General features: G+C 60.6%; 55 protein-coding genes and 1 pseudogene (1 of these 56 only partly in view). 24 read left to right on the plus strand and 32 right to left on the minus strand.

The features are described from left to right. The coding region (locus tag WYS_RS00215; RefSeq protein ID WP_236993944.1) for a hypothetical protein at positions 1-739 on the plus strand (739 nt) is incomplete at its 5' end. A 955-nt stretch (positions 740-1694) separates the two neighbouring features. On the opposite strand, the gene WYS_RS00220 is transcribed toward WYS_RS00215, so the two are convergent. Beyond that, entirely contained in the window at positions 1695-2354 is a 660-nt protein-coding gene (locus WYS_RS00220) for an HAD family hydrolase (RefSeq protein ID WP_162137663.1), read from the minus strand. Between the two features lie 415 nt (positions 2355-2769). Here WYS_RS00220 and WYS_RS00225 point away from each other — a divergent pair, with 415 nt between their 5' ends. The 4 genes and pseudogenes from WYS_RS00225 (at position 2770) to WYS_RS00240 (ending at position 10793) form a co-directional block, all read left to right on the plus strand. After that, positions 2770-3822: an NAD(P)/FAD-dependent oxidoreductase gene (locus WYS_RS00225; RefSeq protein ID WP_019176144.1), complete on the plus strand. Its 1053-nt coding sequence runs from the start codon at positions 2770-2772 to the stop codon at positions 3820-3822. Positions 3823-4254: 432 nt separating this feature from the next. Then, positions 4255-6320 (plus strand): annotated as a pseudogene (gene kdpB, locus WYS_RS00230) (potassium-transporting ATPase subunit KdpB). Beyond that, complete coding sequence (kdpA, locus tag WYS_RS00235) at positions 6317-8767, plus strand: potassium-transporting ATPase subunit KdpA (RefSeq protein ID WP_019176146.1); 2451 nt, start codon at positions 6317-6319, stop codon at positions 8765-8767. Before kdpB ends, kdpA begins: the two are co-directional and overlap by 4 nt. Positions 8768-8771: 4 nt before the next feature. After that, complete coding sequence (locus WYS_RS00240) at positions 8772-10793, plus strand: DUF4118 domain-containing protein (protein ID WP_019176147.1); 2022 nt, start codon at positions 8772-8774, stop codon at positions 10791-10793. A gap of 41 nt (positions 10794-10834) precedes the next feature. Here the strand turns inward: WYS_RS00240 and WYS_RS00245 are convergent, their stop codons facing one another. Both WYS_RS00245 and map read right to left on the minus strand, forming a co-directional pair. Beyond that, positions 10835-11524: a hypothetical protein gene (locus tag WYS_RS00245; RefSeq protein ID WP_019176148.1), complete on the minus strand. Its 690-nt coding sequence runs from the start codon at positions 11522-11524 to the stop codon at positions 10835-10837. A gap of 556 nt (positions 11525-12080) precedes the next feature. Beyond that, complete coding sequence (gene map / locus WYS_RS00250; RefSeq protein WP_019176149.1) at positions 12081-12968, minus strand: type II methionyl aminopeptidase; 888 nt, start codon at positions 12966-12968, stop codon at positions 12081-12083. A 284-nt stretch (positions 12969-13252) separates the two neighbouring features. On the opposite strand from map, the gene WYS_RS00255 reads away from it, so the two are divergent. Beyond that, positions 13253-13849: a dihydrofolate reductase family protein gene (locus WYS_RS00255; RefSeq protein WP_019176150.1), complete on the plus strand. Its 597-nt coding sequence runs from the start codon at positions 13253-13255 to the stop codon at positions 13847-13849. Between the two features lie 71 nt (positions 13850-13920). Here WYS_RS00255 and WYS_RS00260 read toward each other — a convergent pair whose 3' ends face one another. Both WYS_RS00260 and WYS_RS00265 read right to left on the minus strand, forming a co-directional pair. Beyond that, entirely contained in the window at positions 13921-14697 is a 777-nt protein-coding gene (locus WYS_RS00260; RefSeq protein WP_201798879.1) for a DUF169 domain-containing protein, read from the minus strand. A 407-nt stretch (positions 14698-15104) separates the two neighbouring features. Beyond that, a complete protein-coding gene (locus WYS_RS00265; RefSeq protein ID WP_201798880.1) occupies positions 15105-15467 on the minus strand; it encodes a DUF6176 family protein in 363 nt (120 codons plus the stop codon). A 285-nt stretch (positions 15468-15752) separates the two neighbouring features. On the opposite strand from WYS_RS00265, the gene WYS_RS00270 reads away from it, so the two are divergent. The 4 genes from WYS_RS00270 (at position 15753) to WYS_RS00285 (ending at position 19588) form a co-directional block, all read left to right on the plus strand. Then, complete coding sequence (locus WYS_RS00270) at positions 15753-16202, plus strand: universal stress protein (protein ID WP_147654538.1); 450 nt, start codon at positions 15753-15755, stop codon at positions 16200-16202. A 166-nt stretch (positions 16203-16368) separates the two neighbouring features. After that, on the plus strand, positions 16369-16917 hold the full coding sequence (locus WYS_RS00275) for a TATA-box-binding protein (RefSeq protein WP_049796192.1): 549 nt from the start codon (positions 16369-16371) through the stop codon (positions 16915-16917). Positions 16918-17285: 368 nt separating this feature from the next. Then, the gene (locus tag WYS_RS00280; RefSeq protein ID WP_019176155.1) at positions 17286-18620 is read left to right on the plus strand and encodes a hemolysin family protein; all 1335 of its coding nucleotides are present in this window, start codon (positions 17286-17288) and stop codon (positions 18618-18620) included. 524 nt (positions 18621-19144) lie between these two features. Beyond that, on the plus strand, positions 19145-19588 hold the full coding sequence (locus WYS_RS00285) for an Lrp/AsnC family transcriptional regulator (RefSeq protein ID WP_019176156.1): 444 nt from the start codon (positions 19145-19147) through the stop codon (positions 19586-19588). Positions 19589-19590: 2 nt separating this feature from the next. Here the strand turns inward: WYS_RS00285 and WYS_RS00290 are convergent, their stop codons facing one another. The 3 genes from WYS_RS00290 to WYS_RS13780 form a co-directional block, all read right to left on the minus strand. Then, the gene (locus WYS_RS00290; protein WP_187120209.1) at positions 19591-20406 is read right to left on the minus strand and encodes a GltB/FmdC/FwdC-like GXGXG domain-containing protein; all 816 of its coding nucleotides are present in this window, start codon (positions 20404-20406) and stop codon (positions 19591-19593) included. A gap of 4 nt (positions 20407-20410) precedes the next feature. Then, a complete protein-coding gene (locus tag WYS_RS00295; protein ID WP_049796197.1) occupies positions 20411-21862 on the minus strand; it encodes a glutamate synthase-related protein in 1452 nt (483 codons plus the stop codon). Between the two features lie 89 nt (positions 21863-21951). Then, the gene (locus WYS_RS13780) at positions 21952-23181 is read right to left on the minus strand and encodes a hypothetical protein (RefSeq protein ID WP_019176159.1); all 1230 of its coding nucleotides are present in this window, start codon (positions 23179-23181) and stop codon (positions 21952-21954) included. A gap of 608 nt (positions 23182-23789) precedes the next feature. Between WYS_RS13780 and WYS_RS13785 the strand changes: the two genes are divergently transcribed. From WYS_RS13785 to WYS_RS13790, 5 genes are all read left to right on the plus strand, one after another. Beyond that, a complete protein-coding gene (locus tag WYS_RS13785) occupies positions 23790-24422 on the plus strand; it encodes a CBS domain-containing protein (protein WP_019176161.1) in 633 nt (210 codons plus the stop codon). Positions 24423-24428: 6 nt separating this feature from the next. Continuing rightward, a complete protein-coding gene (locus tag WYS_RS00315; RefSeq protein ID WP_019176162.1) occupies positions 24429-25037 on the plus strand; it encodes an METTL5 family protein in 609 nt (202 codons plus the stop codon). After that, the gene (locus WYS_RS00320; protein ID WP_026068656.1) at positions 25034-25591 is read left to right on the plus strand and encodes an exosome complex RNA-binding protein Csl4; all 558 of its coding nucleotides are present in this window, start codon (positions 25034-25036) and stop codon (positions 25589-25591) included. The genes WYS_RS00315 and WYS_RS00320 overlap by 4 nt, the downstream gene beginning before the upstream one ends. Positions 25592-26023: 432 nt before the next feature. Continuing rightward, entirely contained in the window at positions 26024-26203 is a 180-nt protein-coding gene (locus WYS_RS00330) for a hypothetical protein (RefSeq protein ID WP_019176165.1), read from the plus strand. A 66-nt stretch (positions 26204-26269) separates the two neighbouring features. Then, a complete protein-coding gene (locus tag WYS_RS13790; protein WP_019176166.1) occupies positions 26270-26911 on the plus strand; it encodes a tRNA 4-thiouridine(8) synthase ThiI in 642 nt (213 codons plus the stop codon). Here WYS_RS13790 and WYS_RS00340 read toward each other — a convergent pair. Next, positions 26883-27134: a hypothetical protein gene (locus WYS_RS00340; protein ID WP_019176167.1), complete on the minus strand. Its 252-nt coding sequence runs from the start codon at positions 27132-27134 to the stop codon at positions 26883-26885. The genes WYS_RS13790 and WYS_RS00340 overlap by 29 nt on opposite strands. A gap of 72 nt (positions 27135-27206) precedes the next feature. Here WYS_RS00340 and WYS_RS00345 point away from each other — a divergent pair, with 72 nt between their 5' ends. Next, the gene (locus tag WYS_RS00345) at positions 27207-27671 is read left to right on the plus strand and encodes an NOB1 family endonuclease (protein WP_019176168.1); all 465 of its coding nucleotides are present in this window, start codon (positions 27207-27209) and stop codon (positions 27669-27671) included. Here WYS_RS00345 and WYS_RS00350 read toward each other — a convergent pair. Together WYS_RS00350 and WYS_RS00355 are read right to left on the minus strand one after the other, a co-directional pair. Beyond that, positions 27660-28742, minus strand: a complete 1083-nt coding sequence (locus WYS_RS00350; protein ID WP_019176169.1) for a geranylgeranyl reductase family protein — start codon at positions 28740-28742, stop codon at positions 27660-27662. The two genes, WYS_RS00345 and WYS_RS00350, sit on opposite strands and share 12 nt — an antisense overlap. A gap of 2 nt (positions 28743-28744) precedes the next feature. After that, positions 28745-29713 (minus strand): polyprenyl synthetase family protein, encoded by a 969-nt coding sequence (locus tag WYS_RS00355; RefSeq protein WP_019176170.1) that lies wholly within the window; start codon positions 29711-29713, stop codon positions 28745-28747. 133 nt (positions 29714-29846) lie between these two features. On the opposite strand from WYS_RS00355, the gene WYS_RS00360 reads away from it, so the two are divergent. Beyond that, the gene (locus WYS_RS00360) at positions 29847-30272 is read left to right on the plus strand and encodes a CBS domain-containing protein (RefSeq protein WP_026068658.1); all 426 of its coding nucleotides are present in this window, start codon (positions 29847-29849) and stop codon (positions 30270-30272) included. Positions 30273-30286: 14 nt separating this feature from the next. Here the strand turns inward: WYS_RS00360 and WYS_RS00365 are convergent, their stop codons facing one another. Genes WYS_RS00365 through WYS_RS00420 form a run of 12 tightly spaced genes read right to left on the minus strand, consistent with a single transcriptional unit; the run spans position 30287 to position 40404 of the window. Next, positions 30287-31762 (minus strand): NADH-quinone oxidoreductase subunit N, encoded by a 1476-nt coding sequence (locus WYS_RS00365; protein ID WP_019176172.1) that lies wholly within the window; start codon positions 31760-31762, stop codon positions 30287-30289. 1 nt (position 31763) lies between these two features. Then, complete coding sequence (locus WYS_RS00370) at positions 31764-33296, minus strand: complex I subunit 4 family protein (protein WP_019176173.1); 1533 nt, start codon at positions 33294-33296, stop codon at positions 31764-31766. 1 nt (position 33297) lies between these two features. After that, on the minus strand, positions 33298-35265 hold the full coding sequence (gene nuoL / locus WYS_RS00375; RefSeq protein WP_026068660.1) for an NADH-quinone oxidoreductase subunit L: 1968 nt from the start codon (positions 35263-35265) through the stop codon (positions 33298-33300). A gap of 1 nt (position 35266) precedes the next feature. Then, positions 35267-35569 (minus strand): F420H2 dehydrogenase subunit FpoK, encoded by a 303-nt coding sequence (fpoK, locus tag WYS_RS00380; protein ID WP_019176175.1) that lies wholly within the window; start codon positions 35567-35569, stop codon positions 35267-35269. Next, complete coding sequence (locus WYS_RS16500) at positions 35566-35811, minus strand: NADH-quinone oxidoreductase subunit J (protein WP_019176176.1); 246 nt, start codon at positions 35809-35811, stop codon at positions 35566-35568. Before WYS_RS16500 ends, fpoK begins: the two co-directional genes overlap by 4 nt. Continuing rightward, positions 35804-36073, minus strand: coding sequence for an NADH-quinone oxidoreductase subunit J family protein (locus WYS_RS16505; protein ID WP_019176177.1), 270 nt, complete (start codon positions 36071-36073; stop codon positions 35804-35806). The genes WYS_RS16500 and WYS_RS16505 overlap by 8 nt, the downstream gene beginning before the upstream one ends. After that, on the minus strand, positions 36074-36826 hold the full coding sequence (locus WYS_RS00395; RefSeq protein WP_019176178.1) for a 4Fe-4S binding protein: 753 nt from the start codon (positions 36824-36826) through the stop codon (positions 36074-36076). Next, positions 36826-37923 carry an NADH-quinone oxidoreductase subunit NuoH gene (gene nuoH / locus WYS_RS00400; protein WP_019176179.1) on the minus strand — a complete coding sequence of 366 codons (1098 nt, stop codon included), beginning with the start codon at positions 37921-37923 and terminating at the stop codon, positions 36826-36828. The genes WYS_RS00395 and nuoH overlap by 1 nt, the downstream gene beginning before the upstream one ends. A 6-nt stretch (positions 37924-37929) precedes the next feature. Beyond that, positions 37930-39015 (minus strand): NADH-quinone oxidoreductase subunit D, encoded by a 1086-nt coding sequence (locus tag WYS_RS00405; protein WP_019176180.1) that lies wholly within the window; start codon positions 39013-39015, stop codon positions 37930-37932. Further along, positions 39016-39480: an NADH-quinone oxidoreductase subunit C gene (locus WYS_RS00410; RefSeq protein WP_019176181.1), complete on the minus strand. Its 465-nt coding sequence runs from the start codon at positions 39478-39480 to the stop codon at positions 39016-39018. Positions 39481-39490: 10 nt separating this feature from the next. Then, positions 39491-40054, minus strand: a complete 564-nt coding sequence (locus tag WYS_RS00415; protein ID WP_019176182.1) for an NADH-quinone oxidoreductase subunit B — start codon at positions 40052-40054, stop codon at positions 39491-39493. Continuing rightward, on the minus strand, positions 40045-40404 hold the full coding sequence (locus WYS_RS00420; RefSeq protein WP_019176183.1) for an NADH-quinone oxidoreductase subunit A: 360 nt from the start codon (positions 40402-40404) through the stop codon (positions 40045-40047). The genes WYS_RS00415 and WYS_RS00420 overlap by 10 nt, the downstream gene beginning before the upstream one ends. A gap of 369 nt (positions 40405-40773) precedes the next feature. Between WYS_RS00420 and proC the strand changes: the two genes are divergently transcribed. Further along, entirely contained in the window at positions 40774-41583 is an 810-nt protein-coding gene (gene proC / locus WYS_RS00425; RefSeq protein WP_019176184.1) for a pyrroline-5-carboxylate reductase, read from the plus strand. Between the two features lie 3 nt (positions 41584-41586). Here proC and WYS_RS00430 read toward each other — a convergent pair whose 3' ends face one another. The 6 genes from WYS_RS00430 to folD form a co-directional block, all read right to left on the minus strand. Next, positions 41587-43314: a TIGR04190 family B12-binding domain/radical SAM domain protein gene (locus WYS_RS00430; RefSeq protein ID WP_236993946.1), complete on the minus strand. Its 1728-nt coding sequence runs from the start codon at positions 43312-43314 to the stop codon at positions 41587-41589. 54 nt (positions 43315-43368) lie between these two features. After that, positions 43369-44076 carry a polyprenyl diphosphate synthase gene (gene uppS, locus WYS_RS00435; protein ID WP_019176186.1) on the minus strand — a complete coding sequence of 236 codons (708 nt, stop codon included), beginning with the start codon at positions 44074-44076 and terminating at the stop codon, positions 43369-43371. A gap of 127 nt (positions 44077-44203) precedes the next feature. Continuing rightward, positions 44204-45163: a DUF1743 domain-containing protein gene (locus WYS_RS00440; protein WP_019176187.1), complete on the minus strand. Its 960-nt coding sequence runs from the start codon at positions 45161-45163 to the stop codon at positions 44204-44206. Positions 45164-45436: 273 nt separating this feature from the next. Then, positions 45437-46279, minus strand: coding sequence for a DUF2797 domain-containing protein (locus WYS_RS00445; protein ID WP_019176189.1), 843 nt, complete (start codon positions 46277-46279; stop codon positions 45437-45439). A 60-nt stretch (positions 46280-46339) separates the two neighbouring features. Further along, on the minus strand, positions 46340-46927 hold the full coding sequence (locus WYS_RS00450) for an RNA 2'-phosphotransferase (protein ID WP_019176190.1): 588 nt from the start codon (positions 46925-46927) through the stop codon (positions 46340-46342). Between the two features lie 467 nt (positions 46928-47394). After that, a complete protein-coding gene (gene folD / locus WYS_RS00460; RefSeq protein WP_019176192.1) occupies positions 47395-48285 on the minus strand; it encodes a bifunctional methylenetetrahydrofolate dehydrogenase/methenyltetrahydrofolate cyclohydrolase FolD in 891 nt (296 codons plus the stop codon). Between the two features lie 146 nt (positions 48286-48431). Between folD and WYS_RS00465 the strand changes: the two genes are divergently transcribed. Together WYS_RS00465 and WYS_RS00470 are read left to right on the plus strand one after the other, a co-directional pair. Continuing rightward, complete coding sequence (locus tag WYS_RS00465; RefSeq protein WP_147654540.1) at positions 48432-48914, plus strand: hypothetical protein; 483 nt, start codon at positions 48432-48434, stop codon at positions 48912-48914. A 45-nt stretch (positions 48915-48959) separates the two neighbouring features. After that, complete coding sequence (locus WYS_RS00470) at positions 48960-50642, plus strand: formate--tetrahydrofolate ligase (RefSeq protein ID WP_019176194.1); 1683 nt, start codon at positions 48960-48962, stop codon at positions 50640-50642. Here the strand turns inward: WYS_RS00470 and WYS_RS13795 are convergent. Both WYS_RS13795 and WYS_RS13800 read right to left on the minus strand, forming a co-directional pair. Then, on the minus strand, positions 50639-51268 hold the full coding sequence (locus WYS_RS13795; RefSeq protein WP_019176195.1) for a DUF3786 domain-containing protein: 630 nt from the start codon (positions 51266-51268) through the stop codon (positions 50639-50641). The two genes, WYS_RS00470 and WYS_RS13795, sit on opposite strands and share 4 nt — an antisense overlap. Beyond that, entirely contained in the window at positions 51265-52095 is an 831-nt protein-coding gene (locus tag WYS_RS13800; protein ID WP_019176196.1) for a polysaccharide deacetylase family protein, read from the minus strand. Before WYS_RS13800 ends, WYS_RS13795 begins: the two co-directional genes overlap by 4 nt. 146 nt (positions 52096-52241) lie before the next feature. Between WYS_RS13800 and WYS_RS00485 the strand changes: the two genes are divergently transcribed. Next, positions 52242-52508, plus strand: coding sequence for a hypothetical protein (locus WYS_RS00485; protein WP_019176197.1), 267 nt, complete (start codon positions 52242-52244; stop codon positions 52506-52508). Positions 52509-52517: 9 nt separating this feature from the next. Here WYS_RS00485 and WYS_RS00490 read toward each other — a convergent pair whose 3' ends face one another. Beyond that, positions 52518-54314 (minus strand): beta-sandwich domain-containing protein, encoded by a 1797-nt coding sequence (locus WYS_RS00490; RefSeq protein ID WP_162137665.1) that lies wholly within the window; start codon positions 54312-54314, stop codon positions 52518-52520. A 197-nt stretch (positions 54315-54511) separates the two neighbouring features. On the opposite strand from WYS_RS00490, the gene WYS_RS00495 reads away from it, so the two are divergent. The 3 genes in view from WYS_RS00495 to WYS_RS13805 are tightly spaced (each overlapping or abutting the next) and all read left to right on the plus strand, a layout consistent with a single transcriptional unit that may run on beyond the window. Beyond that, positions 54512-55537, plus strand: a complete 1026-nt coding sequence (locus tag WYS_RS00495; protein WP_019176199.1) for an FAD-dependent oxidoreductase — start codon at positions 54512-54514, stop codon at positions 55535-55537. After that, entirely contained in the window at positions 55534-56640 is a 1107-nt protein-coding gene (locus WYS_RS00500) for a 4Fe-4S binding protein (protein WP_019176200.1), read from the plus strand. Before WYS_RS00495 ends, WYS_RS00500 begins: the two co-directional genes overlap by 4 nt. After that, positions 56637-56709: the start of a hydrogenase iron-sulfur subunit gene (locus WYS_RS13805; protein WP_019176201.1), read on the plus strand. Its footprint extends 326 nt past the window's final position; only the first 73 of its 399 coding nucleotides appear in the window; its start codon is at positions 56637-56639; its stop codon lies off the right edge, out of view. Before WYS_RS00500 ends, WYS_RS13805 begins: the two co-directional genes overlap by 4 nt.

Consider the following 56709-nt stretch of genomic DNA (forward strand, 5'->3'; position numbering starts at 1 on the left):
ATCTATATTATTGCCACATAATAACGTAGTGATGTGTACTAACAACTGGATTGACCTGCAAAAACAGGTAATGGACTCTATTGAATGGAGACATGAGGTTCACATTAGAAATATTGCAAGCACATATGGTGCGTTTCAACAAAACGCGATTGAGCTAGTGAAGAAATTAATTTGGTTCGAAAAATCAGATGAGGCCATTTCGTTAATGGCCATTGGTAATGAAGATAAAATGTACGCCTTCTGGCACGACCTCAGGAGGCTAACATCGAACTATCTTTCGTCCATCTCGCCCCTAATAGAGCAAACAAGAGCGCTCGTTAAGGAGTTTACTTCCTGCGGCTATGCCATCCAAGACTATCAAAAGAATGTGGAAAAATTCAGAACCGATCCCATCCTTCAGTTTGTCCAAGACTTGAGAAATTATACTCAACACGTAGTAGGAATACCGCTAGGTTCTCAATTAAAATATGATATTGAGACTGGAAGTCATTGGTTTATTTGCCTTCCTCTGGAAGAGCTTAGAGGAGCATATAAATGGAATCCATTAGCCAAACAATATCTGGAATCCCAGCAAGATGATCCTCCTCTTGTTCAGCCGATATTATACTACACGCAGGAAACCGAAAAGTTATACCGATGGCTTTTTCCCAAAATTGATGAGACCCGGACAAAAGAGATTGAATATCTTAAAAAGATGAATAAAGAAATCCAAGATGGATTAAAAACCAACTCAGGATGATATAAACGTTGTTTCGACTCCTCGAAGGGTTCAATCTGGCAATAATAAAAGGCAGGCCATTCTAACCTGTTCCCACATTGTTTTTTAGCTAACATATGCCATATGAGATGTGAATAACAAGCTCATAGGCGGTTGAATCTAGTTACGTATTTTGGGTGGACAATTGCCAATCTGCTTTAGGGTATAGCCGTCTCGTTCAATATGTGATGTTAGTAATCTTTTAAAATAAGCACACCAGGCGCATCGATTATCTCTTCCTAGACCATTAATGTACAAAACAGACAACTCATTGGGCTCATCACTAATCAACTCACTCTTGGCGTCATTCACCAAGATAACGTGCGAATCTGTGTTATTTTTCAATAATCTTAACGTCTCCCACTTTACCAAATCTGTCATTTGAAATGTAAATCTGCACCTATATCCAGAATCAGGATCCCCTCCTTGATTTTTATAACGGACAACATAGACCTTGCTATTTGGGTCCCACATTCTCTGACCTGAGCCCATACGCTCGACGTGCGGTCCTCGCTCGGTCAGGCTCCTGCAACAAGAACAATAGAGGTCACCTTCATCAGATATTATGTCACAATTCCGGCAATAGCTTTTCAAGAACAGGGGCCTCCATATTTGGCTAGGAGATGACTAATAAATTGCATTGATGGAAGGTATCCTTTTCATTGTTATATCGATTTCCTACGTATAAAACGCTCAAATTGCACGGAAGTCCGTTGATGTAAGTTTTCAATTTACTGGATGGTCATTTTGAAGTCTAGATAGGCTCGAAATGAACTAGCCTGATGAAAGAGAAAGAAAAACCTCACCAATACTGGGAGGCAATAGGTTTGTCAGACTGGCTCTGCGTTCTATCGAAATAATTGAATTTCAATTCTCATCATCTGGCTCAGATGAAGAGTGGTCCCGGCTGAGCCCACTCATCACTCTATCCAGATAACTATTTTTGGTCCATCCAACCCCTTATTGTGTCTAAGCACAACCTCAAATCATTGCCCTCATGAACGACTTCGCCCATCGTGGAAGCGTACTCGTCGGTAGGATTGAACGCTATGGAGTGTTCGGACTCTAGGAACATGCATACATCATTACAGCTATCCCCAACTGCCACGGTCTCTTCCTTGGATATGTTGAATTCCTTCATCCAGTAATGAAGACACTTTTCCTTTCCCAGATAGCTCACTTTCCGAACGTAGTTTGGCACCAAGTATCCGTCCGGACTGATCTCAAACCAGTTGGCCCTCCAATCATGGAACTTGACCTTTTCCCCAATCCATCGGGCTAGGGGCTCTGCACCGGCAGAAATGATGACGCACTTGACTCCAAATGATGTAAGCGTTGATATGCACTCCTGGACCCCCGTCCTGAGGTGGGTATTGCGGATAATGGCGTCCTCAATCTCTCGGGCGGTCAAACCAGGGTGCGCGTTTATTATTTCTCTAAGGTTAGACGCCGCCCACTCATCCTGGTTGATATGCCCTTCCGTGTACAATTGATAGTAGGGTTTGGGGTCATGATCATAAATGCGGAAGAGCGTATCCCACGAACTGGCCTCCTGGGTAAGTGTGCCGTCCATATCAAATGCCACTAGCTTGATCACGGTCCCCCTCAAACGGATGGCCATACGTAACGGTTGGAGAAATAGATATCGAACTAGGGCGAGACAGCAGGGGTTGCGCAATTGACTTCAGATGATTGACATTGATACATCATTGGCTTTGTTGAAAGTAGAAAAAGGTTCATCGAGCTGGCCTTTATAGCCAGTTCGTCAAGGAACATGCGATTGTATGCTTCATCGACGTTGGTGAACGCAGGGCAGCTCGCGAGCGGCAGTATGCCGTGTACGGCCGCAAGGCCCATTTGCATGCCCTCATGCCATAAGGCGCACTATTGCTTGACGAGACACATAGCTCCATCGACCATTGGATGATATCTAGTCGATCCCCATCTTTGGCAGTCGGACGATACGATATTAGTTGCCTCGCCGTTTTCGATTCGATCAGGAAAGGAACATCATGGAACATTATGATGTCATCGTTGTCGGGGGAGGACCGGCCGGGTCATCGGTTGCCAGTCGGCTCAGGATCGATGGCCCCATCAAGAATGTCCTGCTGATCGAATGCAGGGAGAAGGACGACTTCGGTAGATACCATGAGATGTGCGGGGAGGGCGTTAGTTTAAAGTGCCTGACCGAGGCGCACGTCGATAGCTCCGAGCTCATCAAGAACTATATTAGTGGAGCTGTGGAGCGTTGGCCCGGCGGGATCACTTTAAGCGCTAACATGGACGGAGCGGTCATCGACAGGAGCAAGCTGATAGCCGCGCTCCGAGCACCATTCCTGGCAATGGGTGGAGAGGCAAGGACGGGGAGGGTCCATTCGGTCCGTCGTTCGGGCAAGGGATATATAGTGAGCTGCGGTGAAGAAGACATCCATTGCGACTATCTGGTGGGGGCTGATGGCGCCCACTCCGTCGTCCGTCGAGATCTTTTCGAGATCGAACCGCCGGTCTACATGAACGTTGTACAATATGTCGTCGATCGATCGATGGAGAACCGATTCTTTTTCTTCTTTGATGAGCGGTACAAGGGCAAGTACCGATGGGAATTCCCGTCCGGGAATCATACCAAAGTGGGATTTCCACTGGGGCCCGATCCACCTCCTTGTGAGGTATTGCAAAAACAGAACCGGACCATTCCCATCGGCCCGCTGGAACGGATTGTTAAGGGGCGAGCCTGCTTGGTATGGGACGCTGCTTCGCAAGCTAACCCAGTAACATTCGGAGGCATAATGAATGGATTGACCGCAGGAAGGATGGCCGCGGAGGCGATAATGAATGAGAACCTCGAGCTGTACCAAAACAACTGGCCCCAGTCGCCGCTGGCCGACCCCTGCTTCTATGAAACGTATCAGTTGATGAGGGCAATGCCGAATGATATGATGCGGGGATTGGTCGAACCATTCCGATATGGCCCCAACATGACGGCCATCATGAGAGAATTGATGAACAACCAGGGCTTCAGACCATTCTATCGGAGCCATGTCCGTAAGCTGGAACATGGGTGGTAACCCAATATCGATCATCGTTCAGTCCACAGCATCATACCGATGCCGGTGTGAAACATGTGGTCTTCCAATATGTAATAACGGATTTCAAACAGTCAGCCATCTCTGAATTGGATCGGTTTTTGTTGGAGGACCACACGGTCAGCTCGCGAGCGGTAAACCAAGCGCGAGTTGCCCACTGGCCGACCCAAAGTTCCTCTTGGTCGCATGAACGGGCACATCCAAGACCTCACCCGGATATTCCCCCCTCGTACTCCTGGGACCTGAATCTGTACAACATCATTGTACAAATGCATTATAGCCGGGTCGGCGCTCGGATTCACTCGGGATTCACTCAGAGAATGCCTTAGTGATCATGTTTGTGGGGGCGCGGTTGTGGAGGACACCAAACCGAGGAAGAGGTCGCGAGCCGTAAGCAAGGAGGAGCACAAGCGGATAAGGCGCTGGGCCGTAAAGCAATCCTTGATCAAACTGGACCCCCGGCACACCATAAGGAACCCTGTGATGTTCGTGGTGGAGATGGGCAGCGTCATAACCACGCTGCTCTTTTTCCAAGCCTTGTTCTGGACCGGGGAAGCTTCGCCTCTGTTCATCGGCCTGGTCTCGCTGTGGCTCTGGTTCACGGTGGTCTTCGCCAACTACTCCGAGGCCCTCGCCGAGGGCAGGGGCAAGGCGCAGGCCGACTCCCTTCGAAGCATGCGGACCGCCATCCCGGCCAAAAAATTGAGAGAAGGATATGCGGTCTCCCGGGGAGTTCAGCCCACCGATCCGGACATCACCTCCGTCCCCTCGACCCGCCTCCGCAAGAACGATCTGTTCTACGTCCAGGCCGGGGACTTCATCCCCGTCGACGGCGAGGTGGTGGAGGGCGCATCCTCGGTCGACGAGAGCGCCATCACCGGAGAGAGCGCGCCGGTGATCAGGGAATCGGGAGGGGACCGCAGCGCGGTCACCGGGGGCACCCGCATACTCTCCGACTGGCTGATCGTCAGGGCGGCCGCGGACCCGGGAGAAGGGTTCATGGACAAGATGATCTCCCTCATCGAAGGGGCCAAGAGGCAGAAGACCCCCAACGAGATCGCTCTGAACACCCTGCTCATCGGCCTTACCGCCATCTTCATCATCGTCTGTGCGACCCTTCTCCCATTCTCCATCTACGGCGTCCACGTGGCCGGACAGGGCAGCCCGGCCACCATTACGGTCCTCATCGCCCTGCTGGTCTGCCTTGCCCCCACCACCATCAGCGGGCTCCTCAGCGCCGTCGGCATTGCGGGGATGGACCGCCTCATCCAGAAGAACGTGCTCGCTTTCTCCGGGCAGGCCATCGAGGCGGCCGGGGACGTGGACGTGCTCCTCCTGGACAAGACCGGGACCATCACCTTCGGCAACCGGCAGGCAGTGGAGTTCATCGCCGGAGAGGGCCAGGACGTCCAGAGGATCGCGGAATATGCCCTTCTTTCCTCGCTCTCCGACGAGACCCCGGAAGGACGCAGCATCGTCGCCCTGGCCATAGAAAAATATGGCCTGGCGGAACGGAAGCAGGAGATAGAGAACGATCGCTCGGAGATGCAGTTCATGCCCTTCAGCGCCCACACCAGGATGAGCGGCGTGGACTATCGCGGCGATACCATCCGCAAGGGGGCGGCCAGCGCCATACTGGGGCGGGCCGAGAGCCCTCGCCAGGAACTCCCGGGGAAGCTGTCCAAGGAGATTGACCGCATCGCCCGTTCGGGAGGCACGCCCCTAGTGATCGCGGTGAACGACCACCCCGTGGGGGTGATCCACCTCAAGGACGTCATCAAGCCAGGGATGAAGGAGCGTTTCGCCCAGCTCCGCCGCATGGGCATACAGACGGTAATGATAACCGGCGACAACAAGTTGACCGCGGCGGCCATCGCGGCGGAGGCGGGAGTGGATGATTTCCTGGCCGAAGCGACGCCGGAGAACAAGCTGAAGCTCATCCGCAAGTACCAGGCCGATGGGCGGCTGGTGGCCATGACTGGGGACGGGACCAACGACGCTCCCGCGCTGGCCCAAGCGGACGTGGCGGTGGCCATGAACAGCGGGACGCAGCCTGCCCGGGAGGCCGCCAACATGGTCGACCTGGACAGTGACCCGACCAAGCTCATCGAAGTGGTGGAGACGGGGAAACAGCTCCTGATGACCCGGGGGGCGCTCACCACCTTCAGCATCACCAATGACGTCGCCAAGTATTTCGCCATCGTGCCGGCGGCGTTCGTGGGTATCTATCAGGCACTAGACAAGTTGAACTTCATGGGGCTGCACTCGGCCATTCTTTCCGCGGTCATATTCAATGCCATCATCATCATGCTGCTGATCCCGCTTGCCCTCCGGGGGGTCCGTACCGGTCCCTCACCGCGGCGGAGTCCCTGCGCAGAAACATGCTGGTCTATGGCCTGGGCGGCCTGATCGTGCCGTTCGTGGGGATAAAGCTCATCGACATGATGCTGGCCGCTGTGGGGCTGGGGGTGGGAGCATGAACGGAAATATGAACAGAAGAGGGCCGGCGACCAGGATCGCCGATTTCACCCGGTCCACGTTCAGAGCGCTGAGGGAGCAGGCCCGGCCGGCGGCGTTCCTCTTCCTCCTCCTAATGCTGATCACCGGGGTAGCCTACCCCCTGCTAGTAACGGGAGTGGCTCAGGTGGTCTTTCCCCACCAGGCCAATGGCTCCCAGATAGTGCAGGACGGCACGGTGGTGGGTTCCGAGCTCATCGGCCAACCCTTCAGTGACCCCCGGTACTTCTGGGGGCGGCCCTCGGCCACCCCCGGGTTCGAGTACAACGCGTCCCTATCCAGCGGGTCCAACTACGGCCCCGACAACACCAAGCTGACCGAGGTCGCGCAGGCGAGGATCGCCGCGCTGCATGCCGTGGACCCCAACAATACCTTGCCCATACCTTCGGACCTGGTCACTGCCTCGGCCAGCGGGCTGGACCCCCATATAAGCGTGGCCGGCGCGGAATACCAGCTGTCCAGGGTGGCCCGGGAGCGCAACATGAGCGAGGAGGTCATCCAAGCGCTAGTGGATCAGAACACCGAAGGCCGCCAGTTCGACCTGCTGGGAGAGAGGACGGTCAACGTCCTGAAATTAAATCTCGCCCTGGACGAGCTGCAGGCCCAGGGCGGCGAGGGCGAGAGCACCGGAGTGAAAGCGGTGCCTGCCACCGACGAGAGGGTGCTGGGAATGACCACTACGGACTGGCTCTTCCTGGCCATGCTGGCGGCCTTGCTGCTGATCGGCGGCCCTTTCGTGGGGAGGCTGATCGCCGCGGCCTATGACGGGAAGCCCGGCCGGATGTCCGAGGCCATATCCAGGATAGAGCCGCGCCTCTACCGGTGGTCCAAGATCGGGAATGAGGGGATGAGCTGGAGGATGTACGCGCTCTCCATGCTCCTGTTCAACCTCATCGGCTTCCTCTTCCTCATGGCCGTCATGCTCCTCCAGCCGTATCTGCCGTTCAATCCCGACGGCATGGGCCCGGTATCACTGGACACCGCGTTCAATACCGCGGTCAGCTTCGTCACCAACACCAACTGGCAGTCCTATACGGGGGAGACGACCATGAGCTATTTCACCCAGATGGTCGGCCTCACCGTTCAGAACTTCCTCTCCGCGGCCACTGGCCTGGCGGTCCTCATAGCCCTAGTGCGGGGCATAAGGCAGAGGACGGCCAAGGACCTGGGTAACTTCTGGAAGGACGTCACCCGGGCCACGCTGATACTGCTCCCCATCGCCTTCGTCCTGGCCCTCGTCCTGGTCTCCCAGGGCTGCGTGCAGACGCTGGACGGTTCGATCTCCGCCCAGCTGCTGGAGCCGGTGACCGACTCGGGAGGCAACGTGATAACGGTGCAGACCATACCGGTCGGACCGGTGGCCTCGCAGGAGGCCATCAAGCTGCTCGGCACCAATGGAGGGGGCTTCTTCAACACTAACTCGGCCCATCCGTTCGAGAACCCTACGCCATTGTCCAACCTGCTGGAGATCTTCGCCCTCATGCTCATCCCCATAGGTGTGGTCTTCGCCTTCGGGGAGATGGTCAAGGACCGCCGGCAGGGAATGGTCCTTCTGATAGCGATGATCGTGATCTTCGCCGCGTTCCTGGGCCTGGCGATATGGGCGGAGGGAGGGGGCAACCCTGCGCTGGATGGCCTAGGGGTATCGCAGATCGCCAATGGTCTCCAGCCCGGGGGCAACATGGAAGGCAAGGAGGTGAGGTTCGGGGTGGTGCCCTCGTGCACCTTCGCCGTGGCTACCACCTCCACTTCCACCGGGGCAGTGAACTCCATGCACGACTCCTATACGGCGCTGGGAGGCATGGCCCCCTTGCTCCTGATGCAGTTCGGCGAAGTGGTCTTCGGAGGGGTCGGCTCCGGCCTCGCTGGGATGCTGGTGTTCGTGCTCATCGCGGTGTTCATAGCCGGCCTGATGATCGGCCGGATGCCCGATTACCTGGGAAAGAAGATCGGACCCCATGAGATGAAGCTGTGCACCATCATCGTACTGATCCCGATCACCATAGTCCTGGTGGGAACGGCGCTCGCGGTCATGCTGCCCGAGGGAAGGGCGGGGCCTCTCAATCCCGGACCGCATGGGTTCACGGAGATACTGTACGCCCTCACCTCGGCCGCCAACAACAACGGGAGCGCCTTCGCCGGCCTCACCGCCGGCACTCCATTTTACAACTGCATCCTGGCCATCGCCATGCTCCTGGGCCGGTTCCCGGTCCTGGTCCTGATCCTGGCCCTGGCCGGGGCACTGAGCGAGAAGAACATCGTGCCGCCGAACCCCGGCTCGCTGCCCACACACACCCCATTGTTCATAGCCTGGTTGATCGGCGTGGTAGTGATCCTCGGGGCGCTAAGTTATTTCCTCGCCTTGGCATTAGGGCCCATCGTAGAGTTCTTGATGATGGGAGGGGGGTGAACCGATGGCGGAGGATCGGCGGCCGAACCCGGACGAGCTGCTCCAGCAAGTGGTCAAGGAGGAAGAGAAGCGTTCGCGCGGCAAGCTAAAGGTCTTCCTTGGCTACTCCGCCGGCGTGGGGAAGACCTACGCCATGCTGGAGGACGCCCACCGCCGCCAGGACCGGGGGACAGACGTGGCCGTCGCCCTTCTGGAATCGCACGGCCGCAAGGAGACCGAAGCCTTGCTGGCAGGCCTGGAGGTCGTGCCGCCCCGGGGAGCCGAGCACCGTGGCCTCCAGCTCAAGGAACCAGACATCGATGCGGTGATAGCGAGGCGGCCCGAGCTGGCCCTGGTGGACGAGTTCGCGCACACCAACGCCCCCGGCTCGCGGCACCTCAAGCGGTACCAGGACGTGCAGGAGCTGCTCGAAGCGGGCATTGACGTGTACACGACCCTCAACATCCAGCATCTCGACAGCATGAACGACGCGGTCGCCCAGATCACTGGGGTGAAGGTCCACGAGACCATTCCCGACTCGGTGCTGGACGGGGCCAATGAGATCAAGATCGTGGACATCCCCCCCAACGAGCTGATGCAGAGGTTCTGGGAGGGCAAGGTGTACATCCCCTCTCAGGCGGCTATCGCGGTGGAGAACTTCTTCACCGAGGGCAATCTCATCGCGCTCCGGGAGATGACCTTTCGCCGGGCCGCCGACCACGTCGACGAACAGATGCTCGAGTACATGAAGATGCGCTCCATCCCTGGCCCCTGGCCGGCGAGCGAGACCTTGCTGGTGTGCATTGGTAACAGCCGGGCGCTGAATGAGCGGCTGGTGCGGACGGCCCGCCGGCTGGCCGATGAGCTCCGGGCGGAATGGTACGCGATCTATGTGGAGACCCCCGCCCACAGCCGCTTCTCCCGGAAGGACCGCATGGAGGCCATGCGCGGGCTGGAGATCGCCGCTGAGATGGGAGCGAAGACGGCCACTAGCTTCGGCGTTTCCATTGCCGAGGAGGTCGTCCGCTTCGCCCGGAAGAACAATGTCATCAGGATCATCGTGGGACGCCCGCCTCGGCCGCGGTGGCAGGAGCTGATCCTCGGATCGGTGGCTAATCAGATCGTCAGCCTGAGCGGGCCGATAGATGTCTTGGTCATTACCGGAGAGGGGGAGAAGGAGCGCAAGGGCGGCGAACGCGAGGCCCGGCCGAAGCAGCCGTCCGTCAAGAACCGCTACTTTTACTGCACGTGGCTAGTAATGATCGTAACCATAATCGCCTACTTCCTCAAGCCATACTTGTCCCCCACGAACCTAGTCATGTTCTACCTGATCGGAGTGGTTGTGGCGGCGGTCACCTGGGGCCTGTGGAAGGCGGTCTTCACCGCGACACTGAGCGTCCTGATGTTCGACTTTTTCTTCGTGGCTCCCCACTTCAGCTTGCGGATCATCGACACCGAATACCTGGTCACCTTCGCCGCCTTCCTGTTCGTGGGGGTGGTGATCAGCCTGCTGGTGGTCCGATCGAGGGACAACGCCGCAGCGGCGCAGAGGAGAGAGGAGTACACTTCCGCGCTGTACGCGCTGAGCATCGATCTGGCCAGCGCCAATGATATCGAACGCGCGCTGGAGACGGTCAGCGGGCACGTGAAGAGGTCCTGCAACTGCCTCTCCGCTTATCTGCTGCCTTATGGAAGCTGCCTTGGAGTGGTCTTCTCCGATAGCGGCCTGGACCTGGACGAGAAGGAGATGACCGCCGCCGATTGGACCTACCGGAACGGCCAAGCCTCAGGGAAGGACACTGACACCCTCTCCTCCGCTGTTCTCAAGTTCTATCCCCTGCGTACCCCCAGTGGGGTGGTGGGAGTGATGGGTATCAAGCCCGAGGAGCGGGATGGGATAATCAGGCTGGAGCAGGAGCGGCTGATCGAGGCGTTCACCAGCCAGACCGCTCTGGCCATCGAAAGGATACATTTCTGGAACCAGCTGTCCCGATCAGGCAAACAAGCCGAGGGACATGAAGCGACCGGATCGCAAGCTCAGAAATGAGCAGCGCCTTGTTCTGTGGAACGTCCCGGAGGACAGGAGCGTCAGTAGCCTTCATCTTTCGCTGCTTTTTTCCTGGGTTCGCCATCATCCTTCGCCGCAAGCAATTTCCTGCCCGGGTTTGCGATAGCTCTGGCTATCTCTTCCATAGCTGCACAAAAAGTGACGTCGTCGACGGCGGATGAATCGAGATCGATCTCCCGCAGCCTCTCCCTGATCGCGCCCCAGAATGACGAGTCCTCTTGCTCTGGAGCTCGCTCTTTCGCTATCGTCACGCTGAGCTCAGGGTCCAATAGCTCACCCATCTGGCTGGCGGCCACCTTATAAAAGACCTGGGGCCTTTGCCTTTCCTCGCCGTGCCGGGTGACCGGGCGTTCTTCGTGCCGCTCCACGAAGCCGGCCTCGATCAGGCCGTCGAGTATCACTGACAGTTGATGAACGTACATCCTCTTCTCGGGAGGGGCCGGGCGATGGGCCATCGGCTTTCCCGGTATGACCGTCTCCGCCACGATCCTCAACCGCCGGTTGGTCGATTCCCTCTGGACCACGAAGTGCTCCTTGAGCACGCTATGCCGGACCTTCTCCCCCTCGAACCAGGCCAGAAAATCGAGCACCGCCGCATAATGGTCCTTGGACTGCTGAGTATAGCGGCTGCGGTAGTGCTCACTGGCCTTGTACCGTCTTAACAGTGCTTGACGCCATCCCTCCACCCGGGATGGGCTGCAGCGCTGCATACTGAGCAGTACGCCCTAATTGAATTTGTATTTTCTCTTTCACCGGTTTAGAGTTCGGGGAACTACTCTACCTTGTCGTATGAGCGGCGGCATCCATTAGGCTGCTTTTCACCAGCGGTCCTATGCCTGACATTCGTCGAGTGCAAGTTGTCCGCCGGTCGGTCGGAGGTCCCCTCACTTGAAACGGTCCCGACTTCTAGCATCACTTGAATCATTAGCGGACCGAACGCCGGCTGAGTGTAGAGCTGTTGATGCCGTGGCAGGAGACGGCCGGGATAAGTGGCTCGGTGCTCACTATGCCTCTGGAGTCCAGCATCCCGGTTCTGCATTTGGGCGGTCAAGGATGAGCGGCTCAAGGATGTCCAATATCGGCAGGCGCTTCATTTCACCATGGGTATTATTTCCCTGGGGATTGGCAATCAGGGAAAGGTCCGCTACGTCTGGAAAAAAAAGATAGTGACCTTTACTCGGCCAAGAAAAAGGTCGCTTTCGATCCCCTTCCCCCCCCACAACGCACGTCGAACCTTGCATCAGAAAAGATCGTGATCTTCGCGCTCTAGGTCGTCACCTGGGCCCTGGAGCCGTTTATGAGTATGGTGTGCTCGGTCTGGGAGACCATCCCGCCCTTCACTTCGGTTAGGATCGGATAGGCATGGATCGCTCCATACCTGACCAGGGTCCTAAGGTGTGCGGAAGCTTTGGGATCGAGGGCCGTGCACCACCTCTCACAGAAAGCCAGGCTTCCGAACTCGTCCTTGATCATGTCGAAAAGGCGGTTCGCACCGGCGTCCTTGATCTCACGGTCCCTTTGAAATATGTAAATGTTTCCCGGCTTCGAATTGCCGACCTCCCCCGCTCCATCGGTTGCGAACGGCTCGATGGCCAGCAGCATGTCGTTGTGAACCTTCGTGATGTTGCCGTCATCATAGTTCGAGATCGACAGGCCCGAGTGCAGATTGTGCCGTTTGATCTCATGACCGGCAAGGTTGCGGATCGGCACGAAACCATTGCTTTTTATACCTGTCTCGATCGTGCCTCCGATGGCGCTGATAGGTACTCCTTCACTGATCATATCGATCACCATCGAGAGTGCTTTAGACGGGGCATCGATCAAGCTGGACCAGTTCCTCGTACCTACCTCGACCGTTACCGCGGTGTCGCCCATGTAGCCGTTCACATGCGCTCCGACATCCAGCTTCACCACGTCCCCTCGACGGAAGGTGGAAGCATCATTCGAGGCCGGAGTATAGTGGGCAGCGATCTGGTTGATGCTGATATTGACGGGAAATGCAGGCTTCGCCCCTCTCTTCTCGATGAGAGCTTCCACTTCCTCGGCCACGCTCAGCAGGCTTACGCCTTCCCCGATCATGCCCGCCCCGAGCTGACGAGCCTCCCTCGTCACTGCTCCGGCTTTGATTATGCTATCTAAGGCGTCCTGATCCATCTAAGGTCCCTCGTGCCTTGCCTCTGTTGCATATGGACAACTCATGATGATCTATCGTCCTTGAGAACTATCTTCGTTCATTGTGAAATGAGAATGGAGATAAAGTTTTTTTCCTGCGTAGAAATATATTTGTGCTGCAAGAGAAAAATAAAAGGATCTGTGAACTGGCCTCATATTGTGTTCATATAACTCTGAATGCCGAGTATAGTCACCTGGTTCAGTATGTGGGCGATACTCGGGAACGTTCACAAACTATTAATGCCGGAGCCTGGCTAAAAAACAGCATGAGGAAGGTCACCGTTCTCTCCTTCGTCACGATGGATGGCGTCATTCAGGCGCCTGGCGGACCGGAAGAGGATGTCACCGGCGGTTTCAAGTATGGCGGCTGGACGGCTCCCTATTTCGATGAGTTCATGAACAAGATAATGGCCGAGCAGATGGGAAGGCCATTCGACCTCCTTCTGGGCAGGAAAACGTACGATATCTTTGCTTCCTATTGGCCGTATCACCAGGAGGAAGACATGGGGTTCAACCAGGCGACCAAGTACGTCGCCTCAAAGCATCCCTTGCAGCTCACATGGGAGCGGTCGGTTCAACTGCATGACGATGTAGTGAAGGCGATAACGGACCTCAAGGCGCAGAAGGGTCCCGAGCTTCAGGTACATGGCAGCAGCGATCTGATCCAGACCCTCCTAAAGCACAATCTGATCGATGAGCTTTGGCTAAAAATATTTCCACTGACGCTCGGCCCGGGAAAGCGCTTGTTTGCCGAAGGCACTGTTCCAGCGGCGTTCAGGCTGATCGACAGTAAAGTCTCACCGAAAGGGGTCATCGTAGCCAGCTACCAGCGCGCCGGAGAAGTCGAGACAGGGTCCTTCTGAGAACAAGATGACCGAGTTCCCAGGGGATGGGGCTACAGCATGATGGCTGGCCGAACCCGTTCAAACTCGTTTCAAGGCAGCTTGCAGACGTCCTCCCTCGATCCAGGATAGGCCACGTGGGGCCTGCGGACGATGAACGAGCTGTCGAGGTCCTCGCACATGGACCGCGCCAGGTCCGCGGGGATGCCGATGCTCATCAGACCCTCCGGGAACCAGTTGTTGCCGGTGGGGTCCATGGGGCCCAGGTAGGCGGAGCCCCGGGGCGCCTTCTCGGCCATCCCCGCAGGATAGGTGATCCATGAGGCGCAGGTCGGCCCCCATGCGGCCAGGACCGGGTTGAACGGGTCGGTGCTCCCGAAGTGCACCAGGGAGGACATGTTGCGGATCTGCTCACTGTTCCCGAAGCACAGGAAGGACCTGACCCCCGGGTCGCTGTCCAGGTCCGCGCACGGCCGCACTACGATGTACGTTCCCGGGGGAGCGATCTCCCCCACGCCCTCCTTCGATCTCCTGACGATTTCAGGACTGGCCTTGAGGTACTCGGCCTCCCCGTTCCTGAATGTCGGGGAGCCGGTGGAAACGAAGAACTCCAGCTGCGGCCCGATGCGCCCGTACCCGGTCCATCCGATGCCGCCGGGGCAGCACCCCGCCACCGCCCCCTTGCCGAAATAGAGGGGCGGCATGTCACCGCACTGCGAGGCCTTGAAGATGGCCTTGACCAGGCATTTATCGACGGAGGTTATGAGCACCCCGCCCTCCGGGACCGTTTCAGAACCGTATATGCACAGTGGGCGGGACTTCAATCTGCCCGCCTCGGTGAGCTTTTCACCGATATCCTTGATCGACATGTTGGCCATATTGTATCATCTCGGTGTATTTTCGCCCTGTTCATTCGCGAGCGGTCTTTCGGGATGGGATAGGGATTAAAGGTCATATCTCACTTGTTCAAGGACATCGATGCGGGGTACCCCGTTCATAATGTGGGGTCGGGGCAAAACGCCGCTGCCGGCTGTGAAGCAGATAGGGCTGAACGTCACACATATTATCCGGCGCCCGGCGGGCTGAAGGGCGACGACCTTGATGCAATGAAGCGCTGGCCCTGCTTGCGCTGCGGGTCTAGGACGGGCCGACATGAGGCCCTATGTGCCCAACATGATCATCACATGGATGTCGGATACCCAGCCCCCCGTGCGCTCACATATTTTGCGTGCTCGATGAGAAAGGGAGCACGAACATGCGGGACGGACTTTAGATCTCAATCGTGTAGCCCTGACAGGTTCTCCATGTAGAAGCTGCAGTCCAGGACCGTCACCGAGGACGGGTCGATGCATCTGCCCATATATTCAAAATATTTCAGGTCGATGTCGTTCTTGCTCTCCCCCGCTATATTGTTGGCCGCCTCCACGTCTTTTGCCACTATGAGCATGTACACATACGTGGAGTCGCCTTCCTTGGCCTGGAAATACGATTCCAAGTACACCTTTTCGTTCTTCAAGGTCTCCATGCCCGCTTCCCCATTGTCCCTCAAGAAGCTCAACCACTCATTGGCTACATCTTCCATCCCCCTGATGATCCCCGCCTTGTACATTTTGATATCAAGTTCCTTAATCTCCCACACGCTCCCTTGAGGTCCGATCGCAGATCAAGTATCATTTAGCCCGTTTAATCACCTAGCACCAACGGCCCTGCCGCCTCAGGGTCGCCGGTCAGCTTCGAAGCCCTCGGCCCGCACATCCCGGACGAGCTCTCCAAGGCTTATGCCTGGAAGGGGGGCGAGCATTTGCTGGATGCGATGCCCTCAAGAACGTGCAGGCATGGATCGAAATCGATGGTTCGACCGATCCTCGGTGGCGCGGGATCAGGCTACCAACCTATATGTCCGTCCACGCCGTTGTTCGTCCTCATGGAACCGTTCCGCAGGATACTCATCCCCACCGACGGGAGCGACAACGCAAAGGTCGCTGTGGCCAAAGGTTTGGAGCTGGCTAAGATGACAGGCGCGGAGGTCACCGCTATAAGCGTGATGGACGCGGTCGGCCTGGCCTACGCCGCGCAGAGCACCACCATGTCGCCGATATACCAGCTTCTGAAGGATGGTGCGGACTCCGCGGTCGGTCAGGTCCGCAAGGAGGGCGAGAAGCTGGGCGTCCCGGTCAGGACCGTCGTAAAGGAAGGGAACCCTGCGGACGAGATAGCCAAGGCGTCCGGTAACTACGATCTGATCGTCATGGGGACCCTGGGCCGCACCGGGCTCGCCCACCTCCTCCTGGGCAGCGTGGCGGAGAAGGTCGTCCGGTTCGCCTCCTGCCCGGTGATGGTGGTGAGGGTCCCGAAGAAGACTGGAAGCGAGTGAGGCCGGGCGCGTCTCCCCGTGACCGGAGGCGCCCCCACGGCACTTTCTTTTCATTTCTGGCCCGATCGCCGGGAGGGACATCCGAGGGAGCGACGGGCCCGCCGAGCGTCCTATTTAAATAGTATTTATATGATTGAGTATTTAATCGACTATTGGAGGTTTTTCCATTTCCACATACAAGATCGAGAATGTAGTTGCCTCCGCTTCGTTGGGCATCGAGCTCGACCTGCAAGCGTTAGCGTTGGTATTGGAGGGCTCTGAGTACGAGCCGGAACAGTTCCCTGGCCTCATCTACCGTGTGAAGGACCCGAAGGCGGCGCTCCTCCTGTTCAGGAGCGGCAAGATCGTGTGCACCGGGGCCAAGAGCTCGGCCCAGGTACACTCCGCCATCAAGAAGGTGATCGAGAGGATCAGGGAAGCGGGCATCGCCGTGACCAAGGAGCCGGATGTAGTCGTCCAGAACATCGTAGCGTCCTCGGACCTTGGCCAAGAGGTGAACCTCAACGCCATCGCCATCTCCTTCGGCCTGGAGAGGGTGGAGTACGAGCCGGAACAGTTCCCTGGCCTGGTGTACCGCATGTTCGACCCCAAGATCGTCCTGCTGATCTTCGGCTCCGGCAGACTGGTCGCCACCGGTGGCAAGACCCCCATCGACATCGAGAGGGCGGTCAACAAGGTCACCGAAGAGCTGCGCGCCGCCGGCCAGCTCCGGTAAATCCGTTCCGGGGCGAGGTGCCGGCTTCAGGCGCCCGCCCCAGACCTTTCTTGCCCCGTGACCTCTGGGCATGGACCGGCCCGTCAATGTACTGTCCTGCGTCCCTCCCCTCTCCGAGAGCGCGGAGATAAGGGAACGGACGTCCTTGGGACGCCTCGGGAAGAGACCTCTGCCTCTGGAATACTTGTATCCGCCTACGAAAAGCGGCGTCCATATCTTATAATGTGTTCACTATTCCAACGCCTCAGCTATGACACATAGCTTTATCTATATATTCTGCATTTGAAGATATGCCTCAAATGAGACATCTTCCTAAGTTGTTCCGGCATGGGCCGGACTGTCTGGATTTGGTAGGACTGAATAATTAAATGATAATAATAGACATACTGCTCGTCATCTTCTTCGTGTTGATGAACGCGTTCTTTGTGACCGCGGAATTCGCGCTAGTGAAGGTGCGAAAATCACAGATAGACATTCTCGCGGCTGGTGGACGTCGGGGAGCGAAATATGCCCAGATCGCGGTGAAGGACCTCAACCTGTACCTGTCGGCCTGTCAGCTGGGCATAACCCTGGCCTCCCTGGCGCTGGGCTGGATCGGCGAGCCTGCGGTGTCCGCCATCATCGGCCCGGTCCTGAGCTGGATAGGGCTGGGCTCTGCGACCATACACACGATTTCCATCGTGGTAGGGTTCCTGGCCATTACCATGCTGCACATCGTGATAGGCGAGCTGGTCCCCAAGTCCCTGGCCATCCTGAACGCGGAGAAGTTCGCCACCGCCACCGCCATGCCATTGGTGTACTTCTACCGGCTCACTTACCCCATCATGTGGTTGTTCAACACCGCCACCAACGGGCTGCTGAAGCTGATGGGCTACTCCGCGGTGTCCGACGGGCACGAGAACGCGCACTCCGACGAGGAGCTCCAGATGCTGGTCGAGGATAGCTACAAGCACGGCCTTATCGACAAGACCGAGTACACCTACGTGGACAACATCTTCGAGGCCACCGACAAGGTCGTCAGGGACGTCATGATGCCCCGCCCGGACATGGTGTGCCTGTTCAAGGGCGACGGCGCCGACAAGATGATCGAAACGGCCATACGGGAGAAGTACACCCGGTACCCGGTGTGCGAGGGCAGCCGGGACAACGTGGTGGGGTTCATTAACATCAGGGACGTGTACGAGAAGAGGATCCAGGGCAACCCCTTCACCGTGGAAGGCCTCATCCGCCCCATAATCATCGTTCCGGACAGCATGCCCATCAATGACCTGCTGAAGAAGTTCCAGAAGGAAAAGGAGAACATCGCCGTCGTGATCGACGAGTACGGCGGCACCGCCGGCCTGGTCACCATGGAGGACATCCTCGAGGAGATCGTGGGCAGCCTGTGCGACGAGTACGACGAGGAGGAGAAGGAGATCGAGCCGCTCGACGACCACACCTTCCTGGTCAAGGGCCTGGTCGACCTGGACAAGGTATGCGACATCACGGGCGTATGCCTTCCCTCGGACGAGTACGATACCCTCAACGGGTTCCTCATCGCCAAGCTGGGCCGGATACCCACCGTGAAGGAACGCCCCGTCATCCAGCACGAGGGCGTGGAGTTCGCCATCGAGAAGATGGCCAAGAACCGCATCCTGTCGGTCCGGATCACCAAGCTCCCGCCCGCCCTGGAGACGGCCGGAGAGACCGCCAGCGGCGCATGAGCCGGACCACGCGATCCCCCTGGCAAAGCGCAGGCCCTTCAGCTAACGCTGGGAAGAACATCGTTCTCAGAAGCAGAAGATGGTGCAGGGAAGAGATTGGGAAGTGGTTTCAGACTTAGACGCAGATTCTAGCACTCCCCCCGGTACGCGCGCCGGGACCGCGCATCAATGGCTAAACCTGCCTTATTTTGGAGGATTGGTCCAAATGACCAGCTTAATTGGATATATTATCCAACTAGTACTAAAATCGAATATCGGATATATACATACGTGCATTGTGTTCTATAATTAGAAAACGCTCAGCAAGGCCCGGGCGGCGGGCCCCCGCCTCGGACCACGCTCGCGGGAACGCCCCGTCCAGCATAATGATCTCGGGCCGCTCCGTGCCTCCCGGCTCACGCCTCAGCGGTCCCCGTCATCAACGGCACGTTTTAAGCGTTAAAACCAGGTTCTATCCCCGTTTTTGAGAAAACATTTAAATTCGGCCACACGTCTTATGTAACTCTGGGCCAGGTGAGCGCAGTTTGGTCGCCGTTGACGATATGAACCACCGGATCCTAAAGCTCCTCAAGATGGACGGGAAGATGACCTACCGGGAGATAGCGTCAAAGCTTCGGAGGTCTCCCTCCACGGTTAGGGACCGCATCAGGAGGATGGAGGACTACAACGTCATCCTCGGCTACGCCGCCATCGTCAACAACGAGCAGATGGGGATGCAATCTGACGCCATCATCCTGGCGAACATCGACGAGGGGATCAGCTCCAAGGACCTGAGGAAGCTCCAGGACGTGGAAGGGGTCATGGAGGTCCTGCTGGTGAGCGGGGGGAAAAGGGCCATGGTCCGGCTTCACGCGCCGGACAACCGGACCCTCGACAACACCATCGCCAATTCGATTATCCCCATCGGCCTGAAGGACGTCGAGGTGCGCATCGTTCTCGAGTCGGTGATGCGCTTCCCCGGCATCTGACCTCAGATCGCGGTGGGATCGAAATGTCCGCGGAAGGGCCTCGATGATGTCGGGGCGATCTTCCTGATGTCCGACCAGTCGTGCGGGACGCTGACGCCGAAGGCCTTCTCGTAATCGGACACCAGCTCCTCCAGCTTGCCCCTGTCCTCGTCGGTCAGCTCCTTGAACGCCGCGGCCACGCCCAGCTGGTGCTGCTCCACCTTGCCGCGGACGAATATCGCGCCCCCGTGCATGCCGGTGCCGAGGTTCGAGCCGACCGGGGACGCGTTCTGGGGGACCCCGATGCCCAGCACGAGTATGGCGCCCCCGGCCATGTACTCCCCGAGGTACTCGCCGGCCCTCCCGCCGATCACGATGGAGGGGCGATGCTCGGCGAACTCCTTCATGTGGATGCCGACCCTGGTGCCGGAGCTGCCCTTCACTAGGATGCGTCCGCCCCTGGCCGCCAGCCCGGTAACGTCCCAGGCGTTGCCGTGGACGACGATGCGCCCGGAGGACATGGTGTTGCCGGTCATGTCCTGAGCATTGCCGAACACCTCGATGGTGGGCCCGTCGAGGAACGCGCCCAGGTTGTTGCCCGGGGTCCCCCTGATCCCAATGTACAGGTCCTTGCTGGTGCAGGCGGAGGCGATGTACCTCTGGCCCATGACGCCCTCCACCACGATGCGGCTGGCGCCGCCGCGCACGGCGCTCCTTATCTCCGCGTTCACCAGGCGGAAGTCGATGGGGCGGCCGTACGGGTCCTTGGCCGAGGCGTCGATGACCGTCTCCTCGCAGCCGTCGCCGTTCACGCGGACGTCAGAGCAGATGGCGCCCATCATCTCATCCCCAGCCTTCGCCGATGTGCTTCACGCCCATGATCTCGGCGATCTTGGGGTTGGGGCCGAAGTACCTCAGGCGGTCGCGGTTGCCCACGAGCGACTCGACCGAGTCGATGCCCATGGCCCCCAGGATCTCCTTCAGCTCCTCGTTCCACGCGTGCAGCAGGCGGACCACCCGCTTGGAGCCGACCTCGGGATCGAGGCGGGCCACCAGCTCGGGCCTCTGCGTGGCGATGCCCCACGAGCACAGCCCGCGGTGGCAGGACTGGCACACCCGGCAGCCCAGGGCGATGAGGGGCGCGGTGCACACCATGGCCACGTCGGCGCCCAGGGCGATGACCTTGACCATGTCCGCGGAGGACCTGATGCTGCCGCCGGCGCACAGGGTGACGCGGTTCCTGATGCCCTCGTCGGTGAGGCGCTTGTCCACCACCGCCACGGCCACCTCGATGGGGAGGCCGGCGTGGTCCCGGATGATCCTGGGAGTGGAGCCGGTCCCGCCGCGGAAGCCGTCGATGGTGACGAAGTCCGCTCCCGCCCTCACCACGCCGGAGGCGATGGCGCCGACATTATGCACGGCGGCGATCTTGACGCCCACCGGCACCTTGTACTCCACGCTCTCCTTCAGCACTGAGATGAGCTGCTGAAGGTCCTCGATGGAATAGATATCATGGTGAGGGTACGGGGACAGCGCGTCGGTGCCCTGGGGGATCATCCTGGTGGATGATATGAGCTCGGAGACCTTCTCCCCCGGCAGGTGGCCGCCGTGGCCCGGCTTGGCGCCCTGCCCGATCTTGATCTCCACCGCCGCGGTCCTCTTCAGGTACTCGGGGGTAACGCCGAACCTCCCTGAGGCGACCTCGCTGTTGATGTTGGCGGCGTACTTGTAGAAGTCCTTGTGCAGCCCCCCCTCCCCGGAACCGGCCAGGATGTTCAGCTCCTGGGCGGCCATGAACAGCGACTTCTGGGCGTTGTAGCTGATGGCGCCCAGGGAGACGTGCCCCAGCATCAGCGGCATATCCATGACCACGAACGGCCCGGAGCCCCCGTCCTCGGTGACGCACCCGTCCTCGGACACCCTGACCCGGCCGGAGCGCCGGCCCAGGACGGTCCTGGTCTCCACCGTCTCCCTCAGCGGGTCGATGGCGGGGTTGGTGACCTGGGCCGCGTCCAGCAGCAGGTCGTCGAAGATGGTGCCGTAGGGGAGGTCGTTCCCGCAGGAGGACAGCAGGACGCCGCCGGAGCTGGCCTGGGAGATGATGCCCTGGCGTATGCGGTCGTTGAAGGTGGCGTGCGGCGCCATCTGGGGCGGCAGCTGCCTGATCTCGATGGCCCGGTTGGGGCAGAAGGACGCGCAGCGCATGCAGGCCACGCAGCCGCCCTTATACCATATGCGGTTGCCCTTGGCCTCCAGCGCGCCGTAGGTGCATTCCTTCAGGCACCTCTTGCACATCTGGCAGCTGTCGCGGTTGATCACTGGCTGGAACTTGTCTAGTATTATCGCGTCGGCTTTCCTTTCGGACTCGGATTGAGCGGCGGGGCTCAACAGAACACCCCCTGGAACGGTTCGGTCTCGTTGCCGCGACGGATGATCCCTTCACCCATCTTGGCGATCATCGGGCTTCCCGGGTTAGCGACCCAGGTGTCGGCCGTCCCATCGACGATGCGCACCGCGCATTCCTCCGAGGCGGCGTAGACCCTCTTCTTATCCGCCGACTGCCCGATGAGCAGGGGGCGGAGCTTCTTCCGGTCGGCCATGGCGATCATGGTGATCTCCGGCCTGGACCGGCCGACCAGTATGGAGAACGGCCCATTGAGGAACGCCTCCTTGTACGTGACCCTGAGCTGATTCCCGAGGTCCCGGCTCTTCTGGTCCAGGCGCTTCATGTCCCCGTAGTACCACGGGGCCATGGCGAACCCCGCGGCCTGGATGGGGAGCTTGTGCCGCCGCACCAGCAGGTCCCACTGATAGGTGACGACCTCGGTGTCGGTGAGGAGGGAGCAGCGGTACCCGTTCATCTCCACGAAGCGCTTGTTGACGCCGTAGGAGGTTATCTCGCCGTTGTGGCAGACGGACCAGTCCAGCAGGCTGATGGGGTGGGCCCCGGCCCACCAGCCGGGAGTGTTGGTGGGGAACCTGGAGTGGGAGAGCCACATCTGGGCGTCGTACCTGCCCAGGTCGTAGTAGTCGGCGATCTCGTAGGAGAAGCCGTTCCCCTTGAACACGGCCATGTCCTTGCCGCTGGAGATGCAGATGGCACCGGGGATGATCCCGTTGATGCCCATGACCGTCTCCACGACGCACTCGTCGGGGGCCTGGTCCCTGATCCTGAACTTCTCCGACCCGGGGTCGGGCTGGAAGAAGTACCGCCACACCATCGGGTAGGGCGGCTTCATGGAGGACGTCTTCTTGGTGTAGACGGGCTCGTCCTTGAGGATCTCCCCGCGGCCCTTCAGGTACTCTTCCACCGAGGACATCGCCTTCTCGTGGTCGAAGAAGAACTGCAGGCAGTAGTCGTCCTTGTGCTGGTCGAAGAGGCCGTACGCGACGTACCCTGAGCCGAGGCCGTTCTCCCTCTCGTTCATGGTGCACAGCATGCGCCCGATCTGCTCCCCGGAGATCCTGCCGCCGCTGACATCGAAGCAGCCGGCGATACCGCAACCGCCCATCATGTAGGTGAGGCCAGGCGGCTTGTCGGCCCCGTAGGTGGGGAGCTGAGGGAGCGTGTCCCTTCCGTTGGTACTGCCGTGTTCCGTGTTATCTTGTCGCATTCACTCACCCCGAGGTGTTGCCTATATTCAATTTATGGGACAATTGCTTCGAACTTTACGATGTCTTTAGACGAGCGTCGGAACGACACGGTTCTAAGCGACCGTCATTAGACATCTGTCGGTATGTCCGCAATATCATGAACCATTTCGGTTTATTAATCGTTGTTGCCAAAATGAGTCTCAGAAGAATAAAATTTTTCGGAATTCGTATACTTTTTTAAGAAATTTCGCCAGGTATGTCTATGTTATTCGAATTATTCTAGATACATGTACATTTTTTTACTTTATCAACAGATTTTTGAAGCATTGAAGAATCAACTTTTACCCTCGTTGAATGTGTTCCACGCTTTTTCGTTCCTTGGACCGATAACGGAGGCCTTTCCGCGCCTTCCGGAGGCTCCGGCGCGGCCCCGCCGCGAGGCCGGGGCTCCGTACGTACCGGCCAAAAGCGGCGTATCGGGTCGGTCCAGAACAGGGGGCCGCGGGCCGTTCCCGATGCCGGATGTCGAGATCGGCACCGATGGGGGGTTACGGCCGGGGACCGAAAAGTTAATTCCAGAATATTTATAGAAAGTATGCATATGGGATTCTAAAGAGGAGCCTCACCCATGTCATCGCTCAAGCTGACCCTTATCCCGCAGCTGCCCGACCTTGACGAGATACGGCAGATGAGGAAGCGGCTGGACCTGTCCCAGAGGGAGCTGGCGTCCCTGGCCGGCGTGTCGCAGTCGCTCATCGCCAAGATCGAGAAGGGAAGCATCGACCCCTCCTACGACAACGTGAGGAAGATCTTCAACGCCTTCGAGGACATCCTGAAGAAGCGCGCCCTGGAGGGCAAGAACATGGGCGCCCGGTTCACCGTGGGCGACCTGGCCACCAGGGGCGTGGTGTCGATCTCTCCCGACTCCACCCTGGGTGAAGGAGTGGACAAGATGGTGAAGGGCCGCTTCACCCAGCTCCCGGTGTTGGTGGGCGATCGCATCGTGGGTGGCATCACCGACGACCGCATACGTGACTATACTATAGAGGAAACGAGGAACCAGCGCAAGTCTTATGATGAGGTCATGCAGACCAAGGTGGAGACCATCATGGAGGACCCCTTCCCCATTCTCAGCGAGGACACCCCCATCGAGCTGGCGTCCCTGCACCTCCAGAGGGAGGAGGCGGTCCTGGTGTCCCGCCGGGGAACGATAATCGGCATCCTCACCAGCGCGGACTTCCTGGACCTGGGCCTGCACTGAGGCGGCATGAAGAAGAACGAGCTGGAACGCTTGCTGCAGAAGGTGCCGCCGCACTCCGTCCCCAAGGCCGGCCTGGAGCAGTACTCCACCCCCGCGGCCATCGCCGCTGACGTCCTGTACACCGCCTACTCCTTCGGCGACATCGCCGGGCGGTCGGTGGCGGACCTGGGGTGCGGCAGCGGGATATTCTCCATCGGGGCGTGGGCGCTCGGCGCCAGCAAGGTAACGGGCGTGGACGTGGACCACGCCGCCATCGAGGATGCCGCACGGAACATCAGCGCGTTCGGGGCGGAGGTCGTTCTCGTCGAGAGCGACGTCAGGGACGTGGACCTCAGGGCGGACACCGTGGTCATGAACCCCCCCTTCGGCTCGCAAAAGAAGCATGCCGACCGCCCCTTTCTGGAGGCGGCGGTGCGGACGGCGCCAAGGGTGTACAGCCTCCACAACGCGGGGACGGTGGAGTTCCTGAACGTCATGCTGAGGTCCCTGGGGGCCGAAGTGTTCTGCCAGAAAAGCTATAAATTACAAATCCCTCATATGTTCGACTTCCACGACAGAAAGAAGAAGGATATCGAAGTAGCGCTGTTGTGCATTTCATCGGATGTGACCAAATGACAGGAAAGACCGTTTTGCCCGGCGACGAGGTCGCCGTGGCCGAGGAGTACATGCCCGCGGAAGGCACCTACGAGCATGACGGGAAGATATTGTCCTCCCTGGCCGGCGAGCTCCAGCTCGACGACGCCGAGAAGGTCGCCAAGGTGAAGGCCAAGAACCCCATGGTGACCCTGAAGAATGGGGACAGCGTGTTCTGCCGTATCACCGACGTAAGGGCCAGCATGGCCATCTGCGAGATCATCGGCGCCGAGGGCAAGGACCGCGAGATAACCGGCGAGACCTCCGCCACCATCCACATATCCAAGCTGTCCTCCGAGTACGTGCAGGACGTGGGCAGGGAGTTCCGCCCCGGGGACCTGATACGGGCCAAGGTCATACAGACCAGGCCATCAGTGCAGCTCTCCACCCAAGAACCGCACTTCGGGGTCATCAAGGCCCTTTGCCGCAAGTGCCGCTCCCCCCTCGCCAAGCAGGGCAAGTCGCTAAGGTGCGAGCCGTGCGAGAGGACCGAGAGCCGCAAGGTCGCCGACGACTACGGCGACATCAACTACTGATGCGGGAACGGGGGCAAGGCCCCCCTTCCGCGCCCCATTTTTTTATTGAGCCAGTTAAAAAGAAAAATCAATAAGCGCGCTCTTTAGGAAGGAGCATAGAACTCATTTTTTTGATCGCAACACGGAGCGACGCCTAATAGATTAATAGTAGAACAACATTGCGTTGAACATACGGGATCCTCGGATACCTCGGAAGAAGCAAGGCGCTCTCCCAGACGGAGAGAAAGACCGCTGAAGTTCCGAACATGCTCCCGATCACCGCTGTCCTATGGATGCTTAGGACGGCAGGCTGTCTGTCGACCAGCCAAATGTAGCGAGTGTTGAGGCCGAAGGCCGGAAGGCAGTTGAGGCGGAGCTTGGTTACAAGCTCGCGGATATCTCCGCGAGCGGTTGACATCAATAATCGTTGTTGGACAAGGCGGAGGGTGAACGATGACCAAGACCAATGAGGATCTCATCCGCGAGATAAACGAGCTCAAGACCGAGATGAAGCAGATGAGGGAGATCTTGAACATGTTGTTTACCATCGTGGTCGACTCGGACGATGACGACGAGGAAGAGGACTACGGATACCCTGGCTTCACCCAGGATACCCCGAAGTTCAACACCTGAACCTGGTCCAATGTTCCTCAGTGATACCATGCGTTCATTCCGTCTCGGGGGGCAGCGGTCCTGAGGGTGGTGTGCCTTCTTTCCGGCGGGATCGACTCCCCGGTGGCCGCCGACCTTATCGGGCGCAACGGGGCCGAGGTCGTCCTGCTCCACATGGACAACCGCCCCTACTCCGACAACGCCGTCATCGATAAGGTACAGAAGCTGGCCGGCCAGCTGGCCAGGGGCCTGGGGCGCGATGTGCCGCTGTACGTCGCCCCGCATGGATATGATCAGCTGATGATCTCCCGCCACTGCCGGAGGGAGCTGCAGTGCGTGCTGTGCAAGCGCACCATGCTCAAGGTCGCCAGGAATGTCGCCCGGGACCTTGGCGCGGATGCCGTGGTGACCGGCGAGTCGCTGGGCCAGGTGGCCTCCCAGACGCTGCACAACCTGGCGGCCGAGGAGAACGGGCTGGGCTTCCCGGTGCTGCGCCCCCTGATCGGCCTGGACAAGCTGGAGATCGAGAACATCGCCAAGCGCATCGGCACCTATGATATATCGATCCAAAAGAGCATGCCATGCAGCGCGGTGCCCTTCCACCCCGCTACCATGGCCACTGTAGAGATGATCAGGGTCCAGGAGGGGAACCTGGACCTCGAGAAGCTGGCGGAAGAGGCCGCGGAGGAGGCCTTCCTGCTCAGTAGTACGAGCAGCTCAGGTACCTAGAGGGGTCCAGCATGTCCGCGGTGACCTTGCTGATATAGCGGGCCTGGACGCGCGAGATGTATAATATGAAGTCGCCCACCTTGATCTGGAGGTCCGATTCCTTGGGGGCCTTCATCTCGGTGGGTACGACGACAGGGCCGGAGCACGAAGTGGACACGCGGTAGTCCTTCTTGTTCGTGAGGATGAAGTCGATCACCGCTTGCTCCACCATTATGTCAGTCATGGATGTCCGAAAAAGCACGTCCCTATTTAGGGATTGCGAATACTTTTTCACGCCCGGCCACCATGGCGGTGCGTGAAGTTCGTTCTGGACACCTCTGCGCTGTTCTCCATGCAGGACCTCCCTCCCGGGGAGGCGCACGCCACCCCCGGGGTCATCGCCGAGCTGAGGAAGTACGAGGACCCCCGTCTGCGCTTCTGGGACGACCTGCTGAAGGTGTCATCGCCCACCGAGGCGGCCCTGCGGAAGGTCAGGGAGGCGGCGGCCCGCACCGGGGACGACGCGAGGCTTTCGCCGACCGACCTGGAGGTGCTCGCCCTGACCGTGGACCTCGGCGCCACCCTGCTCACCGACGATTACTCCATACAGAACCTGGCCAGGGTGATGGGGCTGAAGTACCGGGGGGTGGGGATGAAGGAGATCAAGGAAACCCTCACGTGGAAGTACCGCTGCGTCGGCTGCAGGAAGGAATGGGATAAGAACTACCCCGACTGCCCAGTGTGCGGCAGCGCCCTGCGCTCGGTCCGCTCACGGAAATGACGGCCTGCACCTGAGGATGTTCCCCATCCTCCTGGCGCCCAGCACATTCATGGAGAACTCCAGGCGGCGGTTGCTGCCGAAGAACAGGTCCGCCAGCATCTTGGTGTGGACCGCTGTGCGGAGCGGCTTGGCCACCTGGTGCCTCCACAGATCCTCGTACCTGGACAGCGGGACCCCCTTGGCGACGTGCTCCGCGGCGACACGCCCGGCCAGGCGGCCGCATATCATGGCTATGGGAATGCCTCCCCCGTTCACCGCCATGACGTGCCCGGCGGCGTCCCCCACCAGGAGGCCGTGCTCTGCGACGGTCCGGTCCAGCGGGCCCTTGGACGGCACGTACTTGCCGATGGGGCGGGTGACGATATTCAGCCCCCTCTGCTTCAGGTACGCGTCGAAGTAGTCGGTGAGCTTCCCGTCGGCCCAGCGGCGGGCCACTCCCACCCCCACGTTGGCCCCCTTGCCCTTGGGCAGCACCCACGCGTACGCGCCGGGGGCGACGCTCCCGAAGTGCATCTCCATGATCGGCTCGAAGTCGCCCTCCGCCTGCGCGGTGATGGCGGGATAGGGGTCCTGGTTCTTCGGCAGTCCCAGGCAGGCGGCCACCTTGGAGACCGGGCCGTCGGCGCCGACCACCACCTTGGCGCGGTACGTCGCGTCCCTGGTCCTCACCTCGGTGCCGTTGACATCTATGACCTGCGCGGAGGTAGCGATCTCCGCCCCGGCCTTGCGGGCCTTCTCCGCGAGGTGCTTGTCGAAGCGGTCGCGGTCGGTGGTGTACCCCTTGAAGGGAACGTCCCAGTGGCGGTTCGGGGAAAGAATGCGGAATATGTCCATGCGGCGGGAGATGAGGGATTCGGGGACATCGAACAGCGGCCCCAGGTCCGGCGAGTTGGGCAGGATGGCCTCCATCTCCTCCAGGAGGGGCATGAACTCTCCGCAGGCCACCGGCTCGCCCACGTTCTTCTTCTTTTCCAGGACCAGGACGCTCGCCCCGCCCAGCGCGGCGTGCTCGGCGGTGCTGCTGCCGGCGGGCCCGCAGCCCACGACGATGACGTCGTAATCGGTCCTCATCCTCAGGCCTTCCTCTCGACCACACTGTCGGCCAAGGCTATCAGGGCGTCCTTGTAGATGGATGGTTCGATGTCCTTTATGGCCGCGACGGCCTTGTCCCGGAGATCGTTGGCGTGCTTCCTTGCCGCCTCCACCGCCCCGGAGGCCTTTACCAGGGCCAAGGCCTCCTCGACCTCCGCCCTGGTCTTCTCCCCCTTCTGATAGATGTCCCTGATCCTGGCCCCGCTCTTCTCGTCGTGCATGGCCAGCATGATCGGCAGGTTCGGCTTTCCCTCCACGATGTCCATGCCCCGGGGCTTCCCGATGTCGGCCTCGTCGCCTATGATGTCGAGGATGTCGTCGATGATCTGGAACGCGAAGCCGATATTCAGCCCGTAGTTGCCGAAGGCGATGAGGTGGTCGGCGGACCCCCCTCCCACGTAAGCGCCGACACGGGCGCTGGCCTGGATGGGCTCGGCGGTCTTCCCGTCGATGATGTCCTTGTAGACCTCCAGGGGGGTATGGGTATCGTGCTCCACCTGTATCTGCAGGATCTCGCTTTCGGCCATCCGCTGGCAGGCGTCCGCGACGATCTCGATGACCTCCGCGATCTCCAGGATCCCGCCCAGGCGGAAGCCCTGCACGAAAAGGAAGTCGCCGGTTATGATGGCCTTCTGGGTGCCGTACTTGCGGTACGCCGACACGTGCCCCCTTCTGGTCCGCGCGCCGTCGTTGATGTCATCGTGGACCAGGCTGGCGGAGTGGATAAGCTCGAAGGCGGCGGCGAGCTGGATGACCCTATCGGGGTCGGCGCCCCCGACGCTGCGGAACGCCAGGAGGGCCACTCCCGGGCGCATCCTTTTGCCCCCGGAGGTCAGAATGTGATTGGCGATCTCGGTAAGCAGGGGCTGCTGGGTCTCCACGCTCCGTACCATGGTTTCTTCGACCTTACGGAGCTCGTCCTTTATGGGCGCATCCCAGCTTGCTACCATGTCGCGACCTAACACTAAAGTGTTACTTAACGCTTATGAGCCAAACCCAGTACGTTGGAGGCCTGGCGTTGCCATTTTGCGCGCCGCGGAGCAATCGGAACGGTAATATCCCGCCCGCTCCGAACGTGCAAGCATGATGGAAGGGCGGCAACGGACCTCAAGCACAGTGAAGGACTGCATGGACCGGCAGCTGGTGACGGCGCCGCGCAGCGGGACCATGGCCGACGTACTCGACGCTATGATCTACAGCAACCATCCCAGCGTGGTCGTCCAGGACGGGGACGAGATAATCGGCATCGCCTCGGCCGCCGACGTCGGCAGGATGGTGGCGGACGGCAAGGACCTCAGGGACACGGAGGTCAAGAGCTTCCTGAGCGCGTGCCAGCTCACCGGCAGCTCCCCGTGCGTGCAGATACCGGAGAATGAATCGGTGATCAACGCGCTCAAGGTCATGGAGAACTACGGCATCAGCGAGCTCATAGTCGTAAATGAAGAAAACAAGCTCGTCGGGACGATCTCCGCCCTCGACGCGTTAAAAGGTTGGAGGAAAGGGGTTTAGGCTCCCGAACCGGCCTAGCCCAGGCCGCCGCCGCCCAGCAGGGCCCTCGCGGCATCCAGGCAAGCCCCGAACACCTGGTCGGGCCACAGGCCGATCAGGATGGTCGCGAGCAGGCAGACGGCCACGGCCGCGGTCATGGTCCAGGGGAGCTTTATGCGCTCCTTGCTGGGGCCCTCCTCGACGTACATGTACTTGACCACGCGGGCGTAGTAGTACAGGGACAGCGCGGAGTTGAGTATGCCGGCAATGGCCAGCCACAGCATCCAGTTGTTCGCCGCGATCGACGAGGCGTCCACGGCGGCACCGAACAGGAACATCTTGCTCCAGAACCCTGACAGGGGCGGGATGCCGGCCAGGGCGAACATCAGGACCATCATGGTGAAGGCCAGGAAGGGGGCCCTCTTGGCGAGCCCCTTGTAGTCCGCGATGTTCTCCCCCAGGGCGGTGTAGGCGAGAGCGGCCACGATCACGAACGCCCCGCCCTTCATGAAGGCGTGGGTCACGATGTGGAATATGCCGCTGCCGACCGCGAAGTCGGTGGCCACCGCCACGGCGATGAGCATGTAGCCCGCCTGGGCGATGGACGAGTACGCTAGCATCCTCTTCATGTTCGTCTGCGACAGAGCGACCACGTTGCCCAGGGTCATGGTCAGGATGGCGATGATGGACACCACCGGCTGCCAGTCCGCCTTGAGCGCGATGAGCGCGACAAGGAAGAGCTTGAACAGCAGGACTATGCCCATGCTCTTGGAGCCGGCCGCCAGCATGGCCGAGATGGTGCTGGGGGCGCCCTCGTACACATCGGGGGCCCACATGTGGAAGGGCACCAGGGCGACCTTGAAGCCGAACCCGGCGATGAGCATGCCTATGCCCAGCAGGGCCACCGCATCCAGGCTGCCCAGGTTGGCGAGGGCGGCGTTCATGCCCTCCAGGTTGGTGGTCCCGGTGACGCCGTACAGCAGCGACATGCCGTAGAGCGAGATCGCGCTGGACAGTCCGCCGATGATGACGTACTTCACCGCCGCCTCGGACCCCCTCTTGTCCTTCTTGCGGAAGGCCACCAGGGCGTAGGACGCCAGGGAGGTCGCTTCGAGACCGGCGAACAGCATGAGCAGGTCGTCGGCCCCGGCCACGACCATCATGCCCGCGGTGGCGAGCATGAGCAGGGAGTAGTACTCCGCCAGATGCCTGTCCTTCTCAACGTACCTCGCCGAGGCGAGCACCACGAAGGCCGCCACCGCCAGGAACACCAGGGAGAACACCGCCGCGAACGCGTCGAACGTCAGCAGGGGAGTGTTCGCCCCGCCCAGGGTGACGGGGTAGCCGTTGAACATGAAGTGCAGCACCGTGCCTATGGACGCGGCGATGCCCACCAGGGACACCGTGGCGAGGGCTTTGCTTGACTTCGCTAGCAGGTGCACCGCGGGCAATACCGCGGCGAACACTACCAGGACTATCACGGGGTAGAGCGCGCTGTAATCAATAGCCATTTCAGATCACCCCGGACAGGATCCTGGGAATGGAAGGCACGATGTAGTCCATGATCAGGGCGGGCCACACCCCGTACAGCACTATCAGCCCGATGAGCACGGCCAGGGGGCCGATCTCGAACCAGTAGGCGTCGTGGATGTGGTGCGTGTCTATCTTGGTGGTCAGATCGCCGAATATGGTCCGCTGCATCGCCCACAGGTAGTAGGCGGCGGTCAGCGCGACGCTGATCATGGGTATCAGGACCCACAGGCCGATCCAGTCATAGGTGGCCGTGAACACCGAGAACTCGGCGAGGAAGCCGACCATGCCGGGAAGGCCCAGCGAGGCCATGAAGCCTATCATCATGACCGTGGCGACGATGGGCATCTTGGGGGCGAGGCCTCCAAGCAGAGGTATCTCTCTGGTCCCGGCCTTGTGCTGGAACATGCCGCAGGTCATGAAGAGGACCGCCGTGATGAGGCCGTGGGCGAACATCTGGAAGACCGCCGCGGCCACGCCCAGCTCGCTCAGGGTAGCGATGCCCAGCATCACTATGCCCATGTGGCTGATGGACGAGTACGCCACCATCTTCTTCAGATCGGTCTGCGCCAGGCAGGCCAGGGCGCCGTATATGATGGACACTATGCCGATGATCGCCATCAGTACCTGGAACTCCGCCGCGACACCGCCCTCGCCCGCGAAGGTGAAGAGGTTGATGCGGATGAGACCATAGGAACCCATCTTAAGCAGCAGGCCGGCCAGAAGGACCGACCCGGCGGTGGGCGCCTGCACGTGGGCGTCCGGCAGCCAGGTATGGAACGGCACCATGGGCATCTTGACGATGAACCCGAAGAACAGTGCCGCGAAGATGGCCACCTGGAGCATGTGCCCGAGGTCCCCGGCCACCGCTGCGATGTCCAGCATGTTGAAGGTCCCGAACTGCCCGGCCGCGATGATCCCGCTGTCCACCAGCAGGGGCGCCGTCGTGAAGTACAGGGCGAATATGCCCAGCAGCATGAACAGCGACGCCACGTGGGTGTATATGAAGAACTTTATAGAGGCGTAGGCCCGGTTGGGACCTCCCCATATCGCTATGAGGAAGTACATCGGGATCAGGACGACTTCCCAGAATATGTAGAACAGGAAGTAGTCCAGAGCCGTGAACACGCCGATGACGCCGACCTCCAGGACCAGCATCAGGGCCATGTACTGCCGGGTCTTGTCCTTCACGTCCCAGGAGAACAGTATCGCCAGGAACACCAGCAGGGCGGACAGGAACACCATGGGTATGGATATCCCGTCCACGCCGAGGAAGTAGCTGATCCCGAGCTGGCTGACCCAGGTGTGGTTCTCTACGAACTGGAACTCGGTTCCCAGGGGGGTGCCCAGGGAGAATTCCGAGAGCAGGAGGACCGACAATACCAGAGGTATGGCGGAGAACACCAGGGCGATGTACTTCGCCACCTTGGGGTCCTTCCCGAGGAAGAACGTCGCCAAGGCGCCGATCAGCGGTATCACGATCAGCAGGGTTAATATTGGAATGTTCTCGAACATTTTAGATCAGCCCTCCGAATATGAAGAGGAGGACAGCCACAAGCAGGATCCCCACGACCACGATGGCCGCGTAGGTCTGCACGAAGCCGGTCTGGACACGGCGAAGGTAGTTGCCTCCCTTCACCGAGGCCGCGCTTATCGCGTTGACTATGCCGTCGATGACCTTCCGGTCGAAGAAGTCCACGACCTTGGACAGGCCGTAGATGACCTTCAGGCCGATCCAGTCGTAGGCCGCCTTGAACCCGTACCTGGCCAGGAGAACATCGTAGGCTCCCTTGCGGAGCTTCCCGGCAGTGAAGATGTCGGCGTTGATGCTCTTCCGGTCGTACACCAGGTAAGCCAGCAGGATGCCGGCCGCCGCTGCGATTATAGATATGTACGTCAGCGCGCTGGTGAAGACCTCTTTCAGCGTCTCGAGCGGAGTATGCTCGTGGATGTGGAAGAACTCCGGTACCAGCAGGTTCTCGAAGCCGGTGAAGATGCCGATCAGGCCGGACCCGAAGGCCAGGACTGCCAGGATGACCAGCGGGGCCCACATGACCGCGGGGCTCTCGTGAGCGTGCTCGTAGGCGTGGCGGTCCCTCGGCTCTCCCCGGAAGGTCATGAACCACAGCCTGAACATGTAGAACGCGGTCATGAACGCGGTCAGGACGCCCATGATGAACAGCACATAGAATATGGCGTTCTCCGCGCCGGCCTCGAACACCGTCGCCAGGATCTCATCTTTAGAGAAGAACCCGCTGAACGGCGGTATGCCGGCGATGGATATGCAGCCTATGAGCATGACCCATGGGGTTATCTTCAGCTTCTTGGACAGTCCGCCCATGGACCTCATGTCCTCGGTATGCACGGCGTGGATGACCGCGCCGGCGCTCAGGAACAGGAGGGCCTTGAAGAACGCGTGGTTCATCAGGTGGAACATGCCCGCGGTGTAGCCCGCGTTGGCCTCCTGGGTCATGGCGAACAGGTATCCGCCGGCGCCCAGGGCCAGGAACATGTAGCCCAGCTGGCTCACCGTCGAGTACGCCAGGACCCTCTTGATGTTGGGATTGTTGAGGGCCATGGTGGCCGCGAACAGCGCGGTGAAGCCGCCGATGATGGCGATTATCAGCAGGGTGTCGGGGGTCTCCACCAGGATCGGGTAGGACCTCGCCACAAGGTAGACACCGGCCTTGACCATGGTGGCCGCGTGAATGAGCGCGGAAACGGTGGTGGGACCTTCCATGGCGTCGGGAAGCCAATCATGCAGGGGGAACTGCGCCGACTTGCCGATGGCACCGCCGAATATCATGAAGGTGCCGATGGTCAGCAGGGTGTTCCCGCCCACGAACTGGTCGACATTGTTGAATATGTGGTCGAAGTCCAGGTTGCCCCCGAACCCGACGAAGAAGATGAATAGGCCGACCATGAACATTATGTCGCCGATCCTGGTGACCAGGAAGGCCTTCTTGGCGGCGGAGGCCGCGGAAGGCTTGGTGTACCAGAAACCGATGAGCAGGTATGAGCACAGTCCAACCAGCTCCCAGAAGATGAACATCTGCAGGAAGTTGGAGGCCAGAACCAGACCGAGCATGACGCCGATGAAGAGAGAGATGATGGCGTAGTACCTGCGCTTCTTCTCACCCTCCTCGTGCATGTACCCGACGGAGTAGATGACCACCAGGGTGGCGACGAACGACACCACGATGAGCATCAGGGCGGTCAGGTTGTCGATGTATATGCCCATGTTGAAGGTGAACCCGTCGACCACCAGCCACTCCAGGCTGGACTTGTACGCTCCTCCGGGGACGCCTCCGCTGAGCACCTCGTAGGCGATCAGCAGGGAAAGCACGCAGGAGATGGCGGTCGTCAGGATGGCAATGTACCCGCCGCCCTCCCACTTCTTGAACAGCTTGTTCCCCAGGAACCCTATCACGACGAACGAGATCAGGGGGATGATGGGGATCAACCAGGCTAGTTCGCTTATCAAATTACCACCTCAGTAGGTTGATTTCATCAAGGTTGATGGTGTCCCTGGACTTGTACAGTACAAGGATGATCGCGAGGCCTACGGCCACTTCCGCCGCCGCGATGGCGATGGAGAACAGGGCGAATATCTGCCCGGTGGCGTCGTTCAGGTAGGACGAGAACGCCACGAAGTTGATGTTGGCCGCGTTCAGCATGAGCTCGACGCACATCAGGACGATGATGGCGTTCTTCTTGGTGAGAACGCCCACGAGCCCGATCACGAACAATATGGCTCCCAGGCCAAGGAAATACTCGATAGGGATCATTCTTTTTCCTCCTGGGCGAGGTACACGCCTCCCATCATGGACACGAACAGCACGACCCCTACGATGAGGAAGGCTATGCCGTAGTCCTCGAACAGGGTGATGCCTATGTCGCGGATGGGGGTCTCGGTTATTCCCCAGCTGCCCGGCCACGCGGCGGTCATAAGAACGCCGAGGAGCAGCAGCAGGAACAGCGCGGCGATGAGGCCCAGGCGGGCCTTCTTCTGAGACGCTTCCTTATTCATTGCGCTCACCTCCGACGAGCCTGCGCTTGGTCAGCATTATTCCGAACAGCATCAGCACGGACACCGCTCCGACGTACACGAGGACCTGGATGATGGCCAGGAACTCGGCCCCCAGGAAGATGTAGATCACGGCCACCCCGATGAAGGTGAAGGCGAGCCACACGATGCTGCGAACGATCTCCTTGGTCCACACGATGGCGATCGCCGATGCGATGGTCATCGCGGCAAAGATTAGGAAGAACAAAAGGTCCCATTCCACCATTTACTGCACCTCCTGCATGGTGAGCGCGTCCTTGGGGCATATATCGACGCAGTTCTCGCAGGCGACGCACTTTTCCACGTCGAACTTGGGCTTCTTGACCGGCCTGCCCTTCTCGTTGACGCCGGCCTCGACCATTACTACAGCGTTCACGGGGCAGACCTTGACGCAGCGCTGGCAGCTGATGCACTTCTTGTCCTCCAGTACGGGGACGTCCTTGTTCAGGATGCTCTCTCTGGGCTCCACGCCTTTGTGGAGCTCGGCCGGGAGGACCTCCATGATGTGCACCTCGTTGCCGGGGACGCCGGGCCACTGCAGCTTGTAAGGATCGAATATTATCTCTTCCCGGGTGAACGAGGCAAGCTCGTACTCCGGGGTCACGATCATAGACTTGGTGGGGCAATACTCGGCGCAGTACCCGCACATCATGCACCTGCCCACGTTGACGCGGGGCCTCTTGACCTTGGCAGGGGCTTTCCCCTCCTCGCAGTGGAGGTCGTCGACCTCCAGAAGGTCGATGCACTTGTTGGGGCAGATGCGCGCGCATATGCCGCAGCCGATGCACTTGTCGAAGATCAGGCCGGGCCTGCCGCGGAACACGTCAGGCAGGACCTGCTTCTCCCACGGATACAGGATTGTCTGGGGCCGATGGATGCTGGCCTTGAAGGTCTGCTTGAGGGTCAGCCAGAACGGCTTGAGTATCCAAGTCGTCAGGCCAAGCTCCTGGTTCTTGCGGGACTTCTTGACTTCAGACATTAGAACAATCCCTCCCATTCCAGGGTCTTCAGCAGTATGGCGATGAACAGGTTGACCACCGCCAGGGGCAGCAGCCTCTTCCAGCCGATGGACAGGATCTGATCTGTCCTGACCCTGGCCAGAGCGCCCCTGAACCAGATCATGACCGCGAACACGATCAGGACCTTGATGATGAACCAGATCTCGTCGGGGATGATGTTGTTGAACGGGCCGCTCCATCCGCCCAGGAACAGAAGGGTGAACAGGCAGGAGCCTACGAACCCCCTCATGTACTCCGAGCACATGATCAGGCCGAACCTCATATCGCCGTATTCGGTCTGCCAGCCTTCCACCAGCTCAGCCTCGGCCTCGGGAAGGTCGAAGGGGACCCTTTCCAACTCGGCGATCATGGATATAAGGAACACGAAGGCGCCGATGATCAGCGGCACTATGTACCAGATGCTGTTGGTCTGGGCATCCACCACATCCAGGAAGTTGAAGCTCCCGGCGAGGATGAGGACCGATACCACGGAGAGCAGCAGCGGGATCTCGTACGCGATGATCTGCGCGGCCGCACGCATGCCCCCGATGAGGGTGTACTTGTTATTGGACGCCCACCCGCCGATCAGCACCGCGAACGGGGCGATGCTGAAGATGGCGAAGGTGAGTATCACGCTGAGGCTCGAGTTGGTGGCCCAGAACCCCGGGCTGTACGGTATGGTGACCATCAGGAACCCGGAGGTCCCGATGAGCAGGATCGGGGTGATCTCGTATATCAGCCGGTCCGCTGACTTGGGGACGATGTGCTCCTTCAAGAGCGTCTTGATGGCGTCGGCGAAGTTCTGGAACAGGCCGATGGGGCCGGTCATGGTGCCTCTGCGGTCCATCAGGCGGCCGAGCAGCTTGCGCTCCTCCCAGATCAATGTGATCGACATCAGCAGTCCGACCACGAAGACGATCAGGACCACCAGGACGGTGTTGATGAAGTCGACGACACCGGCGCTCCCGACCCACTTGGCCAGGGTCTCCAGGGTCAGCCAGTCCAAGATCCTGCCGATGATGTCGACCATCAACCAATGAGTGATCCCGTATAGGAATTCGTAAATGTTCAGGTACATCTTGCATCACCTGTCCGTCTCGCCCATGCAGACATCAAGCATCCCCATGATGGACGGGACGTCAGCCACCTTGTTGCCGTTCAGCATGACCGGGGCCGCCGACAGCGTCACGAAGAAGGGGCTGCGCACCTTTACCCTGGAGGGCTTGTCGGTGCCGTCGCCGATTATGTAGACGAGGCTCTCGCCGCGGGGATCCTCCAACCTGGCGAAGCCGGTGCCGACGGGGGCGTTGCGCGGGGGCTTTACCCTTATGGGTCCGGACTTGGGCATCTTCTTGAAGGCGTCCCTGACGATCTGGCAAGACATCCTCATCTCGTCCATGCGCACGCGGTAGCGAGCATATACATCGCACTCGTCGCGGGTGCACATGTTCCACTCCAGCTCGTCATAGATCTCGTAAGGGTGATTGTAGCGGATGTCATACTTCACGCCGCTGCCGCGAAGGCTGGGACCGGCGACGCCGAGGTTGATGGCGTCCTGAGGCTTCAGGTAGGACAGGCCGTCCATCCTCATGCGGAAGATGGGGTTGCGGTCCACCAGGTCCTCGTACTCGACCATCCTCTTCTCGAAGTAGTCGAGGATCTTCAGGACGTGCTTCTCGAAGTCCGCGGGAGCATCGTTCCTGACCCCACCGATGCGCGGGTAGTTGGTGGTCATCCTGGCCCCGCACAGCTCTGTGAACAGGTCCAGGAAGAGCTCCCTCTCCCTCATGGCGTACAGGAAGAGGGTCAGGTTTCCCAGATCGGTACCGATGGCGGCCAGCCACATAAGATGGGAGCCGATCCTCTGAAGCTCGTCGGATATTACACGTATGTATTTGGCCCTCTCAGGCACTTCCACGCCCATCAGGTCCTCGGCGGCCAGGCAGTACACGTGCGACCAGGTGAACGACGAACCATAGCAAAGGCGGTCGGCCAGTGGGATGATCTGGGGGTAGGTCCTGTTCTCCACCATCTTCTCCCAGCCGCGGTGAAGGTAGCCGATCACCGGCTCGGAGCCGGTGATGGTCTCGCCGTCGACCTTGACCCGGAGGTTCCACAGCCCATGGGTCATGGGGTGCTGGGGGCCCATGTTGATCCACATCTCGGGCATTTACGGCCCCCCTACGGTGTAGTCCTTCCTCATGGGGAAGAACTGGACGTCCTCGGGCAGGAGAAGCCTCTCCAGCCTCGGGTGGTTGATGAAAATGATGCCGAACATGTCGTAGGTCTCCCTCTCATGCCAGTTCGCTCCTCCCCACAGCGGGGTGACGGAGTCGACCCGGGGGTCATCGTGCGGGAGGTCTACGGTGATCTCCACGATCACGTTCCTGGAGCACGAGGACAGGTGGTAGACGGTCTGGAACCTGTCCACCCGGTCCACCCCGCACACGCAGGAGCAGTGGTCGAAGCCCTGCTTCTCCTTGAGGAAGGTGCACAGCTTTAACAGGCAGTCCTTGTCCGCGGTCATGAATATCGTCTGGGGCTTGCACTTGTCCGTTATGGCGACCCCGGCGGGGAATGCCGCGGCTATCTCGCTCTTTATCTGGTCCACGGTGAGTTGTACGCTCTCGTTCAAATCTCTCACCTCAATCTTCCAAGAAGGTGCCCTTCATCTGCACGTGGATCTTCTGGTGCAGCTTGAGGAAACCATCGATCATCGCCTCGGGCCTGGGAGGGCATCCGGGGATGTAAACGTCCACGGGGATGAAAGTGTCAGTTCCCTGGACGACGTTATATGCATCGTACCACGGACCGCCGGAAATGGCGCACTCGCCCATGGCAATGACCCACTTGGGCTCAGGCATCTCTTCGTAAAGCCGGCGCAGGGCCGGGCGGAGCTTGTAGCTGATCCATCCGTTGACTAGCAGGACCTCGCATTGACGCGGGGACGACCTGAAGACCATGCCGAACCGTTCGTTGTCGAACCGGGGGCCGGAACAGGCCGCCATCTCCAGCGCGCAGCACGCGACACCGAAGTGCAGCGGATATATGGCGTTCCTAATGCCCCAGCTCCATAACGGGGCGGTGACCTTGTCCACGACCTTCTTGACGCCACTGGCGCGGAGCGCGTCGTCCATGGCGTTGGACGACCACTCCACGAACTCCTTGGCGCTCATGGCGACGGCATGGGGATAAAGGCTCAGATCCATAATCTTTCCTCCTTCTTCAGTGCGTAGAACACCCCGACGAGCAGCAGGCCAAAGAATGCCAGCATTAAAATCTTGGAATCGAAGCCTAATCCGGAGAAGGAGACAGCCCATAACAGCAAAAAGATCGTGATAATATCAAAGACTACAAAAATTATTGCGAACATATAGAACTGAAAATGGAACTGGATTTGTGCCTCTCCGATAGGTACTTCACCGCACTCATAGGTATCCGCTTTAAGCGCCGTCCACTTGGTCGGCCGGAAATACCTGGACGCAAAGAACGAAATCGCCGGGAAGCCTACCGCGACCAATGCAAAGATCGCTATTGGCAAATAGGTGTCCAAGAGCATTAGTGCGACAATATGATGCCTCTATAAATACATTATTGAGATTGAGGTTACTGGCTACTTAAAAAGGAGGCCCCTTATTCTCATGTATTCTATGATAAATTCACGCCATTTATTACAAATCCGTCAGATATGGCCGGGCACATGCATTCTTCGGTCAAAATAAATGCCCTCCCATCATTTGTGCGTTTACGATAGTTAGTTTTGTTAAAAAGGATAATTATGTCGTTAGATAATCTGCGAGAGAAGGGGACGGTCCGGGACCGCCGCAATGAGGCGCGGCGGGACGCCGGGGCTAACAGTTTATTAGCCCCGGTAACATTAGGCGGCATGCTAGCATAGCGGACTGACCGCAAGCTAGAGGTGCGAGAGATGAGCAAGAAGTTCGGGTTTATTGGTGCCGGCAACATGGCCGAGGCGCTGATGAAGGGCATGATCGCGGGCGGCGTCGCCACGGCGGACGAGCTTATCGCCAGCGAGGTCGTGGCCGAGAGGAGGGACTATATGGCCAAGAGCCTCGGCATCACCTTGACCGCCGACAATGTCGAGGTCGTCAGGGAGGCCAAGACCATCGTGCTTGCGGTAAAGCCGAACATCGTGGGGCTGGTCCTCGACGAGCTGAAGCCCTTGTTGACCGAGGAGCATCTCATAATCTCCATCGCCGCGGGCGTGAAGATCTCGTTCGTAGAGGCGCACCTCAACTGGGGCGTGCGCGTGGTCAGGGTCATGCCCAACCAGCCCTGCCTGGTGGGCGCGTCCGCCTCCGGCTTCGCCCTGGGCAAGTCGGCCAAGAAGGAGGACAAGGACCTGGTGCAGAAGATGCTCAACTCCGTGGGCATCGCCTACGCCATGGACGAGAAGTTGCTGGACGCCGTCACCGGCCTCAGCGGCTCCGGGCCGGCGTACGTCTACTTGGTCATCGAAGCGCTCTCCGATGGAGGCGTGCTCGCCGGGCTGCCCCGGGATATCGCCACCGCGCTGGCGGCGCAGACCGTGCTCGGCGCTGCGAAGACGGTGCTGGACACCAAGGGGCACCCCGCGCAGTTCAAGGACATGGTAGCGTCCCCGGCGGGGACCACCATCGAGGGCATGAAGGTCCTCGAGGAAAGGGCGGTCAGGGGCGCTTTCATCGACGCGGTGGAAGCGGCCACCAAGCGGTCCCTGGAACTCGGCAAGAGCTGAGGCTCAGCCGCTTCTGCTCTTCCGCCTGAACACCAGGCTCTTTATCACCCGGGGCGCTGACCTCAGCACTCCGGGGGAATCCCATTCCAGCTCCCTCTTCTGGCAGATGGTCGATTCCATCAGATCGTCGGCCCTCTCCTTGAGGCGCGACAGCGTTCCCTCGCGCTCCTGGGGGTCCTTGATGCCCATCGCCCTGTCCACTTCGTTCATCAGGAGGCGGGCGTCATGCGACCTCCGCTCCCGGGACTCCAGCTCCTCCTTGGACATCAGGCCCACCTCGGCCCTCACCTTGTTCAGGCGGTCCGCGGCGTCGTAGGACACCTCGGCGATTTGGTCCCTGGTCAGCCACCTGGTCTCGTATGACAGCACGTCCTTCCAGTTGGGGCTGGCCAGGCGGGCGCGGTGCTCCTCCAGGGTCCGGGCGAACAGCCTGTACCCGAACCTCTCGGGGTCCTCGAAGGCGATGCTGCCCGGATCGAGGAACGGCGCGAGCGGGGAGGTGTACAGGAACAGGCGGGGGTCGTTCTTGTTGTCCCGGTACAGGTGCCGGACATAGTCGGCCGAGTTCAGGGCCGACTCCGCGGTCTGCTCCGGAAGGCCGATCATGAAGAACATGTCAAAGCGCTGGCATTCGTTCGACAAAGCGTAGCTGATGCTCTTCTCCATGGCGGCGTTGTCGAACCGCCGCCCGAGGGCGTAGCGCACCTTCTCGTCATGGGAGTCGGGGGAGAACTGCATGGAGTAGCGGTCGAAGGTGGAGGCGGCCTTCTCGAAGAAGTCCTCCGGGGCGGGGGTGAAGACCTCCAGCACGATGTGGTTATCCACGCCCAGCCGCTTGGCCTCGCGGAAGAACCGGTCGGCGTAGTCGTCGCCATTCTGGCGCAGATCGCCGACCACGAACACCGGGGCGTTCAGGTAGCTCTGGACATTGTACACGTCCTCGGCCACCTTCTCGGGGCTGCGGAACGCCGGACGGGAGCGGCCGACCACCCTCCTGTTGGCCCCGCAGCTGCCGCCGCATACCGCGCAGCGCTGCGAGCATCCCCTGACGGTGAAGGCGGTGGTGATGGGGTAGCGGTCCCAGTCCTTGAACGGCTTCGCTCCCTCCAGGTCGCGGTGCTTTATCACCGACCTGACGATCCACCCATAGTCGATGTCCAGGTAGTCGAGGTCCTCGGGGACGCAGGTCAGGTCGTTGACGACAGCCTTGCCGTCCTTCTTCCAGGTGAGATTGGGGATGTCGGAAAGATCGGAGCCCTTCTCCAGCGCGGACATCAGGGGGGACATCAGGGGCTCCACGGAATCGCCGCGCAGCACCAGATCGACCTGCGGGTAGCGGATCAGCTCCTCGTGGAAGTACGAGGACGAGAAGCCGCCGAACAGCGTCCTGGAGGCCGGATGGAGATTCTTGATGATCTCGGCGACGGCCAGAGAGCCATGCGCGTGCGGCAGCCAGTGCAGGTCGATGCCGAACACGTCGGCCCGGAGCTTGGAGAGGTACGCTTCCACGTCCAGCTTGGGGTCGTTGAGCATCATGCTGGCGAGGTTGATGATGCGCACGCGGTACCCGTCCTTGTAGAGCTGATTGGCCATGGTGGTGAACCCGAACGGGTACATCTCGAAGACCGGAGTGGAGGGGACCAGGTCGCTGACCGGCCCGTAGAACATGGACTCCTTCCTGAAGTCGTACACGCTGGGAGCATGGATGAAAATCAGATCTTCCCTTGACAATGGCTTCCCCTCCGGGAACTGAGTGTGCAAAGTGGGCGCTCTACAAATATGTTGTCATGTGCCGAACCGTCTTTGGCGAAACTGGAAGCTGCGCACCGCCCGCAGAAAGTCGATCTTCCTGAAGCCGGGCCAATAAACGTCGGTGAAGTACAGCTCCGCGTACGCCAGCTGCCACAGCAGGAAGTTGGAGATCCGCTCCTCCCCCGACGTCCTCAATATGAGGTCGGGGTCCGGGAAATCGGCGGTGTACAGGAAGTTGGAAAAGGTCCTCTCGTCAATGTCCTCGACCTCCAGCGCGCCTTCCTTGACCTTCTGGGCGATCTGCTTGATCGCCTGTATGATCTCCTGCCGGGAGCCGTAGGCGAGGGCGATGTTGTAGTAATAGTTGCTGTAGTCGCGGGTCTTCCCCTCGGCGTAATCTATGGCCTTGAGGACCCTTTCAGGCAGCAGGTCCCGCTGTCCCAGCGCGGATACCTTGATGCCGTACTTGTGGACCCTCTCATCATCGCCCAGGCGGTAGAAGTTCTCCTCGAACATCTGCATGAGCGACTCCACCTCATCAGGCTCCCGGTGCAGGTTCTCGGTCGAGAAGGCGTAGACGGTGAGGACCTTGATGTCAAGCTCCATGCACCAGTCCAGCACTTCCTCGAGCTTGTCCTTGCCCTTCATGTGCCCCTCGGCGGTGGTCAGCCCGAACTCCTTGGCGAACCGGCGGTTGCCGTCCATGATGACCGCGATATGGTGGGGCATCTCGCCCTCCATGACCTCCTTTAAAAGCCCCTTCTCGTAGGTCTGGTAGGCGGTGTTGGCGATGATTCTGGAGATCTCGTTCTTTATGCCGTTCCCCCCATAGAACCGGCGTTCAATGACATATTCTGTCCAAGCATATCTAGTCTATGCTTTGAATGTCCTCCGGCAAGGCCGACGCCTTCCAGCCCATGTCGAAGCACCCGATGCCCGCGACCGCTCCGATGGTCCCCCTCTTTCCGGTGACCTCCACCAGCTGCACCCCGCCCTCCTCGGCCGCCTTGCGGGCGTCCTCGACCTTGAGTATATCGCGCTTCGCCCTCATCCCGTAGTCCTGGAGCACCGGGGGCACCTTGAGCCCCTGGAATATGGCCAGGGTGGTGTTATCGGAGACGGTGTGCTCCCGGATGTAGCTTATGACGAACTCCGTGAGCTGAGGCAGGTCCCTCTCCCTGACGGCGAACGATACTCCCACCGAGCAACAGTTGGTGGTCTTCTCCGGCACGTTCGGGTTGAGCTGGATGATCTTGTGCTCTATGTAGTGGCCGACCGGCGCGGACTTGACCATCTGCAGCATCAGGACCCACGACGCGCCCTTCTCCTTGGTATCGGTATCGTCCACGGCGTAAATGACCCTGACCATCTTGGGGGTGACGATGCTGACCTCGACGCGGTGAGCGCCGCCGATCTTGACGTCGTCGGGATACACCGCCTCGATGGTCCCCGGACCCTGGGGCAGGCAGGCCCCCACGCCGACGCTGGCGCCGGCCAGGCCTACCCAGGTGGTGCGGACATTGTCCCCCTCCACCTTCAGCGACTTGAGCCCCTGGCCCCCCACGTCCTTGGCGGCCGGCCCGAAGCGCACTTCCCTCTCGCCGATGATGGTGTCCATGATCAGCGTGGTGCCCTCCACCCTGACGTCCTCGATGGCCCCGCCGGCCCGCTTGCGGTTGACGGCGTCCCATTCCACCGGCCCCTTGGCCATGCAATGCTCGATGATAGTGGCCACGCCGCTCTTCTCGTCCACCATGGTGTACACTCCCTGGCAGAACATCTTGCCGAAGCGCTTGGTCACTTCCCCCGGGGTCATGATGTTGGTCATTAATAATCTCCAGCGGGTTGAACGGGTCAGGATTAAGGAACTGATAGTTATGACTTTCTCCGATGCTTCGCCTGGCAGCGGCGGCGGAGCGGATGTCTGGACGATCTCTCATCCAGGATCGGCGGACTGTGCTGGATGAACGCACGATCATGGGGATGGAAGATGGAGCAGGCCCGGAGGACGATCAACTCCTGACCAACGCCAGATCTAGATCTTCACTTCTCTTTCCCTGATCTTCTTTTCAGTGTAGATCTTGACATCAGGCCCTTCTGTTCATACGAGCTCGACGAACCGCGACGGAAGGTCGCTGAGATCCAGAAGGCGGGACGAGCCGTCCCTGCGGAAGATCATGAAGCGGCCCTTGACGCCCATGACCTCGCCGATGTGGGTCCCCGCGGTCCCCTCGACCTCCGGCGGGGAGGACGGCCTCTCCGACACGGGGTACCGGTCAAGCAACACCAGCTCCGCGCCCAGGGTAGGCCGCCATCGGGAGATGCGGCCGAGATAGGTGCGGTACACGTTCCCCATGATGTCCTTGGACGGGGGCGATGTCCACTGCCCCGCGATCTTCTTGATGCGTATCTCCTGGGGGATCTTGAACCTCGAGGACACTTCCTTCTCCAGCGTCCTCGCCTCCATGCGGTCCCTGCAGTCGAATATCGGCGCGACGGCATCGGCCCCCTGCTCGACGGCGCGCCCCATAAGCCGGCCCTTGCTGGTCATCCCCACCTTGATGAGGCGGCCGTACAGCGCGAGGTACACCACGTGCAGGCGGCCGCAGAACTCCGGGTGCCCACATCGATCGCCGCTGCACTGCGGCTCGAACACGCACTTCTGCATCGGGACCCGATCGGCCATGCAGGAGCGGCAGGAGGAGAAGGCGTTCACCCTGAGCCGCTGCGGGCAGGGGCGATAGCCGTCGTCATCGAACCTGCCGACGCACCGCTTCTCCTCCGACACCGTCATGCTCAGGCGGTCCAGGGGCAGCTCCTGCACCTCCCCGGCCTCGCCGTCATACACGATGAGGTGAGGCCGGAAGCCTTCCCAGTGGTAGGACAGGACGTGCTTCGTAACCCCTTCTTTGGAGGGCAGCAAGCGGTCGGCCCGCTCGAACATGACCACTAATCAAATGAAGTATGGATAAGAAAATTTCGGCGGGAGGAGCGAAAGGGACGTTCAGTCTTTCTCCTCTTCCTCGACTACCTCTTGCTCTTCCGCCCTGCTGAGGAACTCGGGGGGCACTTCCTTGATGAGGTAGACGGTCCTGGCGGCCCTCTGTATCTGCAGGCCGGACCCGATGACCGCGACGGTGTCGATCTCCAGGATGATCGGGGACTCCGTCCTCACCTTTCCGGCGTTGAACGCGTCGGAATAGGTCTTGGAGAGGTGAACGAGCTTGCGGTCGGAGGGCTTCAGCCCCGTCTCCAGGATAATGTCCGCCTCCTCTGGGGTGGTCGGATAATAGAGATGCTCGGGGATGCTGTCGGTGGGAAGCCTGAGGTCCAGCTCGAGGGAGTGGCCGTAAGTGGCGCGGATGAGGTCGTTGCTCACTTGGTACCGGCCCTTCGGGTCCGTCTCTATCAGGGCGATGATGTGGTGCGGCCTCAGCCAGTGGTAGCGGGGGTTGTACTTCTTCATCGCGGCTATGAAATCACGCATGGACACGAAGCCCTGCTCGTCCATGCTCAGGCCGAACTTCTCGGGGAAATGGCGCAGGGACCCGGCCATGGTCCTTCCGATGCGCTCCAGCTCCTCGTCGCTCATGAGGAACTTGCCTGCTTCTCCGCAGACGGGACACCGCTCGCCCCGGAAGTAACCGTGCTCAGGACACTCTCGCAGCATATTCGCCATGAGTATGGAACGGAATTCTTAATACTTTTCGGAGGAACCGAGCCAGGCCTTGACTTTTTCGAAACTGATGACTGGCAGCCCCCGGGTTCGCCGGGACGGCCGGGAGACTCTCGAAATGATTATTAATTTTTCAGCCCCGCGGGGCCCGAAGCCGGGCAGCGTGTTCTGCGCATGCCCCTCGGCCAGCAGGTCGCACGTTTTGGTGTTCTCGGAGAATAACAATATATTAACAAAATTGAAATATGGCCGTTGATTACTCGCATGGTCGGCCCAGGAGGGACCTTCTCCAACTTCCCCACCAAACAGTTTGGGTTTTTCTCCCTGGGCCGATTCCCAAGACGTCGAACCGATCTCTTGATGGGCCGAGCCAGATCTCGCGCTCAATACTCCAGTCCGTTGGCCCGGTACGCCGCCGTCACCGCGTTCATCATGAGCATGACGATGGTCATCGGTCCGACCCCCCCGGGCACGGGGGTGATGTACGATGCCTTCTCTTTCACCGCGTCGAAGTCCACGTCCCCCACCCATCGGTAGCCCTTCTTGGCCGTGGGATCGTCCACGCGGTTCGTTCCGACGTCGATCACCACCGCTCCCTCCTTGATCATGTCCGCTTTGATGAACCGCGGGGAGCCCATCGCCGCGATGACGATGTCGCCCTGGCGGGTGAAGGACGCGAGGTCCTTGGTGCGGGAGTGCGCCACCGTGACGGTGGCGTTGGCGCCCCTGGCCTTCTGCATGAGAATGGCCGCAACCGGTTTCCCGACGATGTTGCTGCGCCCCACCACCACGACGTGCTTTCCGGCGGGGTCGTTGCCCGAGCGCACAAGCATCTCCTGGATGCCGTGAGGCGTGGCCGGCAGGAACAAAGGGTCGCCGATGAGCATGCGCCCGACGTTCACGGGATGGAACCCGTCGGCGTCCTTCCCGGGGTCGATGGCGTTCAGCACCTTGTTCTCGTCGATGTGCTTTGGGAGCGGCAGCTGCACCAGGAAGCCGTGGACCTGGGGGTCCTTGTTGAGTTCGTCCACCACGGACAGGAGCTTCTCCTCGGTGGTGTCCGCCGGGAGAACGATGGTGCGCGAATAGATCCCCAGCTCGTCGCACGCTTTCCCCTTGTTTCGGACGTACTGCTGGGACGCGGGGTCCTCGCCCACGAGGACGACGGCCAGGCCGGGAACGATCCCCTTGGACCTCAGGTCGGCGATCTTCGCTCTCAGTTCCTGCCTGATCCGCTCGGCGATCTCGGTCCCGCTGATGATCTTGGCCGTCATGTCTATCTCGGAAAGGAGTAAAAGCTCGACGCAAATTAACTTTGTCCACCGCCACCGCCGGCTATTCTGCGAAGTCGCTGTCGCCGCGGTCATCGATGTCGAAAATACTTTATCCTATCCCCATGATAATATTTCTCGGGGAAGACATGGAAAGGGTTCAGCCGCTGACGTTGATCCTTGCTCTGCTGGCCGTGGGGGTCGCCTGCGGAGTGGCGGTGGGCTATGCGATGATGGCCGCCTCGGACGACGCTGACGTATGGCCTTACGCGACCCTGACCCCCACCAGGTCGGACGCGGACGTGATCCACTATGACGTATCGGATGTGAGGGGAAGGGCCAACCCCGTGGTCATGACCGCTCATCTTATCATCGGCCCCGACGGGAGCAACGTGGTAAACAGCTCCAAGTTCACGCTCCGCGAAGGTGGATACTACGAGGCCAATCTGACATTTGGGGGCGCGTACTTCATCCTCCACCTCCACAATGTGGACGGCGTGCTGTCCGACAGGTCCTTCCTGGACCTCAGGTACGCCTCCGGGGAGTTTGCGGAGGGAATGCAGTACACCCTGCGGCTCGGGGACGGCAAGAGCGGGGTCACAATCGCATCCGCGTCCTACCACGCGACCTGACGGGCGAACCGTTTTCTAGAATCAAGCCGTTCGGTCCGTACCATCATGAAGGCCGACATAGAGATAGCCCAGGACGCCAAGGCAGAACCTATCGAGAAGATAGCCGGGAAGCTCGGCCTCTCGCGTGACGACCTTCATTTCTACGGCCGGTACATGGCCAAGGTCCCCCTCGACGTGCTGAAGCGCTTCGACGACCGCCCCGACGGGAAGCTGGTCCTGGTCACCGCCATCACCGCCACCAAGGCCGGGGAGGGCAAGACCGTCACGTCCATCGGCCTGATGCAGGCACTGGGCAGGCTCGGCGTCAACGTGATGGGGGCACTCCGGGAGCCCTCCATGGGGCCGGTGTTCGGAATAAAGGGCGGAGCTACCGGGGGCGGCCTCTCCCAGGTGTACCCGATGTGGGACATCGACCTGCACTTCACCGGGGACATCCACGCTGTCACGTCGGCCCACAACCTGCTGTCGGCGATGGTGGAGAACAGCATCGCCAAGGGGAACCATCTGAGGATCGACCCCACCAGGGTGGTGTGGAAGAAGGCCATCGACATGAACTGCCGCGAGCTGAGGGACATCGTGGTCGGCCTGGGCGGGAGGACCGCGGGGGGCGTCCCCCGCGAGAGCGGGTTCCTCATCACCGCCGCCTCGGAGATCAGCGCCATATTGGCGCTGGCGACGTCGATACAGGATCTCCGCGCCCGCCTCGGACGGATGGTGGTGGCATACGACGTGGAGGGGCGGCCGGTGCGCGCGGAGCAGCTGAACTGCGTCGGTGCGATGACCGTCCTGCTCAAGGACGCCCTGATGCCCAACCTGGTGCAGACCCTGGAAGGGGAGCCGGTGTTCATCCACGGGTTCCCGTTCGCCAACATCGCCCACGGGAACAACAGCCTCCTGGCGACCAGGTACGCCCTGAAGCTCGCCGACGTGGTGGTGACGGAGGGCGGGTTCGCCGCCGACCTGGGCGCGGAGAAGTTCTTCGACATCGTGTGCCGGAAGGCCGGCTTCCGCCCCGACTGCGCGGTCATCGTCGCGTCCATAAGGGCGCTGAAGATGCACGGGGGCGCCTGCCTGGAGGACGCCACCAGCTGCGAGCGGTCGGACCTGTCCTCGCTGAGCAGGGGCTTCGCCAACCTCGACAAGCACATCGAGAACGTGCGCAAGTACGGCGTCCCCGTGGTGGTCGCGGTGAACCGCTTCCCCACCGACCACGCGGACGAGATCGCGCTGGTGCGGGAGCACTGCGCTTCGCTGGGCATCCCCTGCGCTCTTTCCGAGGTGTTCGCCAGGGGCGGCGAGGGCGGGAGGGAGCTGGCCGAGGCGGTGATGGATGTGATGAGGACCACGCCGAGCCGGTTCCGCCCCCTCTACGACGCCAAGATGTCGATAAAGGACAAGATCCGCACCATCGCCACCGAGATCTACGGCGCCAAGGACGTGCGCTACATCGGCACGGCGGAGAGGGACATCCGGGCCATCGAGGCGGCCAAAAGCAACGAGCTGCCCATCTGCGTGGCCAAGACCCAGCTGTCGATATCGGACGATCCCTCCCTTAAGGGCGCGCCCACCGGGTGGACCCTGACGGTGAAGGAGGTGCTTCTGTCCGCCGGGGCCGGGTTCATCGTCCCGCTGTGCGGCGACATCATGCTCATTCCCGGCCTGTCCTCCGAACCGGCGGCGGAGAGGATCGACATCACCGACGAGGGAAGGATCATCGGGCTGAGCTAGGGCCGCTCCCTCGCTTCCGCGAGCTCGCTCACCACGAACGAGCCGACGTAGGCGAGGTCCTCGGTGTCCATTATCCTCGAGGCGCTCTCGTCGAACAGCACGTTAGCCGAGCCGCTGACCTCATCGTCGCCCTTCCACAATATGACGGTGACGGGCAGCCGCGGGAACACCTCGATCTGCGCCGAGGCGTCGCCCTGCCTCAGCTTCCTCGCGCCGAGCGCTCCGGCCGCGGCCATCAATGCTTCGGGTCGATCGGGGAACAGCTCCCAGATTGCGTCGATGACGCGCTTCTTGAACGCCGCGAAGAACACGTCGCCGCCGGGCAGCTGGCGGAAGGAGATGAGCTTGCCCGTGACCCCGGCGTCGCCCGCACCGGCGAGATAGAGCACCACCAGCATGCTGGCGATGGGCTCCAGCTCCGCGCCGTTGATGGTGATGGACCGGGACGCCGGGTCGATCACGCACCTCCTGCCCATGACCGGGAGCGTTATCTTCTCGCCGTCGAGCTCGGCCCCGGCGCTCTTTGCCTGCGACCTCATGTCCCCGCTCAGGAACCGCTCCCAGGCCCGGGCCAGCGCCCTCTCGCGGGCATCGTCCTTCAGTCCGGTGAACGCGCCGTCCTTCACTGCCCGACCTCCCTGTCGATGTAGTCCTTCAGGGTGGTGAACTCGATCCCCCGGTCGAGAGCGCCCCGCAGCAGCGCCTTGAGCTCGGCCACGTTGCCGCGCACGCCCTTCTCGTCCACCGGGCCGCCCAGCCTTTCCACCATGTGCCAGCTGTGGTCCCCCAGGACCAGCAGGCCCTCTCCGAACTGCGAGAACAGGACCTCGTAATCGGCCGGAGGCCTCTTCCCCTCGTGGAGCGGCCACAGGTATGACTGCAGCTTCTTGCCCCTGCCGTCCACGCCCTGCGCGAGCGGCACCTCCCAGAGCCCGTTGGGGTGCCGGGACGGCGCGATCCCGCCGTCCTCGATGGAGCGGATGACCGAGGAATCGTACAGGTACCCGCGCTCCTTCAGCGCATCGAGGACCGTTCCGTCGGCGTGAAGATAGGGGGCGCGGAACCCCGCTGGCCTCTTGCCGAATAGCTTCTCCAGCGAGGAGGTGCAGGCGTCGATGACCTGCCCGATCTCCCTGGGACCGAGCGGCACCTCATTGCTCTCTCCGGTGAGGTCCTCGTGGCCGTACCCGTGCCCGGCGATCTCGTGGCCGAACATGAGGTCCCTGAGGTCGACATCGAGGGCGATGCGCTCTGCCGTCTCGCCCTCCATGAAGAAGGTCCCCCTGATCCCCATATCGTTCAGCGCCTCTACGATCAGCGCGAGGCCGCGGGCCGAAGAGCCGAAGCGCGCGGAAGGGTCGCCGTCAACCTCTCGGGACACTGCCTTGATCTCGCCCTTCTGGGGCTGATTGACGTCCCGGTCTACGTCCACGGTGAAGGCGGCAAAGCGCATGAGCGTTAAATCCGCGGCGAGGTAATTAGCTTTCTGCCTTCAGAGGGACCTAGCTCGGACGCCGCGCTCAAAACGAATAAATATCTCCTCTTGCCAATAGAAAGCTCGTGAATATATCCGCCGACGACCTACAGTGGCGCGAGGAAATGCGCCGGGAAATTACCCGCATCGAGTCGAAGATCGACGATGCTCTGGAGATCCTGAAGGACATCAGGGGCGCGGTCGGGCCGAGGGATGATCTTATCAAAGAGATTCCGTTCGATGAGGCTTACGAGCTGGCCAGGGAGTTCATCCGGGACCATGACATGGTCGACCCGCTCGAGCTGGCGGTCGAGCTGAGCATCTCCTATGGGCAGGCCCACGACGTCATGCTGAAGCTCCGGGACGACGGGCTCATCGAGCTGGACCGTTGAAAGGCACGGTCACTCTTTGGGATCGCCTTCCTTCGGACCGCCGGACCGGTCGCGCCTGATCAGGACGAACAATATCGCCGCCACGGCGACGACCGCGAGCACCACTGCGTAGATGTACCACGAGCTGCCGCCCTCGGCGGCCTTCAGGGACAACGCGCCCGCATCGGTGCTCTGTCCCGCCGTGACGTCGACGTACTTCTCCATGTAGACGTAGCCATCTTTCGCCACCGACAGGGTATAGTTTCCTGACGGGACATGCTCGAGCAGGAAGTAGCCGCTGGCATTGGTCGTGGTGGTCATGCCGTTGCTCAGCGTCACCTTGGCGTCGGCCACGGCTTTGCCGTCGGCGTCCCTTATGACGCCGTAGATGCTGCCCTCGTCCTTCAGGGTGGTGAACTGCCACATGAACTCCATGGGATTGCCCGCCAGGTCCTTCCCGGTCACTGCCACGGTATATTTCGTCCCGTAGTCCAGCACGGAGGCGGGAGTGAAGGTCGCGGTGTCCCCGTCCCACCTGATCTGGCCATCGATCTCATCGACGTCGATGCTGACCGAACTTTGATTCATCGCCTCGGAGAAGGTGACATTGATGACGCTGCCGATGGCGATGTCCGTGCCGGTCGGAGATTTAGCGTCAACGCTTGGGGCCTTGGTATCCACTATGAACATCCTGAACATCGTCTCGGTGTTACCAACGAAGCTAGTGGCCCTGACCTTTGCGGTGTGCTCGCCATCGGACTGGACAGTGAACTGGTAGCTTGTCCCATCGACCTTTGTCCAGGGCCCCCCATCGATGCTGGTCTCGGTTAGTTCGGTCAAGACGCTCGCGTCGATGGTCCATGATATGGTGTCGGTCCTTGAGGTGTAGTATGCACCGTCCTCTGACGGATATTCGATCGATACTCCCAGTGGGATTGCGGCGACAACGGTCGAATTCTGACCATTGATCGAGCCTCTGAGGGCTTTCACATAGAACGAGTACATGGTTCCATTATCGAGCCCGCTGACCGTGTACCGCGGGTTGTTCATGGCCCCAATGATGCCATGTCGGTATTCTTCTCCGCCGACATTTATGTAGATGGCATATTGATCGATGCTCGGGTTACCGAGATAGGTCGGAGCGTCCCAGAAAAGGGTCACCTCTCCATTGGCGGAGATGGCCGTCAGGTTGTTCGGCGCGGTAGCCTTCGCTCCGAGCTGTGCGGTGGGCACCCCTCCACGCAATTCACTTGGGAAGCTGCCCGCGTTCGCAGGGAGGTAGTATGCGATCAACCCGTAATTGGGGTTCATGATCCAATTGGTGTCCACCGCAGGGGCCGGGCCCTCGAACACGATCGTGGCAAGGTTGTAGTCATTCCAGAACGCTAGGGGCTCAATCTTCTGAACGCTTGAAGGTATCGTGATAGAGGTCAGCGCGTGGTTGTCGTAGAACGTGAAGCTGCCTATGGTCTCGACGGTCCCTGGTATGCTGACATGCTGAAGGGCGGTGCAGCCCCGGAACGCGCCATCCCCTATGATGGTGACGCTGTCTGGTATAGTGACGGATATAATTGTGCGCTCGTTCTGGAACGCCCCCTCGGCGATCTCGACCACCGACATCCCGTCGAGGAATCGAGGTATCGTCACTTCTCCACCGAGACCTTCATAACTCGTTATCTTGACCTTCGTACTGTCGATGAAAGCGTACTCGAAGTCTCCGAATCTGGCGGCGGACGCCGTGCTCGTCGAGAGGCCGATCGTGGCTGCGGTCGCGGACAGCAGCATCAGCGCGACAGACATCAATGTCAGGACCTTTTGGAACTTCATGTGCACCAACCCTCCTCGTTCGACAGCGGTGAACTCAGAGTGAAATCCCCTGCCCGATATATAACAGGAGGGGGATAGAAAAACGTTCCATGACATCACGGTCGGTGAGCGGTCGGCCGCCCTGGCTAAGCTCTCCCAAGAACCCTTATATAGATTCATTATTTTGCTAATGGCCGCAGCGGCGGAGCGCGCTCGGGATGAAAAGGGTCTTGATCATCGGCGGAGGGGCGGCGGGAATGGCCGCGGCCTCCGAGCTGTCGAGGAGGGGCATAGCCTCCATTGTCGTGGACAGTGCCGATGAGGTCGGCGGGGCGCCCAACGACCTGTGCTGCAAGGGCGCTCCTCAATGCCAGCGCTGCGACGCCTGCGCGCCCGGGGACATCAAGCGCGAGGCTCTGCGCTCTCCTCTCGTCCAGGTCATTACCGGGACCCAGGTGGTCGGCGTCACCAGGAGGCCTGACGGATTCGCCGCCGTATTGAGCTCGTGCCCGCTGGGCCAGTGCGGAGCGCCCGCGATGGACGAGCTGGTGGTCGGGGCGATCATCGTGGCCATCGGCCACCAGGTCTTCGACCCCCGCCGTGACGCCCGCCTTCACTACGGCGAGTGCGAGGACATACTCTCCTCCCAGGACGTGGAGAAGGCTCTTTCGAAGAACGGCGAGCTGGTGGTCCCCTCGACCGGCAGGAGGCCGGAAAGCGTGGCCATTATCCAGTGCGTCGGCTCCAGGGACCTGCGCAGGGGCGCGCCGTACTGCTCGAAAGCCTGCTGCAAGTACGCCCTGAAGCTCGCAAAGCACCTCCGGTCCGAGGACCCGGGGACGAACATCACGTTCTTCTACATGGACTGGCGCCCCTACGACGGCAACTACGGCGAGCTCGATGCGTTCGCCGGGGAGAAGGGCGTCAGGGTCATCAGGAACAGGCCGTCGGAGACCCTCCCGGGAGCGAGGCCGGCGGTCCGCTACGCCGCTCCGGACGATGAGGTGGCGGAGGAGGAGTTCGACCTGGTGATGCTCAGCGTGGGCATCCTTCCCCCTCCGGACGCTCCGAGATTGGCCTCCCTCCTGGGGATCGAGCTCGGCCCCCTCGGCTTCTTTCCCTCCGAGAGCGAAGGCATCTTCGCCGCGGGGACCTGCACCGGCCCGAAGGACATCCGGGAGAGCATCGAGGAAGGCATCGCCGCGGCGGGATGGGCCGCCGCGTTCATGGAGGAGCCAGGATGAGGACCGTCCTGGTGATCGGCAGCGGCGCATCATCCGTGGTGGCCGCGCTGGAGGTCCAGAGGCAGGGTGGAAAAGCGGTCATCCTGCACCCACCCGGTGACGATGGGGTCAGGGTGAAGATCCCGGGGGTCGGCGAGATCGGCGATGCCACGGTCCGGTCCCTCTCGGGCCGCCCGGGAAACTTCGTGGCCCACCTCCAAGCGGGGGGCCGCGAGGTCTCGCTGGAGTGCGGCGCGGTCATCCTCGCCATCGATGGGTCCTCAAGGCCCATGGCCTCGACCACGAGGGTGATGTCCCTCTCCGCCGCGCTCGGCGGCATCCCCGCAGCGGTCGGGAGCGCGGCCATGGTGCTCAATGCCGCCCGCCCCTCCCGGTCGTCGCACATCGACGCCGTCAAGCTCGCCGCTGACCTGAAGCGGTCCCTGCCCTGCCGCGAGGTGTACATCATCGCCAAGGAGGTGATGACCATGGGCTCGGACGAGATCCACTATCTCGACGCCCAGCTCGCCGGGGTGATCTTCATAAGGACCGAGGGGGCGCCGGACATCGACGCGGAGGAAATGACCGTCCATGCGGTCGACAGCGCGTCGGGGGCGGAGCTGGAGGTGCGCCCGGACCTCATCGTCCTGGAGGACGAACAGGAGGTCGACGCCGCGCCCTCGGGCCGCGGGCTCCTGGTGCCCCCGGTCGACGGCGGCCGCCTGCGCCAGGGCAACGTCGGCATGGGGGCCGCCTCCACCATCCGGGGGGGAGTGTTCCTCTGCGGCACCGCCGGGCGCCCGCTCCTCGTGGACGAGCTCATAATCTCGGCGAGAGCTGCCGCCACCAGGGCCGTTACCGTCGCCGCCCCCCCTCCCGAGGCGGGCAAGGCCGCCAAGGTGGACGCGGAGAAGTGCTCGGCCTGTCTCACCTGCGTGCGCACCTGCCCCTACTCCGCGCCGCGCATGAGCGGGGAGTTCAAGGCCGTGGTGCTCGAGGACCTGTGCCGCTCCTGCGGGGCCTGCGTGAGCATGTGCCCCAGCCGGGCGATAACGCTGGAGGGGGCGGACCGGGCGGACCTGGACAGGATGCTGAGCGGCGCGCTCGGGGAGGGGACCGGATGAACGACATCAAGGTAATGCTCATTTGCTGCCGGAACGCCCGCGCCGCCGTGGACGCGGTGGAGGATATGC

Origin of the sequence: Methanomassiliicoccus luminyensis B10 (genome assembly GCF_000308215.1) — an archaeon.
Lineage (GTDB): Archaea > Thermoplasmatota > Thermoplasmata > Methanomassiliicoccales > Methanomassiliicoccaceae > Methanomassiliicoccus > Methanomassiliicoccus luminyensis.

Bases quoted from the DNA above. Each gene is read 5' to 3' on its own strand.
- WYS_RS16505 (WP_019176177.1), bottom strand. From the start codon at position 36,073: ATGGTGGAATGGGACCTTTTGTTCTTCCTAATCTTTGCCGCGATGACC.
- WYS_RS00365 (WP_019176172.1), bottom strand. From the start codon at position 31,762: ATGGCTATTGATTACAGCGCGCTCTACCCCGTGATAGTCCTGGTAGTG.
- WYS_RS00420 (WP_019176183.1), bottom strand. From the start codon at position 40,404: ATGCTCTTGGACACCTATTTGCCAATAGCGATCTTTGCATTGGTCGCG.
- WYS_RS00500 (WP_019176200.1), top strand. From the start codon at position 55,534: ATGAGGACCGTCCTGGTGATCGGCAGCGGCGCATCATCCGTGGTGGCC.
- WYS_RS00340 (WP_019176167.1), bottom strand. From the start codon at position 27,134: ATGACTGACATAATGGTGGAGCAAGCGGTGATCGACTTCATCCTCACG.
- WYS_RS13785 (WP_019176161.1), top strand. From the start codon at position 23,790: ATGTCATCGCTCAAGCTGACCCTTATCCCGCAGCTGCCCGACCTTGAC.
- WYS_RS13780 (WP_019176159.1), bottom strand. From the start codon at position 23,181: ATGCGACAAGATAACACGGAACACGGCAGTACCAACGGAAGGGACACG.
- WYS_RS00270 (WP_147654538.1), top strand. From the start codon at position 15,753: ATGGAACCGTTCCGCAGGATACTCATCCCCACCGACGGGAGCGACAAC.
- nuoH (WP_019176179.1), bottom strand. From the start codon at position 37,923: ATGTACCTGAACATTTACGAATTCCTATACGGGATCACTCATTGGTTG.
- WYS_RS00405 (WP_019176180.1), bottom strand. From the start codon at position 39,015: ATGCCCGAGATGTGGATCAACATGGGCCCCCAGCACCCCATGACCCAT.
- WYS_RS00415 (WP_019176182.1), bottom strand. From the start codon at position 40,054: ATGGATCTGAGCCTTTATCCCCATGCCGTCGCCATGAGCGCCAAGGAG.
- WYS_RS00445 (WP_019176189.1), bottom strand. From the start codon at position 46,279: ATGTTCGAGCGGGCCGACCGCTTGCTGCCCTCCAAAGAAGGGGTTACG.
- WYS_RS00260 (WP_201798879.1), bottom strand. From the start codon at position 14,697: ATGTCGATCAAGGATATCGGTGAAAAGCTCACCGAGGCGGGCAGATTG.
- WYS_RS00370 (WP_019176173.1), bottom strand. From the start codon at position 33,296: ATGTTCGAGAACATTCCAATATTAACCCTGCTGATCGTGATACCGCTG.
- uppS (WP_019176186.1), bottom strand. From the start codon at position 44,076: ATGGAGGGCGAGATGCCCCACCATATCGCGGTCATCATGGACGGCAAC.
- fpoK (WP_019176175.1), bottom strand. From the start codon at position 35,569: ATGATCCCTATCGAGTATTTCCTTGGCCTGGGAGCCATATTGTTCGTG.
- WYS_RS13800 (WP_019176196.1), bottom strand. From the start codon at position 52,095: ATGCGCTTTGCCGCCTTCACCGTGGACGTAGACCGGGACGTCAATCAG.
- WYS_RS00320 (WP_026068656.1), top strand. From the start codon at position 25,034: ATGACAGGAAAGACCGTTTTGCCCGGCGACGAGGTCGCCGTGGCCGAG.
- WYS_RS00485 (WP_019176197.1), top strand. From the start codon at position 52,242: ATGCGCCGGGAAATTACCCGCATCGAGTCGAAGATCGACGATGCTCTG.
- kdpA (WP_019176146.1), top strand. From the start codon at position 6,317: ATGAACGGAAATATGAACAGAAGAGGGCCGGCGACCAGGATCGCCGAT.
- WYS_RS00350 (WP_019176169.1), bottom strand. From the start codon at position 28,742: ATGAGGACCGATTACGACGTCATCGTCGTGGGCTGCGGGCCCGCCGGC.
- WYS_RS00355 (WP_019176170.1), bottom strand. From the start codon at position 29,713: ATGGTAGCAAGCTGGGATGCGCCCATAAAGGACGAGCTCCGTAAGGTC.
- WYS_RS00295 (WP_049796197.1), bottom strand. From the start codon at position 21,862: ATGTGCAAGAGGTGCCTGAAGGAATGCACCTACGGCGCGCTGGAGGCC.
- WYS_RS16500 (WP_019176176.1), bottom strand. From the start codon at position 35,811: ATGAATAAGGAAGCGTCTCAGAAGAAGGCCCGCCTGGGCCTCATCGCC.
- WYS_RS00490 (WP_162137665.1), bottom strand. From the start codon at position 54,314: ATGAAGTTCCAAAAGGTCCTGACATTGATGTCTGTCGCGCTGATGCTG.
- WYS_RS00290 (WP_187120209.1), bottom strand. From the start codon at position 20,406: ATGGGCGCCATCTGCTCTGACGTCCGCGTGAACGGCGACGGCTGCGAG.
- map (WP_019176149.1), bottom strand. From the start codon at position 12,968: ATGGATCAGGACGCCTTAGATAGCATAATCAAAGCCGGAGCAGTGACG.
- WYS_RS00450 (WP_019176190.1), bottom strand. From the start codon at position 46,927: ATGAGCGACGAGGAGCTGGAGCGCATCGGAAGGACCATGGCCGGGTCC.
- WYS_RS00255 (WP_019176150.1), top strand. From the start codon at position 13,253: ATGAGGAAGGTCACCGTTCTCTCCTTCGTCACGATGGATGGCGTCATT.
- WYS_RS00280 (WP_019176155.1), top strand. From the start codon at position 17,286: ATGATAATAATAGACATACTGCTCGTCATCTTCTTCGTGTTGATGAAC.
- WYS_RS00470 (WP_019176194.1), top strand. From the start codon at position 48,960: ATGAAGGCCGACATAGAGATAGCCCAGGACGCCAAGGCAGAACCTATC.
- proC (WP_019176184.1), top strand. From the start codon at position 40,774: ATGAGCAAGAAGTTCGGGTTTATTGGTGCCGGCAACATGGCCGAGGCG.
- WYS_RS00315 (WP_019176162.1), top strand. From the start codon at position 24,429: ATGAAGAAGAACGAGCTGGAACGCTTGCTGCAGAAGGTGCCGCCGCAC.
- WYS_RS00240 (WP_019176147.1), top strand. From the start codon at position 8,772: ATGGCGGAGGATCGGCGGCCGAACCCGGACGAGCTGCTCCAGCAAGTG.
- folD (WP_019176192.1), bottom strand. From the start codon at position 48,285: ATGACGGCCAAGATCATCAGCGGGACCGAGATCGCCGAGCGGATCAGG.
- WYS_RS00465 (WP_147654540.1), top strand. From the start codon at position 48,432: ATGGAAAGGGTTCAGCCGCTGACGTTGATCCTTGCTCTGCTGGCCGTG.
- WYS_RS00330 (WP_019176165.1), top strand. From the start codon at position 26,024: ATGACCAAGACCAATGAGGATCTCATCCGCGAGATAAACGAGCTCAAG.
- WYS_RS00395 (WP_019176178.1), bottom strand. From the start codon at position 36,826: ATGTCTGAAGTCAAGAAGTCCCGCAAGAACCAGGAGCTTGGCCTGACG.
- WYS_RS00495 (WP_019176199.1), top strand. From the start codon at position 54,512: ATGAAAAGGGTCTTGATCATCGGCGGAGGGGCGGCGGGAATGGCCGCG.
- WYS_RS00225 (WP_019176144.1), top strand. From the start codon at position 2,770: ATGGAACATTATGATGTCATCGTTGTCGGGGGAGGACCGGCCGGGTCA.
- WYS_RS00360 (WP_026068658.1), top strand. From the start codon at position 29,847: ATGATGGAAGGGCGGCAACGGACCTCAAGCACAGTGAAGGACTGCATG.
- WYS_RS00245 (WP_019176148.1), bottom strand. From the start codon at position 11,524: ATGCAGCGCTGCAGCCCATCCCGGGTGGAGGGATGGCGTCAAGCACTG.
- WYS_RS00440 (WP_019176187.1), bottom strand. From the start codon at position 45,163: ATGACCAACATCATGACCCCGGGGGAAGTGACCAAGCGCTTCGGCAAG.